57 protein-coding genes, 6 tRNA genes, 3 rRNA genes and 1 pseudogene (1 of these 67 only partly in view) are annotated in these 57,230 nt (G+C 46.6%); 59 read left to right on the top strand and 8 right to left on the bottom strand.

Features of this window, described 5'->3' with window-relative positions; translation table 11 throughout:
- Positions 1-284: 284 nt before the first annotated feature.
- The 53 genes and pseudogenes from ICN16_RS09320 (at position 285) to dsbD (ending at position 40,335) form a co-directional block, all read left to right on the top strand.
- A 16S ribosomal RNA gene (locus ICN16_RS09320) occupies positions 285-1,817 on the top strand.
- Between the two features lie 58 nt (positions 1,818-1,875).
- A tRNA-Ile gene (locus ICN16_RS09315) sits at positions 1,876-1,952 on the top strand.
- A 30-nt stretch (positions 1,953-1,982) separates the two neighbouring features.
- Positions 1,983-2,058: transfer RNA gene (locus ICN16_RS09310), tRNA-Ala, on the top strand.
- A 267-nt stretch (positions 2,059-2,325) separates the two neighbouring features.
- Positions 2,326-5,199: ribosomal RNA gene (locus tag ICN16_RS09305) — 23S ribosomal RNA — on the top strand.
- A gap of 109 nt (positions 5,200-5,308) precedes the next feature.
- A 5S ribosomal RNA gene (rrf, locus tag ICN16_RS09300) occupies positions 5,309-5,422 on the top strand.
- The 16S, 23S and 5S rRNA genes sit together here with 5 tRNA genes alongside, the layout of an rRNA operon.
- A 112-nt stretch (positions 5,423-5,534) precedes the next feature.
- A tRNA-Tyr gene (locus ICN16_RS09295) sits at positions 5,535-5,619 on the top strand.
- Between the two features lie 5 nt (positions 5,620-5,624).
- A tRNA-Gly gene (locus ICN16_RS09290) sits at positions 5,625-5,698 on the top strand.
- Positions 5,699-5,719: 21 nt separating this feature from the next.
- Positions 5,720-5,794: transfer RNA gene (locus ICN16_RS09285), tRNA-Thr, on the top strand.
- 67 nt (positions 5,795-5,861) lie between these two features.
- Positions 5,862-7,052 (top strand): elongation factor Tu, encoded by a 1,191-nt coding sequence (tuf, locus tag ICN16_RS09280; RefSeq protein ID WP_215302340.1) that lies wholly within the window; start codon positions 5,862-5,864, stop codon positions 7,050-7,052.
- A 12-nt stretch (positions 7,053-7,064) separates the two neighbouring features.
- A tRNA-Trp gene (locus tag ICN16_RS09275) sits at positions 7,065-7,140 on the top strand.
- A gap of 20 nt (positions 7,141-7,160) precedes the next feature.
- Entirely contained in the window at positions 7,161-7,538 is a 378-nt protein-coding gene (secE, locus tag ICN16_RS09270; RefSeq protein WP_216136731.1) for a preprotein translocase subunit SecE, read from the top strand.
- 7 nt (positions 7,539-7,545) lie between these two features.
- Positions 7,546-8,118 carry a transcription termination/antitermination protein NusG gene (gene nusG / locus ICN16_RS09265; protein WP_216136730.1) on the top strand — a complete coding sequence of 191 codons (573 nt, stop codon included), beginning with the start codon at positions 7,546-7,548 and terminating at the stop codon, positions 8,116-8,118.
- A 155-nt stretch (positions 8,119-8,273) separates the two neighbouring features.
- Positions 8,274-8,705 carry a 50S ribosomal protein L11 gene (rplK, locus tag ICN16_RS09260; protein ID WP_011901890.1) on the top strand — a complete coding sequence of 144 codons (432 nt, stop codon included), beginning with the start codon at positions 8,274-8,276 and terminating at the stop codon, positions 8,703-8,705.
- 2 nt (positions 8,706-8,707) lie between these two features.
- Positions 8,708-9,409 carry a 50S ribosomal protein L1 gene (gene rplA, locus ICN16_RS09255; protein WP_015420223.1) on the top strand — a complete coding sequence of 234 codons (702 nt, stop codon included), beginning with the start codon at positions 8,708-8,710 and terminating at the stop codon, positions 9,407-9,409.
- Positions 9,410-9,644: 235 nt separating this feature from the next.
- Positions 9,645-10,157 (top strand): annotated as a pseudogene (gene rplJ / locus ICN16_RS09250) (50S ribosomal protein L10); the annotation flags it as partial.
- A gap of 160 nt (positions 10,158-10,317) precedes the next feature.
- Positions 10,318-10,692: a 50S ribosomal protein L7/L12 gene (rplL, locus tag ICN16_RS09245; protein WP_114654227.1), complete on the top strand. Its 375-nt coding sequence runs from the start codon at positions 10,318-10,320 to the stop codon at positions 10,690-10,692.
- Between the two features lie 226 nt (positions 10,693-10,918).
- Entirely contained in the window at positions 10,919-15,019 is a 4,101-nt protein-coding gene (gene rpoB, locus ICN16_RS09240) for a DNA-directed RNA polymerase subunit beta (protein WP_216136727.1), read from the top strand.
- Between the two features lies 1 nt (position 15,020).
- Positions 15,021-19,283 carry a DNA-directed RNA polymerase subunit beta' gene (gene rpoC, locus ICN16_RS09235; RefSeq protein WP_216136724.1) on the top strand — a complete coding sequence of 1,421 codons (4,263 nt, stop codon included), beginning with the start codon at positions 15,021-15,023 and terminating at the stop codon, positions 19,281-19,283.
- Between the two features lie 176 nt (positions 19,284-19,459).
- Positions 19,460-19,840 carry a 30S ribosomal protein S12 gene (gene rpsL, locus ICN16_RS09230; protein WP_041484791.1) on the top strand — a complete coding sequence of 127 codons (381 nt, stop codon included), beginning with the start codon at positions 19,460-19,462 and terminating at the stop codon, positions 19,838-19,840.
- A 150-nt stretch (positions 19,841-19,990) separates the two neighbouring features.
- Positions 19,991-20,461 carry a 30S ribosomal protein S7 gene (gene rpsG, locus ICN16_RS09225; RefSeq protein ID WP_015420229.1) on the top strand — a complete coding sequence of 157 codons (471 nt, stop codon included), beginning with the start codon at positions 19,991-19,993 and terminating at the stop codon, positions 20,459-20,461.
- 27 nt (positions 20,462-20,488) lie between these two features.
- Complete coding sequence (gene fusA, locus ICN16_RS09220) at positions 20,489-22,591, top strand: elongation factor G (protein ID WP_216136721.1); 2,103 nt, start codon at positions 20,489-20,491, stop codon at positions 22,589-22,591.
- A 50-nt stretch (positions 22,592-22,641) separates the two neighbouring features.
- Positions 22,642-23,832: an elongation factor Tu gene (gene tuf / locus ICN16_RS09215; protein WP_215302340.1), complete on the top strand. Its 1,191-nt coding sequence runs from the start codon at positions 22,642-22,644 to the stop codon at positions 23,830-23,832.
- A gap of 110 nt (positions 23,833-23,942) precedes the next feature.
- A complete protein-coding gene (gene rpsJ / locus ICN16_RS09210; protein ID WP_011901899.1) occupies positions 23,943-24,254 on the top strand; it encodes a 30S ribosomal protein S10 in 312 nt (103 codons plus the stop codon).
- 197 nt (positions 24,255-24,451) lie between these two features.
- Positions 24,452-25,108 (top strand): 50S ribosomal protein L3, encoded by a 657-nt coding sequence (gene rplC / locus ICN16_RS09205; RefSeq protein ID WP_216136964.1) that lies wholly within the window; start codon positions 24,452-24,454, stop codon positions 25,106-25,108.
- Positions 25,109-25,119: 11 nt separating this feature from the next.
- The gene (rplD, locus tag ICN16_RS09200; RefSeq protein WP_015420233.1) at positions 25,120-25,740 is read left to right on the top strand and encodes a 50S ribosomal protein L4; all 621 of its coding nucleotides are present in this window, start codon (positions 25,120-25,122) and stop codon (positions 25,738-25,740) included.
- Entirely contained in the window at positions 25,737-26,051 is a 315-nt protein-coding gene (rplW, locus tag ICN16_RS09195) for a 50S ribosomal protein L23 (protein WP_076024545.1), read from the top strand. The genes rplD and rplW overlap by 4 nt, the downstream gene beginning before the upstream one ends.
- Before the next feature lie 2 nt (positions 26,052-26,053).
- A complete protein-coding gene (gene rplB / locus ICN16_RS09190; RefSeq protein WP_015420235.1) occupies positions 26,054-26,884 on the top strand; it encodes a 50S ribosomal protein L2 in 831 nt (276 codons plus the stop codon).
- A 19-nt stretch (positions 26,885-26,903) separates the two neighbouring features.
- On the top strand, positions 26,904-27,182 hold the full coding sequence (rpsS, locus tag ICN16_RS09185; protein WP_046329379.1) for a 30S ribosomal protein S19: 279 nt from the start codon (positions 26,904-26,906) through the stop codon (positions 27,180-27,182).
- A gap of 7 nt (positions 27,183-27,189) precedes the next feature.
- The gene (rplV, locus tag ICN16_RS09180) at positions 27,190-27,522 is read left to right on the top strand and encodes a 50S ribosomal protein L22 (protein WP_205621309.1); all 333 of its coding nucleotides are present in this window, start codon (positions 27,190-27,192) and stop codon (positions 27,520-27,522) included.
- Positions 27,523-27,530: 8 nt separating this feature from the next.
- Positions 27,531-28,352 (top strand): 30S ribosomal protein S3, encoded by an 822-nt coding sequence (gene rpsC / locus ICN16_RS09175; protein WP_215387033.1) that lies wholly within the window; start codon positions 27,531-27,533, stop codon positions 28,350-28,352.
- Between the two features lie 2 nt (positions 28,353-28,354).
- A complete protein-coding gene (gene rplP / locus ICN16_RS09170) occupies positions 28,355-28,768 on the top strand; it encodes a 50S ribosomal protein L16 (RefSeq protein WP_015420238.1) in 414 nt (137 codons plus the stop codon).
- Between the two features lie 14 nt (positions 28,769-28,782).
- On the top strand, positions 28,783-28,977 hold the full coding sequence (rpmC, locus tag ICN16_RS09165) for a 50S ribosomal protein L29 (RefSeq protein ID WP_015420239.1): 195 nt from the start codon (positions 28,783-28,785) through the stop codon (positions 28,975-28,977).
- Between the two features lie 12 nt (positions 28,978-28,989).
- Entirely contained in the window at positions 28,990-29,259 is a 270-nt protein-coding gene (gene rpsQ, locus ICN16_RS09160) for a 30S ribosomal protein S17 (RefSeq protein ID WP_076024550.1), read from the top strand.
- Between the two features lie 186 nt (positions 29,260-29,445).
- Entirely contained in the window at positions 29,446-29,814 is a 369-nt protein-coding gene (rplN, locus tag ICN16_RS09155) for a 50S ribosomal protein L14 (protein WP_015420241.1), read from the top strand.
- 9 nt (positions 29,815-29,823) lie between these two features.
- The gene (rplX, locus tag ICN16_RS09150; protein WP_011901911.1) at positions 29,824-30,132 is read left to right on the top strand and encodes a 50S ribosomal protein L24; all 309 of its coding nucleotides are present in this window, start codon (positions 29,824-29,826) and stop codon (positions 30,130-30,132) included.
- Between the two features lie 16 nt (positions 30,133-30,148).
- Complete coding sequence (gene rplE / locus ICN16_RS09145; protein WP_046329383.1) at positions 30,149-30,691, top strand: 50S ribosomal protein L5; 543 nt, start codon at positions 30,149-30,151, stop codon at positions 30,689-30,691.
- A 9-nt stretch (positions 30,692-30,700) separates the two neighbouring features.
- A complete protein-coding gene (gene rpsN, locus ICN16_RS09140; RefSeq protein WP_046329384.1) occupies positions 30,701-31,006 on the top strand; it encodes a 30S ribosomal protein S14 in 306 nt (101 codons plus the stop codon).
- Between the two features lie 24 nt (positions 31,007-31,030).
- Positions 31,031-31,426, top strand: a complete 396-nt coding sequence (rpsH, locus tag ICN16_RS09135; RefSeq protein ID WP_015420245.1) for a 30S ribosomal protein S8 — start codon at positions 31,031-31,033, stop codon at positions 31,424-31,426.
- Positions 31,427-31,436: 10 nt separating this feature from the next.
- Entirely contained in the window at positions 31,437-31,970 is a 534-nt protein-coding gene (gene rplF / locus ICN16_RS09130) for a 50S ribosomal protein L6 (RefSeq protein ID WP_062307051.1), read from the top strand.
- A gap of 13 nt (positions 31,971-31,983) precedes the next feature.
- On the top strand, positions 31,984-32,337 hold the full coding sequence (gene rplR, locus ICN16_RS09125; RefSeq protein WP_216136719.1) for a 50S ribosomal protein L18: 354 nt from the start codon (positions 31,984-31,986) through the stop codon (positions 32,335-32,337).
- Positions 32,338-32,355: 18 nt separating this feature from the next.
- The gene (gene rpsE / locus ICN16_RS09120; protein WP_100379470.1) at positions 32,356-32,874 is read left to right on the top strand and encodes a 30S ribosomal protein S5; all 519 of its coding nucleotides are present in this window, start codon (positions 32,356-32,358) and stop codon (positions 32,872-32,874) included.
- Positions 32,875-32,898: 24 nt separating this feature from the next.
- On the top strand, positions 32,899-33,087 hold the full coding sequence (rpmD, locus tag ICN16_RS09115; protein WP_015420249.1) for a 50S ribosomal protein L30: 189 nt from the start codon (positions 32,899-32,901) through the stop codon (positions 33,085-33,087).
- A gap of 27 nt (positions 33,088-33,114) precedes the next feature.
- Positions 33,115-33,555: a 50S ribosomal protein L15 gene (gene rplO / locus ICN16_RS09110; RefSeq protein ID WP_015420250.1), complete on the top strand. Its 441-nt coding sequence runs from the start codon at positions 33,115-33,117 to the stop codon at positions 33,553-33,555.
- A gap of 17 nt (positions 33,556-33,572) precedes the next feature.
- Complete coding sequence (gene secY / locus ICN16_RS09105) at positions 33,573-34,910, top strand: preprotein translocase subunit SecY (RefSeq protein WP_216136717.1); 1,338 nt, start codon at positions 33,573-33,575, stop codon at positions 34,908-34,910.
- Between the two features lie 4 nt (positions 34,911-34,914).
- Entirely contained in the window at positions 34,915-35,133 is a 219-nt protein-coding gene (gene infA, locus ICN16_RS09100) for a translation initiation factor IF-1 (RefSeq protein ID WP_015420252.1), read from the top strand.
- 35 nt (positions 35,134-35,168) lie between these two features.
- Positions 35,169-35,285 (top strand): 50S ribosomal protein L36, encoded by a 117-nt coding sequence (rpmJ, locus tag ICN16_RS09095; RefSeq protein ID WP_012357167.1) that lies wholly within the window; start codon positions 35,169-35,171, stop codon positions 35,283-35,285.
- A gap of 24 nt (positions 35,286-35,309) precedes the next feature.
- Positions 35,310-35,675: a 30S ribosomal protein S13 gene (gene rpsM, locus ICN16_RS09090; protein ID WP_015420253.1), complete on the top strand. Its 366-nt coding sequence runs from the start codon at positions 35,310-35,312 to the stop codon at positions 35,673-35,675.
- 18 nt (positions 35,676-35,693) lie between these two features.
- On the top strand, positions 35,694-36,101 hold the full coding sequence (gene rpsK, locus ICN16_RS09085) for a 30S ribosomal protein S11 (protein WP_015420254.1): 408 nt from the start codon (positions 35,694-35,696) through the stop codon (positions 36,099-36,101).
- Between the two features lie 118 nt (positions 36,102-36,219).
- Positions 36,220-36,843 carry a 30S ribosomal protein S4 gene (gene rpsD / locus ICN16_RS09080; RefSeq protein WP_068320135.1) on the top strand — a complete coding sequence of 208 codons (624 nt, stop codon included), beginning with the start codon at positions 36,220-36,222 and terminating at the stop codon, positions 36,841-36,843.
- Positions 36,844-36,865: 22 nt separating this feature from the next.
- Positions 36,866-37,846 (top strand): DNA-directed RNA polymerase subunit alpha, encoded by a 981-nt coding sequence (rpoA, locus tag ICN16_RS09075; protein ID WP_015420255.1) that lies wholly within the window; start codon positions 36,866-36,868, stop codon positions 37,844-37,846.
- Between the two features lie 16 nt (positions 37,847-37,862).
- The gene (gene rplQ, locus ICN16_RS09070) at positions 37,863-38,255 is read left to right on the top strand and encodes a 50S ribosomal protein L17 (protein WP_015420256.1); all 393 of its coding nucleotides are present in this window, start codon (positions 37,863-37,865) and stop codon (positions 38,253-38,255) included.
- A gap of 65 nt (positions 38,256-38,320) precedes the next feature.
- A complete protein-coding gene (gene cutA / locus ICN16_RS09065; RefSeq protein WP_216136715.1) occupies positions 38,321-38,656 on the top strand; it encodes a divalent-cation tolerance protein CutA in 336 nt (111 codons plus the stop codon).
- A 5-nt stretch (positions 38,657-38,661) separates the two neighbouring features.
- Positions 38,662-40,335, top strand: coding sequence for a protein-disulfide reductase DsbD (gene dsbD, locus ICN16_RS09060; protein WP_216136714.1), 1,674 nt, complete (start codon positions 38,662-38,664; stop codon positions 40,333-40,335).
- 49 nt (positions 40,336-40,384) lie between these two features.
- Here the strand turns inward: dsbD and hemB are convergent, their stop codons facing one another.
- Both hemB and yihA read right to left on the bottom strand, forming a co-directional pair.
- Positions 40,385-41,404, bottom strand: coding sequence for a porphobilinogen synthase (hemB, locus tag ICN16_RS09055; RefSeq protein WP_370625628.1), 1,020 nt, complete (start codon positions 41,402-41,404; stop codon positions 40,385-40,387).
- Positions 41,388-42,053, bottom strand: coding sequence for a ribosome biogenesis GTP-binding protein YihA/YsxC (yihA, locus tag ICN16_RS09050; protein WP_216136711.1), 666 nt, complete (start codon positions 42,051-42,053; stop codon positions 41,388-41,390). Before yihA ends, hemB begins: the two co-directional genes overlap by 17 nt.
- A 114-nt stretch (positions 42,054-42,167) precedes the next feature.
- On the opposite strand from yihA, the gene ICN16_RS09045 reads away from it, so the two are divergent.
- On the top strand, positions 42,168-42,902 hold the full coding sequence (locus ICN16_RS09045; RefSeq protein WP_216136708.1) for a cytochrome c: 735 nt from the start codon (positions 42,168-42,170) through the stop codon (positions 42,900-42,902).
- 90 nt (positions 42,903-42,992) lie between these two features.
- Here the strand turns inward: ICN16_RS09045 and lysA are convergent, their stop codons facing one another.
- Complete coding sequence (gene lysA, locus ICN16_RS09040) at positions 42,993-44,291, bottom strand: diaminopimelate decarboxylase (protein ID WP_216136706.1); 1,299 nt, start codon at positions 44,289-44,291, stop codon at positions 42,993-42,995.
- Positions 44,288-44,479 (bottom strand): lipoprotein, encoded by a 192-nt coding sequence (locus tag ICN16_RS09815; RefSeq protein ID WP_223146542.1) that lies wholly within the window; start codon positions 44,477-44,479, stop codon positions 44,288-44,290. The genes lysA and ICN16_RS09815 overlap by 4 nt, the downstream gene beginning before the upstream one ends.
- A gap of 2 nt (positions 44,480-44,481) precedes the next feature.
- Between ICN16_RS09815 and cyaY the strand changes: the two genes are divergently transcribed.
- The gene (gene cyaY, locus ICN16_RS09035) at positions 44,482-44,910 is read left to right on the top strand and encodes an iron donor protein CyaY (RefSeq protein ID WP_255533715.1); all 429 of its coding nucleotides are present in this window, start codon (positions 44,482-44,484) and stop codon (positions 44,908-44,910) included.
- Between the two features lie 20 nt (positions 44,911-44,930).
- Here the strand turns inward: cyaY and aroB are convergent, their stop codons facing one another.
- The 4 genes from aroB to ICN16_RS09015 are packed head-to-tail and all read right to left on the bottom strand — an operon-like array spanning position 44,931 to position 48,357.
- Complete coding sequence (aroB, locus tag ICN16_RS09030; RefSeq protein WP_216136703.1) at positions 44,931-46,013, bottom strand: 3-dehydroquinate synthase; 1,083 nt, start codon at positions 46,011-46,013, stop codon at positions 44,931-44,933.
- 8 nt (positions 46,014-46,021) lie between these two features.
- A complete protein-coding gene (locus ICN16_RS09025) occupies positions 46,022-46,546 on the bottom strand; it encodes a shikimate kinase (protein ID WP_215302357.1) in 525 nt (174 codons plus the stop codon).
- Between the two features lie 12 nt (positions 46,547-46,558).
- Positions 46,559-47,671: a secretin and TonB N-terminal domain-containing protein gene (locus ICN16_RS09020; RefSeq protein ID WP_255533714.1), complete on the bottom strand. Its 1,113-nt coding sequence runs from the start codon at positions 47,669-47,671 to the stop codon at positions 46,559-46,561.
- A gap of 5 nt (positions 47,672-47,676) precedes the next feature.
- Entirely contained in the window at positions 47,677-48,357 is a 681-nt protein-coding gene (locus tag ICN16_RS09015) for a hypothetical protein (protein WP_216136700.1), read from the bottom strand.
- Between the two features lie 140 nt (positions 48,358-48,497).
- On the opposite strand from ICN16_RS09015, the gene ICN16_RS09010 reads away from it, so the two are divergent.
- The 4 genes from ICN16_RS09010 to ICN16_RS08995 all read left to right on the top strand — a co-directional run.
- Positions 48,498-50,834, top strand: a complete 2,337-nt coding sequence (locus ICN16_RS09010; protein ID WP_216136698.1) for a penicillin-binding protein 1A — start codon at positions 48,498-48,500, stop codon at positions 50,832-50,834.
- Positions 50,835-50,846: 12 nt separating this feature from the next.
- Positions 50,847-51,551: a transposase gene (locus ICN16_RS09005; protein WP_216136696.1), complete on the top strand. Its 705-nt coding sequence runs from the start codon at positions 50,847-50,849 to the stop codon at positions 51,549-51,551.
- Between the two features lie 194 nt (positions 51,552-51,745).
- Complete coding sequence (locus tag ICN16_RS09000; protein ID WP_216136694.1) at positions 51,746-56,491, top strand: glutamate synthase-related protein; 4,746 nt, start codon at positions 51,746-51,748, stop codon at positions 56,489-56,491.
- Positions 56,492-56,529: 38 nt separating this feature from the next.
- Positions 56,530-57,230, top strand: the 5' end (the start) of a protein-coding gene (locus tag ICN16_RS08995) for a glutamate synthase subunit beta (protein ID WP_216136693.1). Its footprint extends 763 nt past the window's final position; only the first 701 of its 1,464 coding nucleotides appear in the window; its start codon is at positions 56,530-56,532; its stop codon lies beyond the right edge, outside the window.

Here is a 57,230-nt window from a genome sequence, read left to right as displayed (position 1 = left end):
AGAAAAAAATTCACTTTTTTATAGAAAAAGACTACGAAAGGTGTTGACAGACCCAAATGAGTAGGATAAAGTCTCATCTCTCTGCTGAATGTTTTTAAGAAATACGAAACAAGTCAGCCCTCTTTAAAAATTAGTCAACCGATAATTGTGGGTACTAAGTGAAAGCATCAAGTCCTTCGGGACAGATGTAAATAAATAGTACTCATAGACAGTAAAAAGATTTGGTTTTATTACCAAGTCAATTTCTTGAATGAGTGCGACGATCCGCAAGGATCACAGGAATTGAACTGAAGAGTTTGATCCTGGCTCAGATTGAACGCTGGCGGCATGCCTTACACATGCAAGTCGAACGGCAGCACGGGTGCTTGCACCTGGTGGCGAGTGGCGAACGGGTGAGTAATACATCGGAACGTACCTTATCGTGGGGGATAACGCAGCGAAAGCTGTGCTAATACCGCATACGCCCTGAGGGGGAAAGCGGGGGATCGAAAGACCTCGCGCGATTAGAGCGGCCGATGCCTGATTAGCTTGTTGGTGGGGTAAAAGCCCACCAAGGCGACGATCAGTAGCTGGTCTGAGAGGACGATCAGCCACACTGGGACTGAGACACGGCCCAGACTCCTACGGGAGGCAGCAGTGGGGAATTTTGGACAATGGGGGAAACCCTGATCCAGCAATGCCGCGTGAGTGAAGAAGGCCTTCGGGTTGTAAAGCTCTTTTGTCAGGGAAGAAACACCGGCTATAACACAGTCCGGGAATGACGGTACCTGAAGAATAAGCACCGGCTAACTACGTGCCAGCAGCCGCGGTAATACGTAGGGTGCGAGCGTTAATCGGAATTACTGGGCGTAAAGCGTGCGCAGGCGGTTATACAAGACAGGCGTGAAATCCCCGGGCTTAACCTGGGAATGGCGCCTGTGACTGTATAGCTAGAGTGTGTCAGAGGGGGGTAGAATTCCACGTGTAGCAGTGAAATGCGTAGATATGTGGAGGAATACCAATGGCGAAGGCAGCCCCCTGGGATAACACTGACGCTCATGCACGAAAGCGTGGGGAGCAAACAGGATTAGATACCCTGGTAGTCCACGCCCTAAACGATGCTGACTAGTTGTTCGGGATTTACATCCTGAGTAACGTAGCTAACGCGTGAAGTCAGCCGCCTGGGGAGTACGGTCGCAAGATTAAAACTCAAAGGAATTGACGGGGACCCGCACAAGCGGTGGATGATGTGGATTAATTCGATGCAACGCGAAAAACCTTACCTACCCTTGACATGTCACTAACGAAGTAGAGATACATTAGGTGCCCGTAAGGGAAAGTGAACACAGGTGCTGCATGGCTGTCGTCAGCTCGTGTCGTGAGATGTTGGGTTAAGTCCCGCAACGAGCGCAACCCTTGTCTTTAGTTGCTACGCAAGAGCACTCTAAAGAGACTGCCGGTGACAAACCGGAGGAAGGTGGGGATGACGTCAAGTCCTCATGGCCCTTATGGGTAGGGCTTCACACGTCATACAATGGTGCATACAGAGGGTTGCCAACCCGCGAGGGGGAGCTAATCTCAGAAAATGCATCGTAGTCCGGATCGTAGTCTGCAACTCGACTACGTGAAGCTGGAATCGCTAGTAATCGCGGATCAGAATGTCGCGGTGAATACGTTCCCGGGTCTTGTACACACCGCCCGTCATACCATGGGAGTGGGTTTTGCCAGAAGCCGTTAGCCTAACCGCAAGGAGGGCGACTGCCACGGCAGGGTTCATGACTGGGGTAAAGTCGTAACAAGGTAGCCGTATCGGAAGGTGCGGCTGGATCACCTCCTTTCTAGAGAAAGATGCTGGAGCTCTAGTGCCCACACTTATCGGTTGACAATAAAAGCCACGGGTCTGTAGCTCAGCTGGTTAGAGCACTGTGTTGATAACGCAGGGGTCGTAGGTTCAAGTCCTACCAGACCCACCACCAGCCAGAAACAAGACTTAGTGGGACGTTGGGGGATTAGCTCAGCTGGGAGAGCACCTGCTTTGCAAGCAGGGGGTCGTCGGTTCGATCCCGTCATCCTCCACCATCATCTAAATGTCAAAACTAAGCGAATATTTAATCGTTTAGTTTTGCCATTTATGGCTGTTCTTTAAAAATTTGAGTAAGCAAAGTGTCAAATGTTTCTTTGAGAGGACATTTGACAATGTAATAAGGGTAAAGATTGAATCATCAATCAGTAATACAAACGAGTTTTACCAAGTTCTTAACAAAGTACTTACAGTTTGGATTACGGCAAACATGTCAGAAGTAGAAGTAAACCTGTAACAGGTACTAGCAATGGTGCTCGTTATAGGATCAAGTGAATAAGTGCACATGATGGATGCCTTGGCGATTACAGGCGACGAAAGACGTTATAACCTGCGATAAGCCCCGGGGAGCTGGTAAATAAGCTTTGATCCGGGGATTTCTGAATGGGGAAACCCACCACTTTTGTGGTATCCATACCTGAATACATAGGGTATGAGAAGCGAACCTTGTGAACTGAAACATCTAAGTAGCAAGAGGAAAAGACATCAACCGAGATTCCCAGAGTAGTGGCGAGCGAAATGGGAACAGCCTTCTAGTGATAGCTCAGTAATTAACAGAACGGAATGGAAAGTCCGACAATAAAGGGTGATAGTCCCGTATGTGAAAATTATTGGGTGGTACTAGGCTAGAGACAAGTAGGGCGGGACACGTGAAATCCTGTCTGAATATGGGGGGACCATCCTCCAAGGCTAAATACTCGTAATCGACCGATAGTGAACAAGTACCGTGAGGGAAAGGCGAAAAGAACCCCGGGAGGGGAGTGAAATAGATCCTGAAATTGTGTGCATACAAACAGTAGGAGCCTCGTAAGGGGTGACTGCGTACCTTTTGTATAATGGGTCAGCGACTTACATTCAGTAGCAAGCTTAACCGAATAGGGAAGGCGTAGCGAAAGCGAGTCCGAATAGGGCGCTAGTTGCTGGGTGTAGACCCGAAACCAGTTGATCTATCCATGGCCAGGTTGAAGGTGCGGTAACACGTACTGGAGGACCGAACCCACTAACGTTGAAAAGTTAGGGGATGAGCTGTGGATAGGGGTGAAAGGCTAAACAAAACTGGAAATAGCTGGTTCTCTCCGAAAACTATTTAGGTAGTGCCTCGTGTATCACTGTAGGGGGTAGAGCACTGTCATGGTAGTGGGGTCCATTGCGGATTACTGCGCCATAGCAAACTCCGAATACCTACAAGTGCAAGCACGGGAGACAGACATCGGGTGCTAACGTCCGGTGTCAAGAGGGAAACAACCCAGACCGCCAGCTAAGGTCCCTAATATATGCTAAGTGGGAAACGAAGTGGGAAGGCTAAAACAGTCAGGAGGTTGGCTTAGAAGCAGCCATCCTTTAAAGAAAGCGTAATAGCTCACTGATCGAGTCGTCCTGCGCGGAAGATGTAACGGGGCTAAGCATATAACCGAAGCTGCGGATCACAGTAATGTGATGGTAGGAGAGCGTTCTGTAAGCCTGTGAAGGTGTCTTGTAAAGGATGCTGGAGGTATCAGAAGTGCGAATGCTGACATGAGTAGCGATAAAGGGGGTGAAAAGCCCCCTCGCCGTAAGCCCAAGGTTTCCTGTTCAACGTTCATCGGAACAGGGTGAGTCGGCCCCTAAGGCGAGGCAGAGATGCGTAGCTGATGGGAACAAGGTTAATATTCCTTGACCATTGTTAGATGCGATGGGGGGACGGATCGCGGAAAGTTGTCCGGGTGTTGGAAGTCCCGGTTCTTGCGTTGGAGATGGCTATTAGGTAAATCCGGTAGCGTAATTCAAGGGCGTGAGACGAGCGAATTTATTCGCGAAGCAATTGGAAGTGGTTCCAAGAAAAGCCTCTAAGCTTCAGTCTAACAAGACCGTACCGCAAACCGACACAGGTGGGCGAGATGAGTATTCTAAGGCGCTTGAGAGAACTCAGGAGAAGGAACTCGGCAAATTTGCACCGTAACTTCGGGATAAGGTGCGCCCTGGTAGTTTGACCGTGAACAACGGGAGGACGAAAGGGTTGCAATAAAAAGGTGGCTGCGACTGTTTAATAAAAACACAGCACTCTGCAAACACGAAAGTGGACGTATAGGGTGTGACGCCTGCCCGGTGCTGGAAGATTAAATGATGGGGTGCAAGCTCTTGATTGAAGTCCCAGTAAACGGCGGCCGTAACTATAACGGTCCTAAGGTAGCGAAATTCCTTGTCGGGTAAGTTCCGACCTGCACGAATGGCGTAACGATGGCCACACTGTCTCCTCCTGAGACTCAGCGAAGTTGAAATGTTTGTGATGATGCAATCTACCCGTGGCTAGACGGAAAGACCCCATGAACCTTTACTGTAGCTTTGCATTGGACTTTGAACCGGTCTGTGTAGGATAGGTGGGAGGCGTTGAAAGCGGGATGCTAGTTCCGCTGGAGCCAACCTTGAAATACCACCCTGGTTTGTTTGAGGTTCTAACCTTGGCCCATTATCTGGGTCGGGAACAGTGCATGGTAGGCAGTTTGACTGGGGCGGTCTCCTCCCAAAGTGTAACGGAGGAGTACGAAGGTACGCTTGGTACGGTCGGACATCGTACCTAAAGTGCAATGGCAAAAGCGTGCTTAACTGCGAGACCGACAAGTCGAGCAGGTGCGAAAGCAGGTCATAGTGATCCGGTGGTTCTGTATGGAAGGGCCATCGCTCAACGGATAAAAGGTACTCTGGGGATAACAGGCTGATACCGCCCAAGAGTTCATATCGACGGCGGTGTTTGGCACCTCGATGTCGGCTCATCTCATCCTGGGGCTGTAGCCGGTCCCAAGGGTATGGCTGTTCGCCATTTAAAGAGGTACGTGAGCTGGGTTTAAAACGTCGTGAGACAGTTTGGTCCCTATCTGCCATGGGCGTTGGAGATTTGACGGGGGCTGCTCCTAGTACGAGAGGACCGGAGTGGACGTACCGCTGGTGTACCTGTTGTTTCGCCAGAAGCATCGCAGGGTAGCTATGTACGGAAGAGATAACCGCTGAAAGCATCTAAGCGGGAAACTTGCCTGAAGATGAGATCTCCCGTAGGTTTAACCTACATAAAGGGTCGTTGAAGACCACAACGTTGATAGGTCAGGTGTGGAAGCGCAGTAATGCGTTAAGCTAACTGATACTAATTGCCCGTTAGGCTTGATCCTATAACCAGCACTATTGTGTTGGATGTTTGCCAGATTTAATCTGCATCCTTAATTACATGCTTACTCAAATAGAGTTGTTGATGAATTATCAGCAACTCGACCCTCTACGCCCGGTGACCATAGCAAGTTGGAACCACTCCTTCCCATCCCGAACAGGACAGTGAAACGACTTTACGCCGATGATAGTGCGGATTACCCGTGTGAAAGTAGGTAACTGCCGGGCACCAATGCGACGCCCAGACCCTCTTAGGTCTGGGCGTTTTTACTTGTGCAAAGCGTTTTGAGGTTTTAGAGATTGACAGAAACTCCATTTGGAGTCAGAATATTGGGTTCGCGGAGGGGTGTCCGAGCGGCTAAAGGAGGCAGACTGTAAATCTGTTGGCTATGCCTACGTAGGTTCGAATCCTACCCCCTCCACCAGATGTGCGGGATTAGTTTAATGGTAAAACAGCAGATTTCCAATCTTCGGTCAAGAGTTCGATTCTCTTATCCCGCTCCAGTATTAACAGTATTTGTATTTGCCCATGTGGCTCAGTGGTAGAGCACTCCCTTGGTAAGGGAGAGGTCGGCAGTTCGATCCTGCCCATGGGCACCATGGCTTAAGTAGTAAAAATTTTAATTTCGTGTGTTGGTTTAAGAGTTAACTAAGGGCAGACAAAAAAATGGCAAAAGAAAAGTTTGAGCGGACAAAACCGCACGTAAACGTTGGCACAATCGGTCACGTTGACCACGGTAAAACCACATTGACAGCAGCTATTGCAACTGTGCTTTCAAAAGCATTCGGTGGCGAAGCAAAAGCATACGATCAGATCGATGCTGCTCCAGAAGAAAAAGCACGCGGTATTACTATTAATACAGCACACGTTGAGTATGAGACAGCGAATCGTCACTACGCTCACGTTGATTGCCCAGGACATGCTGACTACGTTAAGAACATGATTACTGGTGCTGCTCAGATGGACGGCGCTATTTTGGTTTGCTCTGCAGCTGACGGCCCAATGCCACAAACTCGTGAGCACATCCTCTTGGCACGCCAAGTTGGTGTTCCATACATCATCGTATTTTTGAACAAGTGCGACATGGTTGATGACGCTGAGTTGTTAGAGCTCGTAGAAATGGAAGTTCGTGAGCTTCTATCTAAGTACGACTTCCCAGGCGATGACACACCAATCGTTCAAGGTTCTGCTAAGTTAGCTCTTGAAGGCGACGAAGGCCCATTGGGTAAAGAAGCCATCATGAAGTTGGCTGAAGCGCTTGACTCATACATCCCAACTCCAGAGCGTGCTGTTGACGGTGCGTTCTTGATGCCAGTAGAGGACGTGTTCTCTATCTCCGGTCGCGGTACTGTTGTTACAGGCCGTATCGAGCGCGGTATCGTTAAGGTTGGTGAAGAGATTGAAATTATTGGTATCAAGCCAACACTCAAGACAACTTGTACTGGTGTTGAAATGTTCCGCAAATTGCTCGACCAAGGTCAAGCAGGCGATAACGTTGGTATCTTGTTACGCGGTACAAAACGTGAAGAAGTTGAGCGCGGCCAAGTATTGGCTAAGCCAGGCTCAATCACCCCACATACTCACTTTACAGCCGAGGTTTACATCTTGGGTAAAGACGAAGGTGGTCGTCATACTCCATTCTTTAACAACTATCGTCCACAGTTCTACTTCCGTACAACGGACGTAACTGGTTCAATCGAGTTGCCAAAAGACAAAGAAATGGTAATGCCTGGTGATAACGTGACTATTACCGTAAAACTCATCGCTCCAATCGCGATGGAAGAAGGTTTACGTTTTGCGATCCGTGAAGGTGGCCGTACTGTTGGCGCCGGCGTGGTTGCAAAGATTTTGGCTTAATAGTTTTAATAAAGGGGTGTAGCTCAATTGGCAGAGCGTTGGTCTCCAAAACCAAAGGTTGGGGGTTCGATGCCCTCCGCCCCTGCCACGATTTGAACTGAAAGTAATATGTCTCAACATACAGCAAGCCATACTGAAGAAAAAAGTAGCTGGGTCTCCGGACTCGCTGCTTTAATCGTCGTTGCAGCGTTAGTTCTTTACTACACGCTGGCAGATCAATCTTTGTTGATCCGTTTAGCTGTTTTGTTTGGCGGTATTGCTGCTGCAGTTTTGATTGTGGCGTTTTCACCTGATGGGCGTCGCTTTATCGCCTATGCAAAAGATTCTTGGTATGAAGTAAAAAAGGTTGTTTGGCCGACTCGCAAAGAGACGACTCAAATGACTCTAGTCGTATTTGGCTTTGTTCTGATCATGTCCCTGTTTTTATGGATTGCAGACAAATTAATTGAATGGCTAGTTTTTTCAGTCTTCTTGGGCTGGAAGTGAGTAAAAAATGATTGATGCTGAATTGGTCTCAAATCCACAAGCTACCGGCAATATGCGCTGGTACGTGATCCATGCTTATTCAGGCATGGAAAAAAGCGTTAAAAGAGGTCTTGAGGAGCGTATTGCACGCTCTGGCATGCCTGAGAAATTTGGCCGTATCTTGGTTCCCTCCGAAGAGGTTGTAGAAATCAAGTCTGGCACTAAGTCTGTATCTGAACGTCGTTTCTTTCCGGGATATGTCCTGATTGAGATGGAAATGACGGACGAGAGCTGGCATTTGGTGAAAAACACTCCAAAAGTGACTGGTTTTGTGGGTGGTGTTCGTAACCGCCCAAGCCCAATTTCTACAGCAGAAGTCACCAAAATCATGGATCAAATGCAGGCTGGGGTTGATAAGCCTAAGCCTAAGACCCTCTTTGAAGTGGGTGAGATGGTTCGCGTAAAAGAAGGCCCGTTTACAGACTTCAATGGAAATGTCGAAGAAGTGAACTACGAGAAGTCAAGATTGCGCGTTTCTGTTACAATTTTTGGCCGCGGTACCCCAGTTGAGCTGGAGTTCGGCCAGGTAGAAAAGATGTAAAAAATACCCAATTTAAGGGTGTTTTGTAGCAAAAGTAGTCGTTTTAAGTGGTTAGCAATAACCGAGGAGCGGATCTAGAAAGCCAAAAACTAGTGAAGCGTTTACTCAACAGCGGTCTTTCCTAATGAGGTCAGGCGCGCTTTTAGGAGCAATCAATGGCAAAGAAGATCATTGGCTTTATCAAGCTGCAGATCCCTGCAGGTAAAGCAAATCCATCACCTCCCGTAGGTCCAGCATTGGGTCAACGTGGCCTCAACATTATGGAATTCTGTAAGGCGTTTAATGCTCAAACTCAGAGCATGGAACCTGGCCTGCCAATTCCGGTCGTGATTACAGCGTTTGCTGATAAGAGCTTCACATTCATCATGAAGACTCCTCCAGCAACCATCATGATTAAGAAGGCTGCAAAGATCGAAAAAGGATCACCACGTCCGCATACCGATAAGGTAGGAAAAATTACACGTGCTCAAGCAGAAGAAATTGCTAAAGCAAAAATGCCAGATTTGACAGCTGCTGATATGGACGCTGCTGTAAGAACAATCGCTGGTAGCGCCCGTTCAATGGGCATCACAGTGGAAGGTCTCTAATCATGACTAAGTTATCTAAGCGTTTAAAAGCAATCGAATCTAAAGTAGATCGCAATAAGTTTTATGCATTAGAAGATGCATTGAACCTCGTTAAAGAGTGTGCAACTGCTAAGTTTGATGAGTCTATCGACGTTGCAGTTCAGTTGGGTATTGATGCTAAGAAATCTGACCAAGTTGTGCGTGGCGCAGTTGTGCTCCCAGCTGGTACAGGTAAGCATGTTCGTGTAGCGGTATTTGCACAAGGCGAAAAAGCTGAACAAGCAAAAGCTGCTGGTGCTGAGATCGTTGGCATGGAAGACCTTGCTGACCAAATCAAAGGCGGCAAAATCGATTTCGATATTTTGATCGCATCCCCAGACACAATGAAGATCGTTGGTACTTTAGGTCAAGTATTGGGCCCACGTGGTTTGATGCCGAATCCAAAAGTTGGAACTGTTACTCCTGACGTTGCTACTGCAGTTAAGAATGCAAAAGCTGGCCAAGTGCAATTCCGTGTGGACAAAGCCGGTATCGTGCACGCAAGCATTGGCCGTCGTTCATTCGAGCCAGCTGCATTGAAATCAAACTTGCTCGCATTGCTTGAGGCTTTGAACAAAGCTAAGCCACCTGCATCTAAGGGCGTTTATTTAAAGAAGGTTGCCGTAAGCAGCACCATGGGTGCAGGCGTACGTGTAGACCAAGCATCGATACAGGCTGCTCAGTAATTAGCCTGTAGCAAAAAGAACTTTGGGTCGACTCCTACTCTTTGAGTGAGAGTCGAACATCAAAGACCGTTGGTGAATTATTTGCTTACTCAGAACTAATTCTTAATCGTTACGAAAGTAATAGCCAGCGCAGATGGCGACCCTGAAAAGATTTCACAAGATTCCCTTGTGACAAATGATCAGACGCTGGTGTGTAACCCCAACTGGAAACAGTTGGTTTTTTAGGAGTTAAACCGTGCCTTTGAATGTACAAGACAAAAAAGCGATTGTTGCTGATGTCGGCGCTCAATTGGCTGGAGCTCAAACAGTCGTGCTCGCTGAATACCGTGGTATTCCAGTAGAGCAGTTGACAAAGCTACGTGCTAGCGCACGTGACCAAGGTGTATATCTTCGCGTTTTGAAGAACACATTGGCACGCCGTGCTGCACAAGGCACACAGTTTGAGCCTCTTGCTGATTCGATGGTTGGCCCCTTGATCTACGGCATTTCTGCTGATCCGATTGCTTCGGCAAAAGTATTGCAGAACTTTGCTAAGACTCAAGACAAGCTAGTCATTACTGCTGGCTTATATAACGGCAAGTTGTTAGATGTTGCAGGCGTTAAAGCTCTTGCAACAATTCCAAGCCGCGACGAGTTGTTATCTCAGTTGCTAGGTGTGATGTTGGCACCAGTATCTGCGATGGCTCGCGTATTGGGCGCAGTAGCAGCGCAAAAATCAGCCGGAGCACCTGCTCCAGTTGCAGCACCTGTAGTTGAAGCAGCAGCCCCAGCAGAAGTAGTTGCTGAAGCCGCCGCTCCAGAAGCAGCTGCTGAGCCTGCAGCCGCAGCCCCAGAAGCTGGAATAGAAACACCGCAAACCCCTGCCGCTGAATAAGCGCAGATTAACTATTAAGTATTAGGAGCTAAAAATGGCGATTACCAAAGAAGAAATCATTGATGCAGTAGGTAGCATGTCCGTAATGGATTTGAACGACTTGGTTAAGGCGTTCGAAGAGAAGTTTGGCGTTTCAGCTGCAGCGATGGCTGTTGCTGGTCCTGCTGGTGGTGGCGCAGCTGCTGCTGGTGAAGAGCAAACAGAATTTACTGTTAACTTGCTCGAAGCTGGTGCAAATAAAGTTTCAGTAATTAAGGCTGTTCGCGAAATCACTGGTCTTGGCTTGAAAGAAGCTAAAGACTTAGTTGATGGCGCACCAAAGCCAATCAAAGAAGCTGTTGATAAGAAGACAGCTGAAGAAGCTAAGAAGAAGCTTGAAGAAGCTGGCGCTAAAGCAGAACTCAAGTAATACAAACTCAGTTAGCGCCCCTCAAAAAGGGGTGCTAGCCATGTTGGGTTTGACCATTAGTGGTCAAACCCGATTTCATTTCTGATTGAAATCGGGTTTGCCTTCTGATACGACTGCAGAATGCAAGTTTGGTCGGACACTAGATCTTTCGATTTAGTGTTGTCCGCCAGTGATTGGTAGTGGCCAATCGCCAAATCTTTGTACAGTCGCTGAATTCGGAGATGAAATGAACTACAGCTTCACCGAACGCAAGCGAGTCCGTAAAAGCTTTGCTAAGCGAGTAAATAATCATCAGGTTCCATACCTGATCGCAACGCAGCTGGAATCCTACGCTAAATTTTTACAGGCTGATAAGCCGGCAATGTCTCGTCTTACAGAGGGACTTCAGGCTGCCTTTACATCAGCATTCCCAATTGTGTCCAACAATGGCTACGCACGTATGGAATACGTGTCATACCAGTTGTCACAGCCACCGTTTGACGTTAAAGAATGTCAACAACGTGGTTACACATACCACTCAGCCTTACGTGCAAAAGTTCGCTTGATTATTTATGATCGCGAAGCGCCTACTAAGGTTAAAGAGGTAAAAGAGAGTGAAGTCTACATGGGTGAAATTCCACTCATGACTGACAACGGCTCTTTTGTGATCAACGGTACTGAGCGCGTTATCGTTTCTCAGTTGCACCGTTCCCCAGGCGTGTTCTTTGAACACGATAAGGGCAAGACACATAGCTCAGGTAAGTTGCTGTTCTCAGCACGCATCATTCCTTACCGTGGTTCATGGCTCGATTTTGAGTTTGATCCAAAAGACATTCTGTATTTCCGCGTTGACCGTCGTCGTAAGATGCCCGTCACCATTTTGCTCAAAGCAATTGGTTTAAACAACGAACAGATTCTTGCAAACTTCTTTAACTTTGATCATTTCTCATTGAGCGCAAATGGCGCATCAATGGAATTTGTTCCAGAGCGTTTGCGTGGTCAGTTAGCTAGCTTTGATGTGCTTGATAAGAATGGCGTTGTTGTCATTCAAAAAGACAAGCGTATCAATGCAAAACATATTCGTGAACTCGAAGCCGCTAAGACTAAAAACATCGTAGTTCCAGATGACTACTTGGTTGGCCGCGTAGTTGCACGCAACATCATTGATCCAGACTCTGGCGAAATCTTGGCTTACGCTAATGATGAAATCACCGAAGAGTTGTTGGCTACATTGCGTGATGCAGGTATTAAGCAATTGGAAACCATCTACACCAATGATTTGGATTCTGGTGCATATATTTCACAGACATTGCGTACTGATGAAACTGCCGATCAAATGGCTGCTCGTATTGCCATCTATCGCATGATGCGTCCTGGCGAGCCTCCAACAGAAGATGCTGTTGAAGCCTTGTTCCAGCGCTTGTTCTACAACGAAGATAGCTACGATTTATCACGCGTTGGCCGTATGAAAGTGAATAGCCGTCTCGGCCGTTCAGAGATGGAAGGCAAAATGGTTTTGTCGGATGAAGATATCCTCGACACCATTAAGTCTTTGGTTGACTTGCGTAACGGTAAAGGCGAAGTCGATGACATCGATCACTTAGGTAATCGTCGCGTACGTTGCGTAGGTGAGTTGGCAGAGAATCAATTCCGTGCTGGTTTGTCACGTGTTGAGCGTGCGGTTAAAGAGCGTCTCGGCCAAGCCGAAACAGAAAACCTCATGCCGCATGATTTGATTAACAGCAAGCCAATCTCTTCAGCAATTCGTGAGTTCTTCGGTTCTTCACAGTTGTCCCAGTTTATGGACCAAACAAATCCATTGTCAGAGATCACGCACAAGCGTCGTATTTCTGCATTGGGACCTGGTGGTTTGACACGTGAGCGCGCAGGCTTCGAAGTGCGTGACGTACATCCAACCCACTACGGACGTGTTTGCCCAATTGAAACTCCAGAGGGACCAAACATTGGTCTGATCAACTCACTCGCGTTGTTTGCGCGTTTGAATGAGCATGGTTTCTTAGAGACTCCATACCGTAAAGTTTCCAATAGCAAAGTAAGCGACGAAGTTGTTTATCTGTCTGCGATTGAAGAAGCGAAATACGTTATTGCTCAGGCAAATGCAACGATCGACAAGAGCGGCAAGTTGGCTGATGAATTGGTTTCAGCACGTCAGGCTGGTGAGACCATGATGGTTAGCCCAGAGCGCATCGATTTCATCGACGTTGCTCCGAGCCAGATCGTTTCTGCCGCTGCTTCATTGGTTCCATTCTTGGAGCATGATGATGCGAACCGTGCGTTGATGGGTGCGAATATGCAACGTCAAGCGGTTCCTTGCTTGCGTCCAGATAAGCCATTGGTTGGTACCGGCTTAGAGCGCATTGTTGCGGTTGACTCAGGTACAGTTATCTTGGCTTCCCGCGGCGGTATCGTTGACTATGTTGACGCAAACCGTGTAGTTATTCGTGTAAACGATGACGAGACAGCGGCTGGTGAAGTTGGTGTGGATATTTATAACCTCATCAAGTACACCCGTTCAAACCAAAACACCAACATCAACCAACGTCCAATCGTTCAGGCTGGTGATCGTGTAGCTCGTGGCGACGTCGTTGCTGATGGCGCATCTACCGATTTGGGTGAGTTGGCTTTGGGTCAAAACATGACTGTGGCATTTATGCCATGGAACGGTTACAACTTCGAAGATTCAATCTTGATCTCTGAGAAAGTTGTTGCTGATGACCGTTACACCTCTATTCATATTGAAGAGTTGTCGGTTGTTGCTCGTGATACCAAGCTTGGTTCAGAAGAAATTACACGCGATATCTCCAATTTGGCTGAGTCACAACTCTCCCGCTTGGATGAGAGCGGTATTGTTTACATCGGTGCTGAAGTTGAAGCTGGTGACGTATTGGTTGGTAAGGTAACTCCAAAGGGTGAGACTACTCTCACGCCAGAAGAGAAGCTCCTCCGTGCGATCTTCGGTGAAAAAGCATCTGACGTTAAAGATACTTCTTTGCGCGTTCCATCTGGAATGATCGGCACCGTTATTGATGTTCAAGTCTTCACCCGTGAAGGCATTGAGCGCGATGCACGTGCACAGTCAATCATTCAAGAAGAATTACAACGCTATCGTTTGGACTTAAACGACCAGTTGCGTATTGTTGAAGGCGATGCCTTCATGCGTTTAGAAAAGCTGTTGATTGGCAAAGTTGCCAATGGCGGTCCACAGAAGTTGGCTAAGGGCACTAAGATCGACAAGGAATACCTTGCTGGTTTAGATAAATACCATTGGTTTGATGTTCGTCCAGCGGATGATGAGGTTGCCACACAAGTTGAGGCAATCAAATCTTCTATCGAAGCGAAGCGTAAGCAATTTGATGAGGCTTTTGAAGAGAAGCGCACAAAACTTACCCAAGGCGATGATTTGCAGCCTGGCGTAACGAAGATGGTTAAGGTGTACCTGGCAGTTAAGCGTCGCTTACAGCCTGGTGACAAGATGGCCGGTCGTCACGGTAACAAAGGTGTGGTTTCTAAAATCGCCCCCGCAGAAGACATGCCATTTATGGCTGACGGACGCCCTGTTGACATCGTCTTGAACCCATTGGGTGTTCCTTCCCGTATGAACGTAGGTCAGATCTTGGAAACCCACTTAGGTTGGGCAGCTCAAGGTATTGGTAAGCGTATTGATGAGATGGTTCGTCAACAGGCTAAACAAGCTGAACTCCGTAAGTTCATGAAGCAGCTTTACAACGAAACCGGTCGTATCGAAGATATCGATAACTTCACTGATGAGCAGATCACTGTTTTGGCTGAGAATTTACGCCAAGGCTTGCCATTCGCTACTCCAGTGTTTGACGGTGCAACTGAAGCTGAAATCGGACGCATGCTCGAGTTGGCATATCCAGAAGAGGTAGCTACTTCTTTGAAGATGACGCCTTCACGTCAGCAAATGATTTTGTGCGACGGCCGTACTGGCGATCAGTTTGAGCGTCCTGTAACTGTTGGTGTAATGCACGTCTTGAAACTCCACCATTTGGTCGATGACAAGATGCATGCACGTTCAACCGGACCTTACTCGTTAGTAACGCAACAGCCACTGGGCGGTAAAGCTCAGTTTGGTGGTCAGCGCTTTGGTGAGATGGAAGTTTGGGCCCTCGAAGCATACGGTGCTTCATATGTCTTGCAGGAAATGCTGACAGTGAAGTCCGATGACGTCGCAGGCCGTACCAAGGTTTACGAAAACATCGTCAAGGGCGAGCACACAATTGATGCTGGCATGCCCGAATCCTTCAACGTGTTGGTAAAAGAAATCCGCTCGTTGGGTATTGACATTGACATGGAGCGCAACTGATATGAAAGCATTGCTCGATTTATTTAAGCAAACGCAGGGCGATGAGCAGTTTGATGTCATCAAGATTGGTCTTGCATCCCCTGAGAAAATTCGCTCATGGTCTTTTGGTGAAGTACGCAAACCAGAAACTATCAACTACCGGACTTTTAAGCCCGAGCGTGATGGTTTGTTCTGCGCCAAGATTTTTGGACCAACCAAAGACTACGAGTGCTTATGCGGTAAGTACAAGCGTTTAAAGTTCCGTGGCGTTATCTGCGAGAAGTGTGGCGTTGAAGTTACGCTTGCTAAGGTACGTCGTGAGCGCATGGGCCACATTGAGTTGGCAGCCCCTGTAGCGCACATCTGGTTCTTGAAGTCATTGCCATCCCGTTTGGGCATGGTTCTCGATATGACATTGCGTGATATCGAGCGCGTTCTTTACTTTGAAGCATATGTAGTCGTTGATCCTGGCATGACTCCTGAGGGCGCAATGAAGCGTGGTCAGATCATGTCTGAGGACGAGTACATTGCTAAGACTGAAGAGTATGGTGACGGTGCGTTTACTGCCATCATGGGCGCTGAAGGTATTCGTGATCTCTTGCGTTCGATTGATATTGATCGCGAAGTTGAGACTATTCGTGCTGACTTGAAAGCTACTGGTAGCGATGCCAAGATCAAGAAATACGCTAAGCGCTTAAAAGTGCTCGAGGCGTTCCAGACTTCAGGTATCAAGCCTGACTGGATGATCATGGAAGTATTGCCAGTATTGCCACCTGAATTGCGCCCATTGGTGCCATTGGATGGCGGTCGCTTTGCTACTTCAGATTTGAACGATCTCTATCGTCGCGTGATTAACCGTAACAACCGTCTCAAGCGTTTGTTAGAGTTGCGCGCACCAGAGATCATCGTTCGTAACGAAAAACGTATGTTGCAAGAAGCGGTTGACTCATTGCTCGACAACGGTCGTCGCGGTAAGGCTATGACTGGCGCTAACAAGCGTCCTCTTAAGTCCTTGGCTGAGATGATTAAAGGTAAGAGCGGTCGTTTCCGTCAAAACTTGTTGGGTAAACGTGTTGACTACTCAGGTCGTTCAGTCATCGTGGTTGGCCCTACATTGAAATTGCATCAGTGCGGCTTACCAAAATTGATGGCTTTGGAATTGTTCAAGCCATTTATTTTTAACAAGCTTGAGACTTTGGGAATTGCAACCACGATTAAGGCTGCGAAGAAAGAAGTTGAAAGTCAGACTCCAATCGTTTGGGATATTCTTGAAGAAGTGATTCGTGAACATCCAATCATGTTGAACCGTGCGCCTACATTGCACCGTCTAGGTATTCAGGCTTTCGAGCCAATGCTGATTGAAGGTAAAGCAATCCAATTGCACCCATTAGTCTGCGCGGCATTTAACGCCGACTTTGACGGCGACCAAATGGCGGTTCACGTTCCTTTGTCGCTCGAAGCGCAAATGGAAGCACGTACATTGATGTTGGCTTCGAACAACGTATTGTTCCCAGCTAACGGCGAGCCATCCATCGTTCCTTCACAGGACGTGGTGTTGGGTCTGTACTACGCTACTCGTGACAAAATTAACGGTAAAGGCGAAGGCATGGTCTTCGCAAATATCACTGAAGTAATTCGTGCCTACGAGGCTGGCCAGGTTGAATTGGCTTCCCGCGTTGCTGTACGTATTACTGAGTTTGAGATTGTGGACAAAAAGGCAGAGGGCGATGCCCGTTTTGCTGAAAAGACCAAGATCTATCAAACCTCAGTTGGCCGTGCAATCTTGTCAGAAATTTTGCCTAAAGGCATGTCTTTCGAGGAAATCAATAAGCCTCTGAAGAAAAAAGAAATCTCACGTTTGATCAACACTTCATTCCGTAAGTGCGGTCTTCGTGAAACAGTTATTTTTGCTGACCGCCTCTTGCAGTCTGGTTTCCGCCTGGCGACTAACGCCGGTATCTCGGTTGCGATCGACGATATGCTGATTCCAACTTCTAAAGAGCGCATCATCACTGAAGCATCTACCAAGGTTAAGGAATATGACAAGCAGTTCATGTCAGGTCTCGTAACCAATCAAGAGCGTTATAACAACGTGGTTGATATTTGGGGTGCCGCTGGTGACCAAGTTGGTAAAGCAATGATGGATGAGTTGTCACACGTTGACGTACTCGACCGTAACGGTAAAACTGTGCGTCAAGAATCTTTCAACTCCATCTACATGATGGCGGATTCCGGTGCGCGTGGATCTGCAGCCCAGATTCGTCAGTTGGCTGGTATGCGTGGTTTGATGGCGAAGCCTGATGGCTCCATTATTGAAACCCCAATTACTGCGAACTTCCGTGAAGGTTTGAACGTGTTGCAGTACTTCATCTCAACCCACGGTGCTCGTAAAGGTCTGGCTGATACAGCGTTGAAGACAGCGAACTCTGGTTACTTGACACGTCGTTTATGCGACGTAACTCAAGACCTCGTGGTTATTGAAGAAGATTGCGGTGCAACTTCTGGCGTAACGATGAAGGCACTTGTTGAAGGTGGCGAAATTATCGAAGCATTGCGTGACCGTATTTTGGGTCGTGTATGTATCGGTGACATCGTTCATCCTGACACACAAGAGGTCATCGTTCCTAACGACACATTGCTCGATGAAGATCATGTTGATCAAATCGTTGCCTTGGGTATCGACGAAGTTAAAGTTCGCACAGTGTTGTCATGCTTAACTCGCTTTGGCTTGTGCGCTAAGTGCTACGGCCGTGATTTAGGTCGCGGTGGTTTGGTGAACGTTGGTGAGGCGGTTGGTGTTATCGCTGCTCAGTCCATCGGTGAGCCAGGCACACAGTTGACGATGCGTACCTTCCACATTGGTGGTGCAGCGTCACGTGCATTGGTTGCAAGCAATATTGAAGCGAAGTCTAACGGTACTTTGAAGTTCTCCGGCACGATGCGTGTTGTGAAGAACGCGAAGGGCGAGCAGATCGTGATTTCACGTTCAGGCGAAGCCGTGATCATTGACGATAACGGTCGTGAGCGTGAGCGTCATAAGGTGCCTTACGGTGCAACTCTCTTGTTGAAAGAAGATGCAGCAGTCAAAGCCGGCGCAAGCTTGGCAACTTGGGATCCGTTAACACGTCCAATCATTTCTGAGTACGCTGGTATTGCTCGCTTCGACAACGTTGAAGAAGGCGTTACTGTAGCTAAGCAGGTTGACGAAGTAACCGGCCTCTCCACTTTGGTGGTGATTGACGGTAAGCGTCGTAGTGCTGCTAGCAAAGGCGTTCGTCCAATGATCAACTTAGTTGATGACAAGGGCGGCGAAGTGATGATTGCGGGTACGGATCACCCAGTTAACATCGGTTTGCAAGTTGGCGCTTTGATCACTGTTAAAGATGGTCAAAAAGTTGAAGTTGGTGAAGTATTGGCACGTATTCCAATCGAATCACAGAAGACTCGCGACATTACCGGTGGTTTGCCACGCGTTGCTGAATTGTTCGAAGCACGTTCACCAAAAGATGCTGCTGTATTGGCTAAAGTCACTGGAACTGTTTCCTTCGGTAAAGAAACTAAAGGTAAGCAGCGTTTAGTGATTACCGATATGGATGGCGAAGCTAATGAATTCTTGATTCCTAAAGAGAAGCAAGTTCTCGTTCATGACGGTCAAGTTGTGAACAAGGGCGAGATGATTGTGGAAGGCCCTGCCGATCCACATGACATCTTGACACTCAGGGGCATTGAAGAGTTAGCGATCTACATCGTGGACGAAGTTCAAGACGTTTACCGTTTGCAAGGCGTTAAGATTAATGACAAGCACATTGAAGTAATCGTGCGTCAAATGTTGCGTCGTGTGCAAATTACTGATGGTGGCGATACTGCCTACATCACTGGTGAGCAAGTTGAGCGTTCTAAGTTGTATGACGCAAACGATGCCGTGATTGCACAAGGTAAGCGCCCAGCTCAGTTCGAGAATGTATTGCTTGGTATTACTAAGGCATCTTTGTCGACAGATAGCTTCATTTCAGCGGCTTCTTTCCAAGAAACCACCCGTGTATTGACCGAAGCCGCAATTATGGGCAAGACCGATACACTCCGTGGCCTCAAGGAAAACGTCATTATTGGTCGCCTGATCCCTGCTGGTACCGGCTTGTCTTACCGCCGTGCACGCAAGGTCAGAGAGCAATTCGAGCGTGATCGCGCTCAAATGATTGCCGCCGAAGAGGAAGCAATGGCTGATATGCCTGTAGAAATAGAGGCTGAAGTGATTGCTCCTGCTGGGGAGGCTGATCCAAGCTAATTTGGTATTCCTGGCCAAAAATGGCCAGTTTTTTCCCTCGAGGTTGACGGAAAGGGCTGGCCAGGCTAGAATGCTGAGTTCTACTGATTCAGAAGAGGGTCGTTTTGACCTAGGATTTCTCTAAGTCATTGATTTTCTTGAAGAAAGCAACAAAGAAGTACTAACCGAGCTATTTTATGCCAACAATTAATCAATTATTACGTAAGCCAAGAACACGGCTGACCGTTAAAAGCAAGAGCCCTGCGCTGCAAAACAGCCCGCAGCGCCGTGGTGTATGTACACGTGTGTACACAACCACTCCTAAAAAGCCTAACTCTGCGCTACGTAAAGTAGCTAAAGTTCGCTTAACCAATGGTTTTGAAGTCATTTCATACATTGGTGGTGAAGGCCATAACCTCCAGGAACACTCAGTAGTGTTGATTCGTGGTGGTCGTGTAAAGGATTTGCCAGGTGTTCGTTACCACATCGTTCGTGGCTCACTTGACTTGCAAGGTGTTAAAGACCGTAAGCAGTCACGTTCCAAGTACGGTGCTAAGCGCGCTAAGAAAGCTGCTTAATAGCAACTTAAAGTATTTGCAGTAAGTCTTCGTTTGTCAGACTTTAAAGACAAGTAAGTGGCCGTTCCGTCTAGAGATTTCTCCAGATAGTAGGACGGCCGGAGCGGGTGATCCATGTGGGCCACCCCTAACTGAACTGAAGGAGTAGTTATGCCACGTCGTCGTGAAGTTCCCAAACGGGAAATCTTGCCTGATCCAAAATTCGGCAATGTAGAAGTAGCAAAATTCATGAACGTCCTCATGTTGGACGGCAAGAAATCGGTTGCAGAGCGTATCGTTTACGGTGCCTTTGATCACATCGAGAAAAAAGCAAATAAAGAACCACTCGAAGTTTTCTCAACAGCTATGGGCAACGTTAAGCCAATGGTTGAGGTGAAGAGCCGTCGTGTTGGTGGCGCAAACTACCAGGTTCCTGTTGAAGTTCGCCCATCACGCCGTTCTGCTTTGGCAATGCGCTGGGTGCGCGAAGCCGCCAAAAAGCGCGGTGAAAAATCTATGGCCCAACGTTTGGCCAACGAATTATTAGAAGCTGCAGAAGGTCGCGGCGGAGCAATGAAGAAGCGTGAAGAAGTTCACCGTATGGCAGAAGCTAACAAAGCTTTCTCACATTTCCGCTTCTAATCGCACAGCAAAGAAAAGGTACCAACAGTGGCACGTAAAACCCCTATCGACAAATACCGCAATATCGGTATTTCTGCGCACATTGACGCAGGTAAGACAACAACAACAGAACGCGTTTTGTTCTACACCGGTGTTAATCATAAAATCGGTGAAGTGCATGATGGCGCTGCAACCATGGACTGGATGGAGCAAGAGCAAGAGCGTGGTATCACGATTACTTCTGCTGCTACTACAACGTTCTGGAAGGGCATGGCTGGTAATTTCCCAGAGCACCGTATCAACATTATTGATACCCCGGGACACGTAGACTTCACTATTGAGGTTGAGCGTTCAATGCGCGTTTTGGATGGCGCTTGCATGGTTTACTGTGCAGTAGGTGGCGTACAGCCACAATCTGAAACTGTTTGGCGTCAAGCTAACAAGTATCAAGTTCCACGTTTAGCATTCGTAAACAAGATGGACCGTACTGGCGCAAACTTCTTCAAGGTCTATGACCAAATGAAGATGCGTCTTAAAGCAAATCCTATCTTGATCCAAATTCCAATCGGCGCAGAAGAAAACTTCAAAGGCGTTGTGGACTTGGTAAAGATGAAGGCCATCTATTGGGATGAGGCTTCACAAGGTACTAAATTTACATACGAAGATATCCCAGCTGAATTGCAAGCATCTGCTGAAGAGTGGCGCGAGAAAATGCTCGAAGCTGCTGCAGAGAGTTCAGAAGAGTTGATGGAAAAGTATCTCGGCGGCGAAGGCTTGACCGAAGAAGAAATTAAAGCAGCATTGCGTCAACGTACTATCGCCAATGAAATCGTTCCAATGTTGTGCGGAACAGCTTTCAAAAACAAAGGCGTTCAGGCGATGTTGGATGCTGTAGTTGAATTGTTGCCTTCACCATTAGACGTTCCACCAGTTCCATGTGAATTGGAAGATGGCACGCCTACAACACGTGAAGCGTCTGATAGCGCGAAGTTCTCTGCGTTGGCATTTAAGATCATGACTGACCCATTTGTTGGCCAGCTCATCTTCTTCCGTGTTTATTCAGGCGTAATGAAATCTGGCGACACAATCTACAACCCAATTAAGGGTAAGAAAGAACGTGTTGGTCGTTTGTTGCAGATGCACGCAAACGAACGTGAAGAAATCAAAGAAGTATTCGCTGGCGATATCGCAGCTGCAGTTGGTCTGAAAGACGCAACTACTGGCGAAACATTGTGTGATCCAGATAGCATCGTTATTTTGGAGCGCATGGTATTCCCAGAGCCAGTGATCTCTCAAGCTGTAGAGCCAAAGACAAAAGCTGACCAAGAAAAAATGGGTCTTGCTTTGAATCGCTTGGCACAAGAAGATCCTTCTTTCCGCGTGAAGACAGACGAAGAATCTGGCCAAACAATTATTTCCGGTATGGGCGAGCTCCACTTGGAAATTTTGGTTGACCGTATGAAGCGTGAATTCGGTGTTGAAGCAACTGTTGGTAAGCCGCAAGTTGCCTACCGCGAAACAATTCGCAAGGTTTGCGAAGAGATCGAAGGTAAATTCGTTAAGCAGTCAGGTGGTCGTGGTCAATATGGTCACGTGGTATTGAAGTTAGAGCCACAAGCCCCAGGCAAAGGTTTTGAATTCGTTGACGCTATTAAGGGCGGTGTTGTTCCACGTGAATACATTCCTGCGGTAGAAAAAGGAATTATCGAAACATTGAACTCCGGTATTTTGGCTGGCTATCCAGTTGTAGATATCAAAGCAACATTGTTCTTCGGTTCGTACCATGACGTTGACTCCAACGAAAACGCATTTAAGATGGCGGGCTCGATGGCATTCAAAGACGGTATGCGCAAAGCATCACCAGTGTTGTTAGAACCAATGATGGCTGTTGAAGTTGAAACACCAGAAGATTTCATGGGTAACGTAATGGGTGACCTCTCATCACGTCGCGGTATTTTGCAAGGTATGGATGACATTCCAGGGGGCGGTAAGATCGTTCGCGCTGAAGTGCCATTGGCAGAGATGTTTGGTTACTCAACTGGCTTGCGCTCGTTGACCCAAGGTCGCGCTACCTACACCATGGAATTTAAGCATTATTCCGAAGCACCTAAGAACGTTGCTGAAGCAGTTATGGCTGCTAAAGCGAAGTAATTTATCCACATTATTTTGAATATTGACTAGCTAAGAAGGCAGACAAAAAAATGGCAAAAGAAAAGTTTGAGCGGACAAAACCGCACGTAAACGTTGGCACAATCGGTCACGTTGACCACGGTAAAACCACATTGACAGCAGCTATTGCAACTGTGCTTTCAAAAGCATTCGGTGGCGAAGCAAAAGCATACGATCAGATCGATGCTGCTCCAGAAGAAAAAGCACGCGGTATTACTATTAATACAGCACACGTTGAGTATGAGACAGCGAATCGTCACTACGCTCACGTTGATTGCCCAGGACATGCTGACTACGTTAAGAACATGATTACTGGTGCTGCTCAGATGGACGGCGCTATTTTGGTTTGCTCTGCAGCTGACGGCCCAATGCCACAAACTCGTGAGCACATCCTCTTGGCACGCCAAGTTGGTGTTCCATACATCATCGTATTTTTGAACAAGTGCGACATGGTTGATGACGCTGAGTTGTTAGAGCTCGTAGAAATGGAAGTTCGTGAGCTTCTATCTAAGTACGACTTCCCAGGCGATGACACACCAATCGTTCAAGGTTCTGCTAAGTTAGCTCTTGAAGGCGACGAAGGCCCATTGGGTAAAGAAGCCATCATGAAGTTGGCTGAAGCGCTTGACTCATACATCCCAACTCCAGAGCGTGCTGTTGACGGTGCGTTCTTGATGCCAGTAGAGGACGTGTTCTCTATCTCCGGTCGCGGTACTGTTGTTACAGGCCGTATCGAGCGCGGTATCGTTAAGGTTGGTGAAGAGATTGAAATTATTGGTATCAAGCCAACACTCAAGACAACTTGTACTGGTGTTGAAATGTTCCGCAAATTGCTCGACCAAGGTCAAGCAGGCGATAACGTTGGTATCTTGTTACGCGGTACAAAACGTGAAGAAGTTGAGCGCGGCCAAGTATTGGCTAAGCCAGGCTCAATCACCCCACATACTCACTTTACAGCCGAGGTTTACATCTTGGGTAAAGACGAAGGTGGTCGTCATACTCCATTCTTTAACAACTATCGTCCACAGTTCTACTTCCGTACAACGGACGTAACTGGTTCAATCGAGTTGCCAAAAGACAAAGAAATGGTAATGCCTGGTGATAACGTGACTATTACCGTAAAACTCATCGCTCCAATCGCGATGGAAGAAGGTTTACGTTTTGCGATCCGTGAAGGTGGCCGTACTGTTGGCGCCGGCGTGGTTGCAAAGATTTTGGCTTAATAGCAGTAAATTATTTAGCGGTTTGCTAACCGGTGACGTCCGTGCTGCGGATGTCACCGAGCTCTTTAGAAATATAACGTGGCAGCACCACAACGCTCTTTGGAATTAATATGCAAAACCAAAAAATTCGTATTCGTCTTAAAGCATTTGATTACCGTTTGATTGACCAGTCTGCAGCTGAAATCGTTGATACAGCTAAGCGTACTGGTGCAGTTGTTAAGGGTCCAGTGCCTTTGCCAACACGTATTGAGCGCTTTGACATTCTGCGTTCACCACACGTAAATAAGACATCACGTGACCAGTTAGAGATTCGTACCCATCTTCGTTTGATGGATATCGTTGATCCTACAGAGAAAACAGTGGATGCCTTGATGAAATTAGACCTCCCAGCAGGTGTGGACGTCGAAATTAAGTTGCAGTAATTCAGTATTTCCAGTCTTAGCGCTTGCCAAGACTGGCCTTTCGGGATAGAATCTAAGGCTTCGCTCAATTATTTGGGCGGATTTTAAGGTTTTATCAGCATTAAAAACGTTGTAAGTTATTGATTTAGAAGTACTTTTACTTGTAAATCACTTAAATTAATTTTGCCGACCAATCGAAGTCGGCGTGGAGCATGAATATGAGCTTAGGCTTAATCGGTCGCAAGATCGGCATGACCCGTCTATTTACGGACGAAGGGGAAGCAATTCCTGTCACCGTAATTGACGTGAGCGACAACAGAATCGCTCAAATCAAGACCCAGGCAACTGATGGCTATGATGCTATCCAGTTGGCACATGGCACACGTAGAGCTACTCGCGTTACCAAAGCAATGGCTGGTCACTTCGCTAAAGCGGGTGTCATGGCTGGTAACGGTCTCAACGAATTTCATTTAGATTCAGCAAAAATCGCAGAAATGACACCAGGACAAGTAATTCCTGCTGATACTGCATTTGCTGCTGGCCAAAAAGTGGACGTACAAGGTGTAACGATTGGTAAAGGCTATGCCGGTACCATCAAGCGCCATCACTTCGCTTCAGGTCGTGCGTCACACGGTAACTCACGTTCACATAACGTGCCAGGTTCTATCGGTATGGCGCAAGATCCAGGTCGTGTTTTCCCAGGTAAGCGCATGACAGGCCACCTTGGTGATGAAAAACGCACTGTACAAAATTTAGTCATCGCACGCATTGATGCAGAACGCAATCTCATCATGGTTAAAGGCGCTATTCCAGGTGCCCCAGGCGGTAAAGTTATTGTTACTCCAGCGGTGAAGACACCGTTGAAGAAGAAATAAGGAGAGCGAATATGGAACTTAAGCTTCTCCAAGACAACGGAACTTTGGGCGCAGGCGTTCAAGCCTCACCAGAAGTATTCGAGCGCGAATATAACGAAGCATTGGTACACCAAGTTGTTGTGGCTTACCAAGCAAATGCACGTAGCGGTAACCGTGCACAAAAAGACCGTGAGCAAGTTAAGCACACAACCAAAAAACCTTGGCGTCAAAAAGGTACTGGTCGTGCACGTGCTGGTATGAGCTCTTCCCCGCTATGGCGTGGAGGTGGTCGTATATTCCCGAATTCACCTGAAGAAAATTTCAGCCAAAAAGTAAACAAGAAAATGTACCGCGCTGGTATGAGATCAATTTTGTCTCAGTTAGCACGCGAAGGTCGTTTGAATGTTGTTGACCAATTTAATCTTGATGCTCCAAAGACTAAAGTTTTAGCTGACAAAGTTAAAGCAATGGGCTTGGATTCAGTCTTGATCATCGTTGATCAGGTTAGCGAGAATTTGTACTTGGCATCACGCAACTTGCATAAGGTTGCTGTATGTGAGCCACAGCACGCTGATCCATTAGCTTTAGTTCAATACAAAAAAGTATTGGTAAGCAAAGCAGCGATCGCAAAAATTGAGGAGTTGCTGAAATGAGCCAAGTCCGTAAAAACGATCACAGCTTGATGAAGGTTCTGCTTGGACCGGTTATCTCTGAAAAAGCCACTATGGTTGCAGAGAAAAACGAACAAGTAGTATTCCAAGTTACACGCGACGCCAATAAGAGCGATGTGAAACAAGCAGTTGAATTGCTCTTTAAAGTGCAAGTTGACTCTGTTCAAATCGTGAATCAAAAAGGTAAGCCAAAGCGCTATGGCCGTTTTGAAGGTCGTCGTGACCACACTAAGAAGGCCTACGTAAGCTTGAAGCCAGGTCAAGAGATTAACTTTGAAGCGGAGGCGAATTAATCATGCCTTTGATGAAGACAAAACCGACCTCACCAGGTCGTCGCTCAATGGTCAAGGTGGTAAATCCTGACCTGCACAAAGGTAAGCCTTTTGCAGCGTTGGTAGAGCCACAGTTCCAAAAAGCAGGTCGTAACAATAATGGTCACATCACTACCCGTCATAAAGGTGGTGGTCATAAGCATCACTATCGTGTTGTTGATTTCAAACGCAACGACAAAGATGGCATTCCAGCAAAAGTTGAACGCTTGGAATACGATCCAAACCGCAGTGCAAATATTGCATTGATCGTGTTTGCTGATGGTGAGCGTCGCTATATTCTTGCTGCAAAAGGCATGACTGTTGGTCAGGCGTTGATGAGTGGCTCTGAAGCCCCAATCAAGTCTGGTAACAACTTGCCAATTCGCAACATTCCAGTTGGTAGCACGATTCACTGCGTAGAAATGTTGCCAGGAAAAGGTGCTCAAATTGCACGTTCCGCTGGCGGCTCTGCAGTGTTATTGGCTCGTGAAGGTGTGTACGCTCAGGTGCGCTTGCGCTCTGGTGAAGTGCGTCGCATTTTGATCGATTGCCGTGCCACTATTGGTGAAGTTGGAAATGAAGAGCACAGCTTGCGCGTTATCGGTAAAGCTGGTGCAAATCGCTGGCGTGGTATTCGCCCAACCGTTCGCGGTGTGGCAATGAACCCAGTAGATCACCCACACGGTGGTGGTGAAGGTAGAACTGGCGAAGGCCGTGTACCTGTCTCCCCATGGGGCACACCAACCAAAGGTTATCGTACACGTCGCAATAAGCGTACAACTTCGATGATCGTTCAACGTCGTCAAAAACGTTAAGCGATAAGGATAAATAGATATGACACGTTCAGCTAAAAAAGGCCCATTTTGCGAAGCCAGCTTAGTAAATAAAGTTGAAGTCGCACAAGCCAACAAAGACAAAAAGCCGATCAAGACTTGGTCACGCCGTTCAACAATCCTCCCAGACTTTATTGGTCTGACGATTGCTGTGCATAACGGTCGTCAACACGTTCCGGTATATGTATCAGAAAACATGGTGGGTCATAAGTTAGGCGAATTTGCCTTGACCCGTACTTTCAAAGGTCACGCTGCTGACAAGAAAGTAACGAAGAAGTAAGGGGATGATGATGGAAGTTAAAGCTATTCACAAAGGCGCCCGCATTTCTGCGCAAAAGACACGTTTGGTCGCTGACCAAATTCGTGGTTTGCCGATTGCACGCGCATTGAACATTTTGAATTTCAGCCCCAAGAAAGCTGCCTTCATTGTGAAAAAAGTTGTTGAGTCTGCAATGGCCAACGCTGAACACAATAAGGGTGCTGATATTGATGAGCTCAAGGTTTCAACAATTATTGTTGATAAGGGTACTTCCTTGAAGCGCTTCACAGCACGTGCTAAGGGTCGCGGTAATCAAATTGAAAAACAAACATGTCACATCACCGTGACCTTGAGTAACTAAGGGAAGATATGGGACAAAAGATAAACCCAACCGGATTCCGACTCTCGGTAACGAAGAACTGGACATCAAAGTGGTATGCAAACAATACTGATTTTGCGAAGATGCTTAAAGAGGACGTAGATGTCCGCATCTACCTCAAGAAGAAGTTAAAGAATGCATCAGTAAGTAAAGTCATCATCGAGCGTCCTGCAAAGAACGCACGTATCACTATTTACAGCTCACGACCAGGTGTTGTGATCGGTAAAAAAGGTGAAGATATTGAAGTTCTCCGTCGTGAACTCCAGAAGCGTATGGGCGTTCCAGTCCATGTGAACATCGAAGAAATTCGTAAGCCTGAAGTTGATGCTCAATTGATCGCTGACTCTATTACTCAACAGTTAGAGAAGCGCATTATGTTCCGTCGTGCGATGAAGCGTGCAATGCAAAATGCAATGCGCCTTGGTGCACAAGGAATCAAGATCATGTCTTCTGGTCGTTTGAATGGTGCTGAAATTGCACGTCGCGAATGGTACCGTGAAGGTCGTGTTCCACTTCATACATTGAAGGCTGATATTGATTACGCAACTTCAGAAGCGGAAACAACATACGGCATCATCGGTGTAAAAGTTTGGGTATACAAAGGCGATACATTAGGCCGCGGTGCTGATGCTGTAGCAGTAACAGCAGAGCCAGCAGCTGAAGAGAAAAAGCCACGTCGCGCACCAGCTAAAACAACCGCACGCAAACCAGCAGCTGACAGCAAGCCTTTAGTTGCTGCTAAGCCAGCGGTAAAGCGTGCACCGAAAGCCGCTGAAGCCCCAAGTGCTGAAGCGCAGAAGTCAGGAGAGTAAGCATGCTACAACCAAAGCGTCGTAAGTATCGCAAGGAACAAAAGGGACGTAACACTGGCGTGGCAACACGCGGTAGTTCAGTAGCCTTTGGTGACTTTGGATTGAAAGCTATTGGCCGTGGTCGTTTGACTGCACGTCAGATTGAATCTGCACGTCGCGCAATGACACGTCACATTAAGCGTGGTGGTCGTATCTGGATTCGTATTTTCCCAGACAAGCCAATTTCACAGAAGCCAGCTGAAGTACGTATGGGTAACGGTAAAGGTAATCCAGAGTACTACGTAGCAGAAATTCAACCAGGCAAGATTTTGTACGAGATGGATGGTGTGGATGAAGGTTTGGCGCGCGAGGCTTTCAAGCTTGCTGCTGCTAAGTTGCCATTGCAAACCACTTTCGTGATTCGCCACTTGGGTTGATCGGGATAGAGATTATGAAAAAGACAGAATTAGCATCCAAAGATCTGGTTGCCTTGAACGCAGAATTAACAGAGCTCTTGAAGACTAGCTTCAAGCTCCGTATGCAAAAGGGTACTCAGCAACTCACAAATACCAGCCAATTGGGTAAAACTAAGCGTGAAATTGCTCGCGTGAAGACTTTTATTACTCAAAAAACTGCACAGAAATAAGGAAAAAGGGATATGACAGAATTATCTAAACCCTTGCGCCGCACCCTTGTGGGTCGTGTCGTTAGCGATAAAATGCAAAAAACTGTGACTGTGCTAGTTGAGCGCCAAGTAAAACACGCTCTTTATGGCAAATATGTTGGACAGTCCAAAAAATACCACGCTCATGACGAAGCTGGCCAATACAAGATGGGTGATACCGTTGAAATTGCTGAATCTAAGCCAATTTCACGTACTAAATCTTGGGTTGTGACCCGTTTAGTTCAAGAATCCAAGGGTATTTAAAGAAATATTAGGGATTTTGGCGAACTTTCTTGCCAAATCCCTGTTTTGCGTAGTATAATAGAAGGCTTCTCTGGTTTTATTGGGAGAAGCAGTGTTTTTTCATTAATTCCGGGTTTTAACTTTCGTTAAAGCCCATAGACGGAACCAAGACTGTTTGCCTTTGGCTAACAAGTTGGGGATTAAAAAATGATTCAGACCGAAAGTAGATTACAGGTCGCCGATAACACAGGCGCCAGTGAAGTTTTGTGCATCAAGGTATTGGGCGGCTCTAAGCGTCGTTACGCCAGTATCGGTGATGTCATTAAAGTGACTGTAAAGTCCGCTGCTCCACGTGGCCGTGTAAAAAAAGGTGATATTTATAACGCCGTAGTAGTGAGAACTGCTAAGGGTGTTCGCCGTCCAGACGGCTCATTGATTAAGTTCGATGGAAACGCTGCGGTATTGCTCAACGCTAAGTTAGAGCCAATCGGCACACGTATCTTTGGACCAGTTACGCGCGAATTGCGTACTGAGAAGTTCATGAAGATCGTTTCTCTCGCCCCCGAAGTTATTTAAGAGGCTGATATGAAAAAGATTCGTAAAGGTGATTCAGTAGTTCTGTTGACTGGCCGCGATAAGGGCAAGCAAGGAACAGTTACAGCCGTTCTCGAGAACAAATTAGTAATCGAAGGCGTAAATATTTACAAAAAGAGCGTTAAGCCAAATCCAGCAGCCGGTGTTACTGGCGGCATGATTGACAAGACGATGCCTGTTCACATTTCTAATGTGGCTGTGGTTGACGGTAACGGCAAACCATCACGTGTTGGTATCAAACTCGTGGACGGTAAAAAGCAACGTTTCCTCAAAACCACTGGCGCAACTTTAAGCGCATAAGGGGCACGGAGAAATTATGAGCACACGTTTTCAAGAACACTATCAAGCTAAAGTTGTTGCTGATTTGATCGCCAAGTTTGGTTACAAGTCAGTAATGGAAGTTCCACGTATCACTAAGGTAACCCTGAACATGGGCTTGGGCGATGCAGTGAACGACAAGAAAATTATCGAAAATGCAGTTGGTGATTTGACTAAAGTAGCAGGTCAAAAGCCAGTTGTGACAAAAGCGAAAAAAGCGATTGCTGGTTTCAAAATTCGTCAAGGTTACCCAATCGGTGCCATGGTCACATTGCGTGGTGCACGCATGTATGAATTTTTAGATCGTTTCGTGACTGTTGCTTTGCCACGCGTACGTGACTTCCGCGGAATTTCCGGTAAGGCATTCGACGGCCGTGGTAACTACAACATCGGCGTTAAAGAGCAAATCATTTTCCCTGAAATCGAATACGACAAAATTGATGCCCTCCGTGGTCTCAATATCAGTATTACGACGACCGCTAAGACTGACGAAGAAGCAAAAGCTTTGTTAGCAGCGTTCAAATTCCCTTTCCGCAATTAAGAGGCTAACGTGGCAAAACTATCCCTAATTGAGCGCGAGAATAAGCGCACAAAAACTGTAGAGAAGTACGCTGTAAAGCGTGCCGAACTCAAGGCAATCATTGCTGATCAATCACGCAGCGATGAAGAGCGCTATGAAGCTCGCTTGAAGCTACAGGCACTCCCACGTAACGCAAGCCCGATTCGTCAAAGAAATCGTTGTTCATTAACCGGTCGTCCGCGCGGTGTATTCAGCAAGTTTGGTTTAGCGCGTAGCAAAATTCGTGAAATCGCCTTTCGTGGCGAAATCCCCGGTTTAACCAAGGCCAGCTGGTAAGCGGCGAAAGAATTAGGAGAACTCATGAGTATCAGCGATCCAATCGCCGACATGTTGACAAGGATCCGCAATGCGCAAGCAGTGCAGAAACCCGTAGTCTTGATGCCGTCGTCAAAAGTTAAAGTAGCTATTGCAAAAGTCTTGCAGGATGAAGGTTATATCGATAGTTTTGAAATCAAAGGTGAAGCAGCTAAGCCAGTGCTACACATTGAACTCAAATACTACGCAGGCCGCCCTGTTATTGAGCGTATTGACCGTGTTTCAACACCAAGTCTACGTATCTACAAAGGCCGCCATGACATTCCTGAAGTGATGAATGGCTTGGGCATTGCAATTATTTCAACCCCACAAGGCGTAATGACAGACCGCAAAGCTCGTGCAAACGGCGTTGGTGGCGAAGTTATTTGCTACGTCGCGTAAGGAGAGAAATATGTCCCGCGTTGGTAAATCACCTATTCCAGTCCCTAAGGGCGCTGAAATCAGCATTAACGGTGCAAACATTACTGTTAAAGGCCCATTGGGAACTTTGACACATAACTTGCATCCTTCTGTTGGTTTGAAACAAGAAGATGGCGTATTGACAGTTGTTTTAAATAACGACACACCAGAAGCTGGTGCACAGTCCGGCACAGCCCGCGCTTTAGTAAACAACATGGTTGTTGGCGTAACTACTGGCTTTGAGCGCAAGCTCAGCTTGGTAGGCGTTGGATATCGTGCTGCTGCTCAAGGCGAAACATTGAAGTTGCAGTTAGGTTTCTCTCACGACATTATTTACAACCTGCCAAAGGGTGTAAAAGCTGAGACTCCAACTCAAACTGAAATCATTATTAAAGGTTCCAACAAGCAGCAAGTTGGCCAGGTTGCCGCTGAAGTTCGCGCATACCGTTCACCAGAGCCATATAAAGGCAAGGGCGTTCGCTACGTGGATGAGGTTGTACACCTGAAAGAAACTAAGAAGAAGTAAGCGAGATTAAAAAATGAATAAAGACGAATCCAGACAAAGACGCGCTAGGCAGACTCGTATTCGCATTGCCGAAGCATTGGCAAATCGCTTAACAGTTATCCGTAGCAACTCACATATTTCTGCACAGGTTTATAGCCCATGTGGAACCAAAGTTGTAGCAGCTGCTTCAACAATGGAAAAAGATTTGCGCCAAGCGATCAAAAACGGCGGCAACGCCGATGCGGCTAAACAAATCGGCAAATTAGTTGCTGAGCGCGCTGTTAAAGCAGGCGTTGTTGATGTTGCTTTTGATCGTTCCGGTCATCGTTACCACGGCCGTATTAAGGCCTTAGCTGAAGCTGCGCGTGAAGCCGGCCTGAAGTTCTAATAGGGTTTAGGAAAAAACATGGCAAAAATGCAAAACAAGATGCAAAACGAAGAGCGTGATGACGGTCTTCGCGAGAAGATGATTGCTGTTAATCGTGTAACTAAAGTGGTTAAGGGTGGTCGTATTCTCGGCTTCGCTGCACTCACTGTAGTTGGCGATGGCGATGGTCGTATCGGCATGGGCAAAGGCAAATCAAAAGAAGTTCCAGTTGCTGTTCAAAAGGCAATGGACGAAGCACGTCGCAAGATGATCAAAGTTTCCTTACGTAAAGGTACTTTGCAACACACTGTGATTGGTAAGCATGGCGCATCACGCGTGATGATTTCTCCAGCTAAAGACGGTACTGGCGTTATCGCTGGTGGCCCAATGCGCGCAATCTTCGATGTAATGGGTGTAACTAACGTTGTTGCTAAGTCACTTGGCTCAACAAACCCTTACAACATGGTTCGTGCAACGATTGATGGCTTGAGCAAGATGAGCACTCCTTCTGAAATTGCTGCTAAGCGCGGTAAGTCAGTTGAAGAGATTCTCGGCTAAGACCAAAAGATTAGGAATCTATAAATGACAACATCTAACTCCAAAGTCAAACTGCAATTAGTACGCAGCTTGATCGGCACACGCGAAAGCCACCGTGCAACTGTTCGTGGCTTAGGCCTCGGACGTATCAATTCTGTTTCAGAATTGGAAGACACTCCAGCTGTTCGCGGAATGATTAATAAAGTTTCTTATCTAGTTAAAGTCATTGGCTAATAACTAGCAAGTAAATAGGCGAAGAATATGCAACTCAATACACTCAAACCCGCAGAGGGATCCAAGAAAAATCGTCGTCGCGTAGGTCGCGGCATCGGTTCAGGCCTTGGTAAAACTGCAGGCCGCGGTCACAAAGGTCAAAAATCACGTTCCGGCGGATTCCACAAGGTTGGATTCGAAGGCGGACAGATGCCAATGTATCGTCGTTTGCCAAAACGCGGTTTCGTGTCTTTGACACGTCGTCACGTTGGTCAAATCACTTTGAATGACTTAGCAAAAATCAACTTGCCAGAAGTAGACTTGTTAGTTTTGAGAGCTCACGGTTTTGCTGGCGAGCAAATCAATGCAGTCAAAGTCATTAAGACTGGCGAACTGTCAATTGCTGTGACCCTCAAAGGTATTACAGCAACCGCGGGTGCAAAAGCAGCTATTGAAGCGGCTGGCGGCAAATTGGTTGACTTGGTTTAATTAGTTTTTAGTAAACGATGGCACTCGCTCCTACCAACACAGCAAATATTGCTCAATCAGGAAACAAGTTTGGCGAATTACGCCAACGCTTGATATTCCTGGTTTTGGCTTTGCTCGTGTTCCGTTTGGGCGCACACATTCCTGTTCCAGGTATTGACCCTGACCAATTGGCTCAATTGTTCTCTGGTCAAAAAGATGGCATCTTAGGTATGTTCAACCTGTTCTCAGGTGGTGCTTTATCGCGCTTTACAGTTTTTGCTTTAGGAATCATGCCGTACATCTCTGCGTCGATCATCATGCAGTTAATGACGATTGTTGTTCCTTCTTTGGAGTCTTTGAAAAAAGAAGGTCAAGCAGGACAGCGTAAGATTACTCAGTACACCCGTTATGGCACTGTGTTCTTAGCAACATTCCAAGCATTGGGTATTTCAGTTGCATTGCAAGCCCAACCAGGCTTAGTTATCAACCCAGGTTTGATGTTTGAATTGAATACAGTGGTAACTTTAGTTACTGGCACGATGTTCTTGATGTGGCTCGGTGAGCAGATCACTGAGCGCGGTCTTGGCAACGGTATCTCTATTATTATTTTCGGCGGCATTGTTTCTGGCTTGCCAACTGCAATCGGTAGCTTGCTTGAATTAGTGCGCACCGGTTCCATGAATATCCTATCCGCATTACTCATCGTAGTGATTTGTATTGCAGTGACTTATTTTGTTGTATTTGTAGAGCGTGGTCAGCGCCGTATTTTGGTGAACTACGCTAAGCGCCAAGTTGGTAATAAGGTATATGGTGGTCAGTCTTCATACTTCCCATTGAAGTTGAACATGGCTGGTGTTATCCCTCCAATTTTTGCTTCATCTATTATTTTGTTCCCTGCAACGATTGCTGGCTGGTTTACATCGGGCGAGCCTACCAATATGTTCAGCAGAATTATTAAAGACTTGGCGGCAACATTAGCCCCAGGCCAACCTGTCTACACAATTTTGTATGCAGCTGCAATTATTTTCTTCTGCTTCTTCTACACAGCTTTGGTTTTCAACAGCCGTGAAACAGCAGATAACTTGAAGAAGAGCGGCGCCTTTGTTCCGGGTATTCGACCTGGCGATCAGACTGGCCGTTATATCGACAAGATCTTGGTTCGTTTGACATTGGCTGGTGCAATTTATATGGTTTTGGTTTGCTTGTTGCCAGAATTCTTAGTGTTGAAGTACAACGTGCCATTCTATTTTGGCGGTACTTCATTGTTGATTATTGTCGTTGTTGCAATGGATTTTATGGCTCAAGTTCAGTCATTCGTAATGCAACAACAATATGGTTCTTTGATGAAAAAAGCTAACTTTAAGATGGGCGCTTAACTGAATGTCTAAAGACGATGTAATTCAGATGGCGGGAGAAATTATTGAGAATTTGCCGAACGCAATGTTTCGCGTGAAGCTAGAGAACGGACATGTGGTTCTAGGGCACATTTCTGGAAAGATGAGGATGCATTACATCCGCATTCTGCCAGGAGATAAGGTGACGGTGGAGATGACTCCATACGACCTGACGCGCGCCAGAATCATTTTCCGAGCGAAGTAAAGATTAAGTAGTACATATTTTTTTAGAGGTGAGTTATGAAAGTTTTGGCATCCGTTAAGTGTATTTGCAGAAATTGCAAGATCATTAAGCGCAAACGCGTTGTGCGCGTGATCTGTTCTTCAGACGCACGTCATAAGCAGCGTCAAGGCTGATCTGGTTAATTAAGAGGAAATCTCATGGCACGTATCGCTGGGGTAAATATCCCAAATCATCAACATACTGTTATCGGTTTAACAGCAATTTTTGGCATCGGCACAACACGTGCTCGCAAAATTTGTGAAACCACAGGTGTTGCTATCGACAAAAAAGTTAAAGATCTTACAGACGGTGACTTGGAAAAGTTGCGTGATGAAGTAGGTAAGTTCATCACTGAAGGTGACCTTCGTCGTGAAGTAACGATGAGCATCAAGCGTTTGATGGACTTAGGCTGCTATCGTGGCGTTCGTCATCGTAAGGGCTTGCCTGTACGTGGTCAACGTACTAAGACTAACGCGCGTACCCGCAAGGGCCCACGTAAGTCTGGCGTGCAACTCAAGAAATAATCAAGAAAGTTTATTGACATGGCAAAACAACAATCCGCTTCTGCAGCTTCACAGCGCGCACGCAAGAAGGTTAAAAAGAACGTTGCTGACGGTATTGCACACGTTCACGCATCTTTTAATAACACCATTATTACGATCACTGATCGCCAAGGTAATGCGCTTTCATGGGCAACATCTGGTGGCCAGGGTTTCAAGGGCTCACGTAAATCAACACCTTTTGCTGCTCAGGTAGCTGCTGAAGTTGCTGGTAAGACAGCCATTGAATGCGGTATCAAGAATTTGGAAGTTCAGATCAAAGGCCCGGGCCCAGGTCGTGAATCAGCAGTTCGCGCATTGAACTCATTGGGTATCAAGATCACTGAGATTCAAGACGTAACTCCAGTTCCACACAATGGTTGCCGTCCTCCTAAGCGTCGTCGTATTTAAGCTTGGATGTTGGCAGTACAACAGTTTTAGTAGTTTTTTATTAAAGCCCACCGTTCATCTGAATTAAAGGGTGAACTCACCGCCGGTCGTAAGACTGCGGCAAAGAAAGGAAAGCATCGTGGCACGTTACTTAGGGCCTAAGGCCAAATTAGCACGTCGGGAAGGTACCGACTTATTTTTAAAGAGCGCACGTCGCGCCCTGTCAGACAAGTGCAAGTTAGATACTAAGCCTGGTCAACATGGCCGTACATCTGGCTCAAGAACATCTGATTACGGTAATCAATTGCGTGAAAAGCAAAAGGTTAAGCGTATCTATGGCGTATTAGAGCGTCAATTCCGTCGTTACTTCGCAGAAGCTGAGCGTCGTAAGGGCAACACTGGTGAAACATTGCTCCAGTTGCTTGAGTCACGTTTAGACAACGTGGTGTATCGCATGGGCTTTGGTTCTACTCGTGCTGAAGCGCGTCAATTGGTTTCTCATTGCGCAATTTTGCTCAATGGCAACCCAGTAAACATTCCATCTATTCAGGTTAAGCCTGGTGATGTAGTGGCGATTCGTGAAAAAGCGAAGAAGCAAGCGCGTATTACAGAATCACTCAATTTGGTTGGACAAATGGCAGCTGTTACTTGGGTTTCAGTTGACGCAGCCAAGCTCGAGGGAACATTTAAGCAAGTGCCTGACCGTGAAGATATTAGCGGCGAAATTAATGAAAGTTTGATCGTCGAATTGTATTCACGCTAATTAGCACTCTCAAGGAAAAAATATGCAAACAAATTTGCTCAAGCCAAAAATTATTTCTGTTGAAGCGCTTACCGCCAACCAAGCTAAGGTTGTTATGGAGCCGTTCGAGCGTGGCTATGGCCACACACTCGGCAATGCATTACGTCGTGTTTTGTTGTCCTCGATGGTTGGTTATGCACCAACTGAAGTAGCAATTGCTGGTGTTGTTCATGAATACTCCACATTAGATGGCGTTCAAGAGGATGTAGTTAACCTTTTGTTGAACCTCAAAGGTATCGTATTTAAGTTGCAGTCACGTGACGAAGTTACTATCAATTTGCGTAAAGAAGGTCCAGGCGTTGTTACTGCAAAAGATATCGACTTGCCACATGATGTAGAAATCATTAACCCTGATCACGTTATCGCTCACTTATCAGCTGGTGGTAAGTTAGATATGCAGATCAAGGTTGAAAAAGGCCGTGGCTATGTACCAGGCAATATGCGTCAGTACCATGACGAAGCTACCAAGATCATTGGTCGCATCGTATTGGATGCCTCATTTAGCCCAGTAAGCCGTGTTAGCTATGCTGTTGAGTCTGCTCGTGTTGAGCAACGTACCGACCTTGATCGTCTCGTAATGACAATCGAAACAAACGGTGTGTTGTCTCCCGAAGAAGCGATTCGTCAAGCCGCTACCATTTTGGTTGATCAGTTAGTTGTATTCGCGGCCCTCGAAAGCAGCGAAGTTTCTGGTGATCTCGCACCAAGCCGCTCTTCAATGGTTGATCCAATGTTGATGCGTCCGGTTGATGATCTCGAACTCACAGTGCGCTCTGCAAACTGCTTGAAGGCTGAGAACATCTACTACATCGGTGACTTGATTCAACGTACAGAGAATGAATTGTTGAAGACGCCTAATTTAGGTCGTAAGTCTTTGAATGAAATCAAAGATGTATTGGCGGCTCGTGGCTTAAGTCTTGGCATGAAACTCGAAAGCTGGCCTCCAGCTAACCTCGAGAAATAATTAGAAAGGAAGCATCATGCGTCACGGAAACGGCTTACGCAAACTAAACAGAACATCATCACATCGCTTGGCGATGCTGCGCAACATGTCCAATTCACTCTTGGAGCACGAAGTGATTAAAACCACTTTGCCAAAAGCAAAAGAATTGCGCATGGTTGTTGAGCCTTTAATTACCTTGGGTAAAAAAGATAACTTAGCAAACCGTCGCTTAGCATTCAATCGCACACGCGATCGCGATATCGTGACCAAACTCTTCACAGAGCTCGGCCCACGTTACGCAACTCGTCCAGGCGGCTACCTTCGTATTTTGAAGTTTGGCTTCCGTCATGGCGACAATGCACCTATGGCTTTGGTTGAGTTGGTAGATCGTCCAGAAGTTGAAGAAACAGCAGTGGCTGAAGAGGCTTAAGCCTTTTAGCAAGATTAAAAGCCAGGCTTCGGTCTGGCTTTTTTCATTTATACGGCTATAAATACATGATGACCCTAGATAAATCTACCGAATTGCTGATTGTTGTTACCAGCTTTGCATCGCTTGAAGATGCAAAGAAGATGGCGCATAAATTGATTGAAAGCCGTCTGGCTGCCTGCGTACAAATACAAGAGGGTGTGCATTCCATCTATCGCTGGGAAGGCAAGATTTGCGAAGCAAGTGAAGTTTTATTGTCAGCAAAGACAGTTGTAGATAAATGGGCGGGTATTTCTAATTTCATTAAAAGTAATCACCCTTATGATTTGCCAGAGGTGATTGCCTACGCTCCTGAAAAATATGAAGCGCTGTATGGCAAGTGGGTGCAGGCCGAGGTAAAGTGAGTGCCATGAGATTGATTAATAAATTCATCCCGGTTCTAGCTACATGCTTATTCTTTGTTGGCAATGCTTTTGCAGCCCAAGAATTCCTGCCGCCTGAGAAGGCATTTCAGGCTGAAGCAACATGGGCAGTTAATACGAATGACATTGAGTTGGAGATTTTTCCAGCCAAGGGTTATTACATCTATCAAGAATCCCTGCATTTCAAGATGGGGTCTGAGCCCAGCAAATTAGGGCCTGTAAAGGCATCGCTCCCTGTCGGGATTGAAAAGTATGACGAGACTTTTCAAAAGAAAATGCAGGTTTATAAGCAGACATTTCTTCTTACGCTAGATAGAAAAGCAGAAATAGGGAAGCCGCTTTACTTAGAATTGGAGTTACAAGGTTGTGCTGAAGCGGGAATTTGTTATCCACCAATGACCCTCAAGTTTTTGCTTGCAGGCCCTGGAGTAAAGGCAGGGCCAATTCCAGAGATATTGGATGGAGCTACTTCAGGCTCGACCCCCAAAAAAGAATTGAGCCTAATAGATGTATGGCGTGAGCGTGATGACGTTAATGCTATTAGTCGCTTCTTAGAAAGCACGCCAACTGGATATCTTTTCCTAGCTTTCTTTATTCTGGGCCTGGCATTAGCTTTCACTCCCTGTGTTCTTCCGATGCTGCCGATTCTCTCGAGCGTGGTATTTGGAACTCAGGGTAAGCAATCCATTAGCAAGGGTCGCGCAAGCTTATTAGCGGTCGCATATGTGCTCGGTATGGCATGCGTATACGCATTAGCGGGAGTCTTGATGGCTGCCTTGGGTGGCAGTGTCCAAAGAGCGCTACAGAGCCCTATAGCGCTGATTGGTTTTGCATTGCTTCTATTAGCCCTATCAGGCAGCCTATTTGGCCTATATGAGCTCAGAATGCCCCAGTCTTGGCAGCAAAAGGTAGACCAATTAGCAGGGCGTCACAAAGGCGGCAGTTTTGCGGGTGCCTTTGCTCTGGGTGGAATTTCTACATTAGTCGCCAGCCCTTGCATTACCGCCCCTTTGGCTGGAGTGCTCGCTTTCATTGCCCAAACAGGCTCAATGAGTTTGGGGGCAGGCCTCCTTTTTGTAATGGCCTTGGGTATGGGCTTACCACTCCTCTTTATTGCTATTGAAGCGCGTATCCTCATTCCATCAACAGGTATCTGGATGGTTTGGTTGCAAAGAACATTAGGTGTTTTATTGGTGGCAACGGCGGCCTGGATTGCATCTCCTTTATTACAAAGCGGTAGTAGTGAAGCCGGCAAGATCATGGCCAATGGTCAGCGCCAGCATCAGATTGGAAGTGTAAGTTTTACTGTGATTGAATCTAGCGCGCAGTTAGAGCAATTCTTAACCCAAGCAAAAGAACAAAAGAAATTAGTGCTCTTAGATTTTTATGCAGACTGGTGCATTTCTTGCAAGGAGATGGAAGTCAATACTTTCGCAAATCCTGAAGTGAATCAAGAGCTGCAGAAGTTTGTTTTGCTGCAAGCCGATGTTACAAAGAATAGCCCTGAGAATCAGGCTTTGTTGAAGCGCTTTGGATTATTTGGCCCGCCCGGAATTTTGATCTTTGATCTCAATTCTGAAGAGTTAAAAGATCAACGTGTAATTGGCTATATGCCGCCACAGCGTTTTGCTGAGCGCTTGAAAAAAGTACTAGCAAATTAAATTACTTGAGACTGAATAAGTTTTTACTTATTCAGTCTTCACCATCAATTTATTTGCTTGCTTTGATAAGACGTGCAGCTTCGAGCGCGAAGTAAGTCAAGATGCCATCTGCGCCAGCACGTTTAAATGCAAGCAAAGATTCCATCATTACAGCGTCGTGATCAAGCCAACCGTTTTGTGCTGCAGCTTTGAGCATGGCGTACTCACCACTGACTTGGTATGCATAAGTAGGGTAATTAAATTCATCACGGACTCTGCGCACGATATCTAGGTAAGGCATGCCAGGTTTGACCATCACCATATCAGCACCTTCGTTGATATCGAGTGCAACCTCCCGCAAAGCCTCATCAGTATTGGCGCAATCCATTTGGTAAGTTTTTTTATCAGCCTTGCCTAAATTTTTTGCCGAACCTACTGCATCACGAAATGGCCCATAAAAAGCAGAAGCATATTTAGCGGAGTAGGCCATGATGCGAGTGTGAATGAGCTTGTTCTGCTCTAGTGCCTCACGAATTTTTCCAATGCGACCATCCATCATGTCTGATGGTGCAACGATATCAACACCAGCTTGCGCTTGAGCAATAGCTTGTTGCACCAAGATTGCCGTGGTCTCATCATTCAGAATGCGACCTTGCTCATCTAAGACACCATCTTGACCATGACTTGTGTAAGGATCAAGTGCAACATCTGTCATGATGCCTAAGTTAGGAAAGCGTTTCTTGAGTTCACGTACTGCAGTCGGAATTAATCCATTGGGATTAAAAGCTTCTTTCCCATCAGGCGTTTTCAGAGATGCATCAATCACCGGAAAGAGTGCCATCACAGGAATGCCTAATGCAACGCATTCTTCGGCTACGCCAAAAAGTAAATCTAATGAAACACGATTTACGCCAGGCATTGAGGCAACAGCTTCTGATTTACCTTGGCCTTCAAGTAGGAACACTGGATAGATCAAGTCATTGGCAGAAACGCTGTTCTCTTGCATCAGGCGACGCGACCAATCATCACGACGCATGCGACGTGGGCGATGCGTCGGAAAGTTCAACAAAGAGTTAGCTTGTGATTTCATCTTCTTGAGTCTCTGCTTCAAATAACCATTTAATAACAATATCGTCGGCCTCTTCAAGACCAATGCGCTTCGTGCTTGAGAATAATTGTGCCGTAAGTTGTTTGGATTCACCATTGCCATCAGGCAGCGCTGGATCATATTGCTGCAACTGTTTGCGCACAGCTTCTAAAGCATGCTTGCACTCACTTTTGTTGAGCTTGTCGCACTTGCTAAGCAAAATATGGATTGGTTTGCCAGTCGGCACAAACCACTGAATCATTTGCTCATCCAGATCGGTGATACCGCGTCTGGAGTCCACGATCAGGACCATGCCTACCAGTTGCTCCCGTTCCTGCAAATAATCGCTTAGAAGGGTATTCCAGTGGTATTTAGTCTCATGATTGACTGCTGCATAGCCATATCCCGGTAAATCCACTAAATAGGCTAAAAGATCATCTTTTGCAAAAAGCCCAAAATAGTTAATGTGTTGGGTACGTCCTGGCGTTTTACTGGCAAAAGCGAGGCGTTTTTGGTTGCAAAGCACGTTAATTGCGCTGGATTTGCCTGCATTTGAGCGGCCAGCAAAGGCCACCTCTCGGAGTGGTGTGGCAGGCAGGCAATGGGTGTCATTGACTGTGGTCGCGAATCGGGCTTGAAAGAGTTTAGACATGTTCAGAAGCTATTGTAAAATCACGCAAAATCATGAAATATCTCATGGTGTTGGGTAAAAGGTTGTAAAAGTAGGGCCCAAACACTTTTAGGAATTTTTGCCAAGGTAAACATAATGCGTCAAACCTCTCAAATCTCCAAATTAACTAGCGTAAGCGCTAGCCTAGCCGCCGGCTTATTTCTGGCGATGTCTAGTTTCTCTGGCGTTGTAAGCGCTGCAGATCCAGCCCCAGCTGCCGCCCCGATGGCAGAAACCGCTGCCAAGCCAGTTGTTCCAGGCAAACCTAAAGTCGATCCTGCCGTTGGTGAAGCGCTTTACTCTAACGGCGATGCTAGCCGTGGCGTGACCGCCTGCTTGACTTGCCACGGTCCTAAGGGCCAGAGCGCTACCGCTACTTGGCCTAAATTGTCTGCTCAGCATGCTGCTTACACCACTAAGCAGCTCAAGAACTTTAAAGATGGTTCACGCGCTAATCCAGTCATGATGGGTATGGCCGCCACCCTAACTGAGCAAGATATGAATAATATTTCTGCTTACTTGGCCAGTCAGCCAGTTTCACAAGGTGTTGCTCAAAATAAAGACACGATTGAATTGGGTCAAAGCATTTATCGTGGTGGTATTGCCGCTAAAGGTGTTCCAGCATGCGCGGCATGCCATAGCCCAACTGGTGCCGGTATCCCATCACAGTACCCACGCATGGGTGGCCAATGGGCTGAGTACAACACTGCGCAGTTGATCGCTTTCCGTGAAGGCACTCGTAAAAATAGCACTCAGATGACAACGATTGCAACTAAGCTTTCTGATCAAGAAATGAAAGCTGTTGCTGATTACATGGCTGGCTTGCATTAATAGTTACGTTCAGTACAAAACAAAAACCCCGCTGAAGTAGCGGGGTTTTTTATTACCTAGAAATTTACCTAAATGCGTTATTAATTAAATTTAGTTCGGCAGGATAGTTTCACTAGCAAAGAGATCGGCAACATTTTCTCGTGCACGAATGACATACGCATTTTTTCCGTCAACCATAATCTCTGCAGGTTTAGGTCTGGTGTTGTAATTGGATGCCATTACAAAACCATATGCACCAGCAGACAGAATGGCAAGTAGATCACCTTCCTCAACTGCTAGCGTGCGATCTCTTCCAAGCCAGTCACCAGATTCGCATACAGGTCCGACGATGTCATAAGTGGAGCTTGCGACTTGTTTTGTTTGGGCTGGAACAATGCTGTGATAAGCCTCATAGAGAGCGGGACGCATCAACTCTGTCATTGCCGCATCCACAATGCAAAAGTTTTTCTCAGCACCAGGCTTGAGATATTCCACTTGGGTCAAAAGCACGCCAGCATTGCCCACCAGGGATCTGCCGGGCTCCAACACTACATCGAGATGCGCAAAGCCGCGCTCAGCAACACGGTTGAGTAAGGTATTGGTGAACTCAGTGATGTCAGGCGGATTGTCATCTCCATAAGAGATGCCAAGGCCTCCACCTAGATCGAGATGATGGATCTCAATGCCTTCTTTTTTCAATTGAGTCACTAACTCCAATACCTTATCAAGTGCATCTAGATACGGTGCGGTAGTTGTGATTTGTGAGCCAATATGGCAATCAATACCCACCACATCAATTTGTGAAAGTAATGCAGCTTCACGATATGTATTGAGAACCTCGTGATAAGCGATGCCAAATTTATTGCCTTTTAATCCAGTGGAAATATAGGGATGTGTTTGTGCATCAACATCAGGATTCACGCGCAAAGAAATTGGGGCACGGCAATTGAGTTTTGTAGCAACTCGATTAATTTGATGCAGCTCAGCAATTGATTCCACATTGATGCATTTAACACCTGCTTGCAATGCCTGAGCGATTTCATGGGCAGATTTACCAACACCTGCAAATACCAAACTTTTTGGATCTGCGCCAACTGCAAGGGCGCGAGCCAATTCGCCACCGCTAACTAAGTCAAAGCCGGAGCCTAATTGTTTAAAGCAATCAATCACCGCTAGATTGCTATTGGCCTTCATTGCATAGTGGACACGAGCACGTCTTTTGCCAGAGGAGTCGACGCATGCTTTGTCATAGGCTTGATACGCCTCGGTTAACGCTTTTTTGCTATAGACATATAAAGGCGTGCCAAACTCTTTTGCCAAATCGGACAAAGGAATTTCTTCTGCATACCAATTTCCATTGCGCTCTGTAAATCCAGCTAAGTCGGGGAGTGGAATCGCTTTACTTGTCATTGCTTGGTCGGTGTTGGGTTGGTAGTAGCAGGGCTTTGGGGCGGATAGAGCTTGCCTTTGGGCTCTGGCTCAGAGGGAGGGCTAGGTGCTGGCGGCACATTTGGCAAATATAAGGGCCCTCTTACCCCACACCCAACAAGGGATATTAGAAGGCTAATGCCGAGAGTTCTTTTAAGAATCGCTATCATGAATGTCTCTAAAACGAATGATTGAATATAGCATGCAGGACTCGAATACGAAGCCAAGTAATTTGACTGTGGAAACCATTGACGATAAGCAATTTCATCAGTTGGGCAGCAATTTATTGCAGTCCATTGAGGTGGCATTAGAGGCTGCAGATGATGCTCTGGATCTGGACTTAGATGTGGAGCGCCAGGGTGGTAACGTCATCAATATTCGATTTAGGGATCGTAGCGTGATTGTGGTCAATACCCAACCGCCTTTACATGAAATCTGGGTAGCAGCTAAATCTGGCGGTTATCACTATCGCTGGGCGGGAACTTTGGCTTCCCCACTCTGGCTAGATACTAAAACGGGGCGCGAACTATTGGGCGATTTATCAGAATTTGCTAGCGCCCAAGCTGGAAAATCGATTGTTATTGGCTTGCTTCAGAAATAAAGATCGAATCTCTATAGAAATTAAACTGCACCAGTTGCCGCCAGGGTCTCGATGACCTGAGCATCGGGAACACTTTTAATTTGAGCTTTGCCAATTTTTTCTAAAACGACGTAACGGATTTGACCGCCTTCAGTCTTTTTATCTACTTGCATTAATTCCATATAGCGTTGGGCGCCAAACTTGGGAGGCGCAATCGGCAGATTCATAGACTGAATAATTTGAGTTAAGCGATTAACCTCATCTTGGGTGATGAAGTTCAGGCGGCGTGAGAGGTCTGCGCCCATGACCATGCCGCAACCTACAGCTTCACCATGTAACCACTCGCCGTAACCCATGCCGGCTTCGATTGCATGACCAAAGGTATGCCCGAAATTGAGGGTTGCACGAATGCCACCTTCTCTCTCATCCGCTGAAACAACGGCCGATTTAATTTCACAAGAACGTAATACGGCATGTGCCATTGCATTGGTATCGCATGCCAATAAAGATTTTGCATTGGCCTCTATCCAGCTTAAGAACTCGGCATCGGCAATTGCACCATGTTTCACTACTTCAGCTAAGCCAGCAGAGAGTTCGCGTGCAGGTAATGTTTTTAAGGTGTTGAGATCTGCAATGACTGCGGCTGGCTGATGAAACGCCCCAATCATATTTTTTCCGAGCGGGTGGTTAATACCGGTCTTGCCGCCGACAGAGGAGTCCACTTGAGCTAATAGGGTTGTTGGTACTTGAATGAAACGAATGCCGCGCATAAAGCTGGCAGCAGCAAAGCCAGTCATATCGCCAATGACACCACCACCCAATGCTACCAACATGGTTTGACGATCAGCCCCAAACTTAAGGAGGTCATCAAAAATCAATTGAAGATTTTTCCAATCCTTATAAGACTCTCCATCAGGCAGCACAATCGTTCTAACGGGCTTACCGAACTTCTCTAAAGTCTTGGTGAGACGATCTGCATATAAAGGCCCAACTGTCGTATTAGTAACGATATAAATCGATGTAGATTTTTCGCAGGCATTAAATAATTCTGGCTGATCTATTAAATCTGTACCAATATGAATGGGGTAGCTACGATTGCCTAGATCAACTTCTAATGTTTTCATGGATAAATTTATGCGGAGAGTTCGAGTTGCATGATGAGGGTGTTGACTAGTTGATTGACGCTGGGTTTTCCAGTCTCAATGACATAGTCGGCGATTTCGCGATACAGGGGATCACGGATAGCGTAGAGGTTTTCTAGAATCTTTTTTGCATCACCATTTTTAAGTAGCGGTCTACCTTCGCCACCTTTGGTGCGATGCCAAAGCTCCATCGGATTAGCATGGAGATAAATTACGGTTCCTCTTTCGCTGAGGAATTGACGATTTTCAGGAAGGAGCACAGCGCCGCCACCGGTTGCCAAAATGACATCGTGCTCTGCTGTAATGTCTTTGATGGCCTGCGCTTCGCGCTTACGAAATCCATCTTCACCTTCCATTTCAAAGATGACAGGAATTTTGACTCCGCAACGATCTTCAATCACATGGTCGGCATCTAAAAAACGGCGACCTAATTTCTTGGCCAACAATTTACCGACGGTCGACTTCCCGGCGCCCATGAGGCCAATCAGAAAAATATTGTTGGATGAAGAGTTCACCCTTCGATTTTATTAGTGTTTGTCCAGCACGGTGGGGGTTAAGAAGACCAATAACTCAGTTTTATCGGCTAATTTGGATTTATGGCGGAATAAATGCCCAATCAAGGGAATATCGCCTAGCAGCGGAACCTTGACCTCATCATCGCGTTCAGTGGTTTGAAAGATGCCGCCAATGATTGCCGTGCCACCATTTTCCACTGTGACCTCAGAACTGAGGTTTTTGGTGTCAATCGCATAACCTTGCTCAGTTTTCATGCCAATAGTGTCTTTATTGATCCCTACTAACATTGAGATCTTCCCATCTGGATGTATTTTGGGTAATACCTCTAGGCGCAAATTGGCTTTGCGAAACTGTAATTTGCTCCCGCTTTGAGAGCTGACTTGATAGGGGAGCTCAGTTCCCTGCTCAATCGTAGCCTTAACTTGATCGCCAGTCATGATGCGGGGATTGGAGAGAATTTTGCCTTGACCATCAGATTCCAGTGCTGAGAGCTCCATTTGTAGTTGCCTGGCGGAATTCCTAGAAACCAGGGTAGCAGCTAGTGTGGCGGGATTAAAGCCAGCCAAGCCAGCTCCTGCAAGATCGAGATTGGCGCTAGCGTTTTGGTCTGGGTGATTGCCAATACCTTTGGCTTGGTATCCGAGTTTGACGCCGAGCTCACGTGCAAAGCGCTGATCAGCCTCGACGATGCGAGCCTCAATCAGGATCTGGCGTGGGCTATTAATATGATCGCCCCCAAAAGGCAGGGCAGCATCTTCCCGCCGAAACTTTTGAAAACTTTGAATTTCAGCGTGAGGACCAATCCAGTAAATGTCCCCGTTGCGAACAAGCCGTAAACCCCGGCTGGCAAGAATGGAGTGGAGAGCAGTTTGCCAAGGAGTGTCCTTAAGGTCTACTGAGATCTTGCCTTGAATGGATTCACTCAGGAGGAAGTTTGTATTCCCCATTTTTGCTAAAACCTGCAAAAGCTCAGTCATTTCAATTTGGCTAAATTGCAGACTAATACGACTATCTTTTGGCCCGCTCGAGGGGTTTGCTTCAGGATGCTTTCCTAAGGCTAGATTGAAGCAAAAAGCTGTTACTAGGAGGAGTGATTTGATGGGGGTTTTTAGTAAGATCTTCAATAGAGTCACTCTGGTTGGTTTGACTTAAAAGTGATGGACTTGCCCCTGGGATGGTTCAAGACAGCGAGCTCTTTGTCGACTTGAGTCAGGCGCCAATCCCCTAAAACTAGATCTTGTTTGGCAACCATCCTTGTGGATTTGCCAGTGTGAAAAAAGGCTTGCTCGGCTGCCCCCATGCTGGCGATACCCAAATACCTCCATCGACGTAGATCAGCCTCATACGGGATGGCTGCCAGATTGCTTTGAGCCGTCTGAATTGGCGGTTTTGTGTTAATTGAGTGAATACTTACTTCCATTTCATCTATTGCCTCATATAGATCATCTCGCTCAGAGTGCCATTCACTTTGAGAAAACTCAAAATCTTCTTTAAGTGCCAACAGTTGATTCTGTAGGCTGCTTGTTTCCTCTTCAGCTACAAATTTAGTGTGCTCAAAATAGAAAAAGAGGCTTCCCCCGCAGAGCAATAAGATCCCGCCTAAGATCCAAAGTGGGCTGAAAGTAAGGTTGTTGAACTCAAGGGATTTCGGAAAAAAGGTGGTCTTTGGATGCTTATTTTGAGGTGGTGTCTCAGCTCTGGGCAAGGTAGATGTTTTGCGAATTCCATGGGGATCTGGAATGGCGGGGTCATCCCCCAGCTCACTCAGAATGTCATCAAAAGACTGGGGGGAAATATGGCGTGGAGGCATGCCATATTGTTTGCCTTAGGGATAGTAAAGGCGATCAGGGAAAGTAGAAATCGGCGTCAGAAAAATGAACCCCAAAATCTTCCAAACAAGGGTTTTGGAGCTTTCAGGAAAAATACGTAAGCACCCTATAATTTAGAACTATGGCTCTACCCCCAAAAGACAAACCGCCCTTGAATCGGCGGTTTAACCGACAGCCTGATAGACGTCCTGGTCAGCCAAGAGCGGAGCATTTCTCATCTAGAAAATCAGGAAGTAACCCCCTTATTAAGGCACTGCTCATTATCAGCATGGTCTTTGCTGTGGTGGTTACCTTGTTGTTGGGATATGCCTTTTTAATAGCAAAGCCAAATTTACCGAAGATCTCGGCATTGGTGGATTACAACCCCAAAACGCCATTGCGCATCTATACGGCTGACAAAGTCCTGATTGGTGAGTTTGGGGAGGAGCGCCGCAAGGTGATTCCTTTAAATGAAATCCCAATGAGTATGCGTAATGCCGTCTTAGCCATTGAGGATGATCGCTTTTACTCCCATGGTGGCGTAGATTATGTTGGCATCTTAAGAGCCACTCTCACCAATTTGCGTGGCAATCTCTCTCAGGGCGCCTCAACTATTACGATGCAGGTAGCCAGGAATTTCTTCCTCAGCAATGAGAAGACCTTTAGCCGCAAGATTTACGAAGTTCTCCTATCCTGGGAAATTGAGTCTCAATTAAGCAAAGATAAGATTCTGGAGATTTATATGAATCAGATCTTTTTGGGACAAAGGGCCTATGGATTTTCAAGTGCAGCCCAAATCTATTTCGGCAAAGAACTAAAAGACATCACGATTGCTGAGTCAGCGATGTTGGCTGGTTTGCCAAAGGCACCATCAGCATATAACCCTGTCAGCAATTTCCGTCGCGCCAAAATTCGTCAGGAATATATCTTGCAGCGGATGCGTGACTTGTCATACATCACACCTGAGCAGTATCAAATTGCCATGGCAGAAGAATTGCATATTCGCGGTCTTGGAAATGAATTCAGCACCCGTGCCGATTTTGCTGCAGAGATGGTGCGTCAATTGTTATTCACGCAATACGGCGAAGCAATTTATTCCCAGGGTATCGATGTCTACACTACGATCCTGAAGGCAGATCAAGATGCTGCCTATAGGGCAGTTCGCCGCGGTATCTTTGAATATGATTTGCGTCACGCATATCGTGGTCCAGAAGGATTTATTGATTTACCCGAGGAGACTGTGAAGCGTCAGCGAGCGATTGATGAAGCTTTGTTGGCATACCCCCAGCTAGATGATTTGCAGTCTGGGGTAGTGCTTGATATCAAGCCAAAAGAAATGCAAGTCATGATTTCAACAGGGGATACGATTACGCTCAAAGGTGAGGGTATGAAGTTGGCTGCCGCTTCTTTAACAGATAGCACTCAACCCAAAAAACGATTACGCCCTGGCGCTATTGTGAGATTGCTTTCTGATGGAGGTGTTTGGAAGCTGGCTCAACTGCCACAAGTTGAAGCAGCTTTTGTTTCTATGAATGCCGAGACGGGCGCGATCCTCTCCTTGGTAGGTGGTTTTGATTTCCGTCGCAATCAATTTAATCATGTGACTCAAGCTCAACGCCAGCCAGGATCTTCATTCAAGCCATTTATTTATGCTGCCGGAATTGAAAAAGGTTTTTCTCCGAGCACGATGGTGAACGATGCGCCTCTATCCATTGGCAGCATGGAAACTGGTAGCCAAGCTTGGGAGCCAAAGAATTACGATGGTAAGTATGAGGGCATGATGCGCTTGCGTACTGCTTTAGCCAAATCAAAAAACTTAGTCTCAGTTCGACTAATTCGCGCTATCGGCCCATCCTATGCGCAAGAATATATTCAGCGTTTTGGCTTTGAGAAGGAGAAGCATCCGCCTTACTTAACTATGGCTTTGGGTGCAGGCTCTGTGACGCCTTTGCAAATGGCATCTGCCTATAGCGTGTTTGCGAATGGTGGCTATCGCGTAGACCCATTCTTAATTAATAAGATGACGGATTCAAAAGGCACTATTCTTTTTGAAGCCAAACCTACTCGTGCGCATGAAGATGCCCCCCGAGTATTGGATGCAAGAACCGCCTTTGTAATGGATAGCATGTTGCAAGAGGTTACAAAAACTGGAACTGCAGGAAGTGCGAGAGCCAAATTAGGGCGCAGTGACATAGCCGGTAAAACGGGCACAACGAACGATTCACATGATGCTTGGTTTGCTGGATATAACCCAAAGGTAGTAGCTATTGCCTGGATTGGATTTGATAAACCATCAAGTTTGGGTGATCGTGAAACTGGCGGTGGCCTTGCTTTACCAATGTGGATTTCTTATATGAGCACCGCTTTAAAGGATGAACCACAACAAGGTCGCGAAGTTCCTGCAGGAGTAACCCAAGTTGATGGTGATTGGTTTATTCCCGAATTTTCTAATAATGGTGGTGTGCGCGAACTTCAGTAGTTCGTTTTAGCAATGGCAAGGCAAGCTCGCACCATTATTCCCGGCCAAGCAATGCATGTCATGGTTCGCGGCAATAATCGGGAAATTCTTTTTCTGAATGATGCGGATCGCCGCACCTATTTAGATTGGCTACGAGAAGCAGCAAAGCAATTTGGCAGTGCAGTACACGCGTATGCCTTAATGCCAAATCATGTTCATCTCTTGATGACTCCCCAAAACGTAGATTCGCTTGCTAAGACGATGCAATCTCTTGGTAGGCGTTATGCCCAGTATTTCAATCAACAACACCACCGTTCAGGAACGATTTGGGAGGGACGTTATCGTTCCTCACTCATAGACCCTGATTATTTTTTACGCTGTCAGCGCTATATAGAGCTCAATCCAGTAAGGGCGGGATTTGAATCTAGCCCCCAAGATTCCACTTGGACCAGTTTTGCATCCCATATTGGTGGAAATGCCGAGCCCTGGTTGGTTGATCACCAGCACTTTTGGAAACTGGGTAATACTCCTTTTGAACGTCAAATGACCTGGGCGACCTTTGTGAGGGAGGGGGCGCCCCACTGGGAGGATCGTCAAATTACCGAAGCATTAGTGAGATCAAAGCCCTGGGTAAGTGATATTTACGCTAAAAAGCTATTTAAAGATAATCCCGAGCAGACATTGATTCGCCATCGTGGGCGCCCTAAGAAATTAACTTCAATTAATTCAATAAGTTAGAGAGTTTTTTGAGGTTATGCTGCTATACCGAGGCGCCTTAAAAATATGACTCTGTCCCTTTTATACCAATTCATTTTAGTGCTGACCTAATTTAAACGGGACAGAGTCATTTTATTTCTATTGCATCAGCATGGGTATTCACCTATATTTGATCCTCCAAAAGTAATCAGGCCTCAAGGGCACACGGAAATACCATGACTACACAAATGAATACAGACCTTCGTCCAATCGCGCAGGGTCTATACGATCCGCAAAATGAGCATGACGCATGCGGCGTAGGATTCGTCGCGCACATTAAGGGTAAGAAGTCACATGAGATTGTTGCTCAAGGGTTGAAAATTCTTGAGAACTTAGACCATCGGGGCGCAGTTGGTGCTGATCCATTGATGGGTGACGGTGCTGGAATTTTGATTCAGGTCCCAGATACTTTGTATCGCGAAGAAATGGCTAAGCAAGGTATTGAGTTGCCGCCATTCGGTGAGTACGGCGTCGGTATGATTTTCTTGCCTAAGGAGCATGCCTCCCGTTTGGCTTGCGAACAAGAGTTGGAGCGTACCGTTCGCTTAGAAGGCCAGGTTGTTTTGGGTTGGAGAGATGTGCCTATCGATGTGAAGTTACCCATGTCTCCAACTGTACAAATGACAGAGCCATTTATCCGTCAAATTTTTATCGGACGTGGCCGTGACATCATGACAACCGATGCGCTAGAGCGTAAGTTGTACGTGATTCGCAAAACTGCAAGTCATGCAATCCAAGATTTACATTTAAAGCACGGCAAAGAATATTTTGTTGCATCCATGTCTGCTCGCACCATTGTTTACAAGGGCTTGCTGTTGGCGAATCAAGTGGGCGCGTACTACAAAGATTTGCAAGATCCACGCACTGTCTCTGCATTGGCATTGGTGCATCAACGCTTCTCAACAAATACTTTCCCTGCATGGGAGTTAGCTCACCCATACCGCATGATTGCGCACAACGGAGAGATTAATACCGTTAAAGGTAACGTGAACTGGGTGAATGCACGTGAAGGCGCGATCAGTTCCCCGGTGTTGGGTGATGACCTCAAAAAATTATGGCCACTGATTTATCCGGGCCAATCTGACACTGCCTGTTTTGATAACTGTTTAGAGTTATTGGTAATGTCAGGATATCCATTGGCACAAGCCATGATGATGATGATCCCAGAAGCATGGGAACAGCATTCATTGATGGATGAAAATCGCCGCGCATTCTATGAATACCATGCAGCAATGATGGAGCCATGGGATGGCCCTGCTGCGATGGCGTTTACAGACGGCCGACAGATTGGCGCCACCTTGGACCGCAATGGTTTGCGTCCAGCGCGCTACTACGTGACTGATGATGACCTGGTCATCATGGGCTCAGAAGCTGGCGTATTGCCAATTCCAGAAAGCAAGATTGTTCAAAAGTGGCGCTTGCAACCAGGCAAGATGTTCATGATTGATATGGAGCAGGGCCGCATTATTGATGACATCGAATTAAAAGATGCTGTCTCTAAAGCGAAGCCATATAAGAGCTGGATCGATGCAGTACGCGTCAAGCTTGATGAGGTTGATGCAAGCAAAGATGATTTGGTTGATGAAAAAACAACCATTCGCCCAGCAGCAAAATTATTAGATCGTCAGCAAGCTTTTGGTTATACCCAAGAAGATATTAAGTACCTCATGGCACCAATGGCCATGAATGGCGAAGAGGCCATTGGATCAATGGGTAACGATAGCCCATTAGCGGTGCTCTCTAACAAGAACAAGCCGCTCTATAACTACTTCAAGCAATTGTTTGCGCAGGTGACCAACCCTCCGATTGACTCCATCCGTGAAAACATGGTGATGTCTTTGGTGTCCTTCATTGGACCTAAGCCGAATTTGTTGGATACCAACAATATCAACCCACCAATGCGCTTGGAAGTAAGTCAGCCGATTTTAGATTTTGACGACATGACCAAAATTCGTCACATTGGTCATTACACAAATGGTAAGTTCCGCTCATATGAGTTGGATATTTGCTACCCAGCTTCTTGGGGCAAAGCAGGTATTGAAGCTCGCTTAGCATCGTTGTGTGCCGAAGCGGCTGATGCGGTTCGCTCTGGTTACAACATCCTGATCGTAAGTGATCGTCAGGTTGATGAGCAGCATGTGGCAATTCCCGCATTGCTGGCAACTTCAGCGATTCACCAGCACTTGGTGGAAAAAGGTTTGCGTACTAGCGTTGGTCTCGTTGTAGAAACAGGTAGCGCGAGAGAGACGCATCACTTTGCTCTCCTAGCTGGCTATGGTGCAGAAGCAGTTCATCCGTACTTAGCAATGGAAACTTTAGCTGAAATGGCTAAAGGTCTATCGGGTGATCTATCAGCAGAAAAAGCTGTAAAGAATTTTGTCAAAGCGGTTGGTAAGGGCTTGCAAAAAGTGATGTCCAAAATGGGTATCTCTACTTACATGTCTTACACCGGTTCACAGATTTTTGAAGCGATTGGTTTAAATAAAGACGTTATTGACCATTACTTCAAAGGCACTCCATCTAACGTGGGTGGTATTGGCGTATTTGAAGTGGCTGAAGAGGCATTACGCATGCATCAGTCCGCATTTGGTAATGATCCAGTCTTGACCAATATGCTCGATGCAGGTGGTGAGTATGCATTCCGTATTCGTGGTGAGAACCATATGTGGACTCCGGATACGATTGCTAAATTACAGCACTCCACTCGTATTGGTATCGATAAGGGTTATCAGACCTATAAAGAGTACGCCAACATCATCAATGATCAAACTAAGCGTCAGATGACATTGCGCGGCTTGTTTGAGTTCAAGATTGATCCAGCTAAAGCAATTCCTTTGGATGAAGTCGAATCAGCAAAAGAAATCGTCAAACGTTTTGCAACGGGCGCGATGTCTTTAGGCTCCATCTCTACTGAAGCACATGCTACTTTGGCAATTGCAATGAACCGTATTGGCGGTAAGTCCAATACTGGCGAGGGTGGTGAAGATCCAAATCGTTATGTCAATGAACTCAAAGGCATTCCTATTAAGAAGGGCGAAACCCTAGCCAGCATTTTGGGTGATGATGTAGTTGAAGCAAATATTCCTTTGCTTGATGGTGATTCTTTGCGCTCCAGAATTAAGCAGGTTGCCTCAGGCCGTTTCGGTGTTACTACTGAATACTTGCGCTCTGCTGATCAGATTCAGATCAAGATGGCTCAAGGCGCTAAGCCAGGCGAAGGTGGTCAATTGCCGGGGGGCAAAGTTTCCGATTACATCGGTAAGCTGCGTTTCTCCGTGCCAGGCGTTGGTTTGATTTCTCCTCCTCCGCACCACGATATTTACTCTATTGAGGATATCGCCCAGTTGATTCACGACTTGAAGAACGTGAACCCAGCAGCTGATGTATCTGTGAAGTTGGTTTCTGAAGTCGGTGTTGGCACGATTGCTGCCGGTGTTGCTAAAGCGAAAGCAGATCACGTTGTGATCGCTGGGCATGACGGCGGTACAGGCGCATCACCACTATCTTCTATTAAGCACGCTGGTTCCCCATGGGAATTGGGCTTGGCTGAAACTCAACAAACGTTAGTGCTCAACGGTTTGCGTAGCCGTATTCGTGTGCAAGCCGACGGTCAAATGAAAACAGGTCGCGATGTTGTGATCGGTGCGTTGTTGGGTGCAGATGAGTTTGGTTTTGCAACAGCACCATTAGTTGTTGAGGGTTGCATCATGATGCGTAAGTGTCATTTGAATACTTGCCCAGTTGGCGTTGCTACACAAGATCCAGAGTTGCGTAAAAAGTTCTCCGGTAAGCCAGAGCATGTTGTGAACTTCTTCTTCTTTATTGCCGAAGAGGTACGCGAGATCATGGCACAACTTGGTATTCGTAAGTTTGATGATTTGATCGGTCGCGTTGATTTCTTGGATACACGCAAAGGTATTGAGAACTGGAAAGTGCATGGTTTAGATTTCAGCAAGATTTTTGCTGAGCCTAATGTGGCTAAAGATGCGCCTCGTTATCAGATCCTGACCCAAGATCATGGTTTAGATAGCGCCCTAGATAATATTCTGATTGAGAAGAGTGAGCCTGCATTACAGCGTGGCGAGAAAGTCTCTTTCATTGTTCCCGTGAAGAACGTCAACCGTACTGTTGGCGCAATGCTCTCCGGAGAAATTGCTCAACGCTATGGCCATGCTGGCTTGCCTGATGACACCATTCATATTCAATTGAACGGTACTGCTGGTCAAAGTTTCGCCGCCTTCTTGGCGCGTGGCATCACCTTAGATTTAGTGGGCGATGGCAATGACTACGTCGGTAAGGGCTTGTCTGGCGGACGTGTAATTGTGCGTGCTCCGCATGAGTTCCGCGGCGATACAGCGAAAAATATTATTGTTGGTAACACTGTTCTTTATGGTGCAATCGGCGGTGAAGCATTCTTCAACGGCGTTGCTGGCGAGCGTTTTGCAGTTCGTAACTCTGGCGCAACAACGGTAGTTGAAGGTACCGGCGATCATGGTTGCGAATATATGACTGGCGGCACTGTAGTTGTGTTGGGTGCAACTGGCCGTAACTTTGCAGCAGGTATGAGCGGCGGCATTGCCTATGTCTATGACGAAGATGGTCTCTTTGAGAAGCGTTGCAATACCAGCATGGCGACTTTGGAAAAAGTATTGCCTTCAGCTGAACAGATTGCCAAGATGCCTCAATCACAGTGGCATGCCCCTGTTGACGTGAAGGACGGTGGCGAGCGCATGACCGATGAGCAAATTCTGAAAGGCTTGATCGAGCGTCATTTCCGCCACACCGGTTCAGAGCGTGCAAAAGCGCTCTTGGCTGACTGGGAAAATGCCCGCGGTCGTTTTGTGAAAGTGCTGCCTACTGAGTACAAACGTGCTCTAGGTGAGTTGTGGGAAAAAGCGCAAAACAAAACTGTTGCAGCTTAATCAATATAGACATTAAGAAAAGATACTAAGGATTCGATATGGGTAAGGTCACTGGATTTATGGAGTTTGAGCGCGTAGATGAAACCTACGAAGCTCCCGTTAAGCGCCTACATCACTACAAAGAGTTTGTTGCTGCATTGACGGATGAAGAAGCAAAAGTACAGGGTGCACGTTGCATGGATTGTGGTATTCCATTTTGCAATAATGGTTGCCCTGTAAACAACATCATTCCTGACTTCAATGATTTGGTATTTCATGATGACTGGAAGAATGCACTGGATGTTTTGCAATCTACTAATAACTTCCCCGAATTCACTGGCCGTATTTGTCCTGCGCCTTGTGAGGCTGCCTGTACCTTAGGAATTAATAGTGATGCGGTTGGCATTAAGTCTATCGAGCACGCCATTATTGATAAGGGTTGGGAAAATGGTTGGGTGAAGCCGCAGCCATCTAAAGCTAAAACAGGTAAAAAAGTAGCCGTTGTTGGTGGTGGCCCTGCTGGTATGGCGACTGCGCAGCAATTGGCGCGTGTTGGTCATGACGTTACCGTATTTGAAAAGAATGATCGTGTTGGCGGATTGTTACGCTATGGCATTCCTGATTTCAAAATGGAAAAATGGTTGATCGACCGTCGTGTCGAACAGATGCAAGCAGAAGGCGTGAAGTTTGAGACTGGCGTATTTGTTGGTAAAGAAGCGATTGGTGCTGAAGTAAAAAATTACTCAACTAAAACTGTTTC

Source organism: Polynucleobacter sp. es-MAR-4, from assembly GCF_018882055.1.
Classification (GTDB): Bacteria; Pseudomonadota; Gammaproteobacteria; order Burkholderiales; family Burkholderiaceae; genus Polynucleobacter.
Note: the sequence above shows the minus strand (reverse complement) of the source record. Positions and strands in the feature narration are given on the sequence as shown.

Coding starts and splice junctions, on each gene's coding strand:
- tuf (WP_215302340.1), top strand. CDS start 22,642: ATGGCAAAAGAAAAGTTTGAGCGGACAAAACCGCACGTAAACGTTGGC.
- nusG (WP_216136730.1), top strand. CDS start 7,546: ATGATTGATGCTGAATTGGTCTCAAATCCACAAGCTACCGGCAATATG.
- infA (WP_015420252.1), top strand. CDS start 34,915: ATGTCTAAAGACGATGTAATTCAGATGGCGGGAGAAATTATTGAGAAT.
- rpsC (WP_215387033.1), top strand. CDS start 27,531: ATGGGACAAAAGATAAACCCAACCGGATTCCGACTCTCGGTAACGAAG.
- rplV (WP_205621309.1), top strand. CDS start 27,190: ATGATGGAAGTTAAAGCTATTCACAAAGGCGCCCGCATTTCTGCGCAA.
- rplF (WP_062307051.1), top strand. CDS start 31,437: ATGTCCCGCGTTGGTAAATCACCTATTCCAGTCCCTAAGGGCGCTGAA.
- rpoA (WP_015420255.1), top strand. CDS start 36,866: ATGCAAACAAATTTGCTCAAGCCAAAAATTATTTCTGTTGAAGCGCTT.
- rpoB (WP_216136727.1), top strand. CDS start 10,919: ATGAACTACAGCTTCACCGAACGCAAGCGAGTCCGTAAAAGCTTTGCT.
- cutA (WP_216136715.1), top strand. CDS start 38,321: ATGATGACCCTAGATAAATCTACCGAATTGCTGATTGTTGTTACCAGC.
- ICN16_RS09000 (WP_216136694.1), top strand. CDS start 51,746: ATGACTACACAAATGAATACAGACCTTCGTCCAATCGCGCAGGGTCTA.
- rpmD (WP_015420249.1), top strand. CDS start 32,899: ATGACAACATCTAACTCCAAAGTCAAACTGCAATTAGTACGCAGCTTG.
- rplQ (WP_015420256.1), top strand. CDS start 37,863: ATGCGTCACGGAAACGGCTTACGCAAACTAAACAGAACATCATCACAT.
- secY (WP_216136717.1), top strand. CDS start 33,573: ATGGCACTCGCTCCTACCAACACAGCAAATATTGCTCAATCAGGAAAC.
- dsbD (WP_216136714.1), top strand. CDS start 38,662: ATGAGATTGATTAATAAATTCATCCCGGTTCTAGCTACATGCTTATTC.
- ICN16_RS09015 (WP_216136700.1), bottom strand. CDS start 48,357: ATGCCTCCACGCCATATTTCCCCCCAGTCTTTTGATGACATTCTGAGT.
- rplK (WP_011901890.1), top strand. CDS start 8,274: ATGGCAAAGAAGATCATTGGCTTTATCAAGCTGCAGATCCCTGCAGGT.
- rplN (WP_015420241.1), top strand. CDS start 29,446: ATGATTCAGACCGAAAGTAGATTACAGGTCGCCGATAACACAGGCGCC.
- hemB (WP_370625628.1), bottom strand. CDS start 41,404: ATGAAATCACAAGCTAACTCTTTGTTGAACTTTCCGACGCATCGCCCA.
- rplW (WP_076024545.1), top strand. CDS start 25,737: ATGAGCCAAGTCCGTAAAAACGATCACAGCTTGATGAAGGTTCTGCTT.
- cyaY (WP_255533715.1), top strand. CDS start 44,482: ATGTCTCTAAAACGAATGATTGAATATAGCATGCAGGACTCGAATACG.
- yihA (WP_216136711.1), bottom strand. CDS start 42,053: ATGTCTAAACTCTTTCAAGCCCGATTCGCGACCACAGTCAATGACACC.
- rpsL (WP_041484791.1), top strand. CDS start 19,460: ATGCCAACAATTAATCAATTATTACGTAAGCCAAGAACACGGCTGACC.
- rplE (WP_046329383.1), top strand. CDS start 30,149: ATGAGCACACGTTTTCAAGAACACTATCAAGCTAAAGTTGTTGCTGAT.
- rpsG (WP_015420229.1), top strand. CDS start 19,991: ATGCCACGTCGTCGTGAAGTTCCCAAACGGGAAATCTTGCCTGATCCA.
- rplL (WP_114654227.1), top strand. CDS start 10,318: ATGGCGATTACCAAAGAAGAAATCATTGATGCAGTAGGTAGCATGTCC.
- secE (WP_216136731.1), top strand. CDS start 7,161: ATGTCTCAACATACAGCAAGCCATACTGAAGAAAAAAGTAGCTGGGTC.
- ICN16_RS09005 (WP_216136696.1), top strand. CDS start 50,847: ATGGCAAGGCAAGCTCGCACCATTATTCCCGGCCAAGCAATGCATGTC.
- rplB (WP_015420235.1), top strand. CDS start 26,054: ATGCCTTTGATGAAGACAAAACCGACCTCACCAGGTCGTCGCTCAATG.
- rpsE (WP_100379470.1), top strand. CDS start 32,356: ATGGCAAAAATGCAAAACAAGATGCAAAACGAAGAGCGTGATGACGGT.
- rpsJ (WP_011901899.1), top strand. CDS start 23,943: ATGCAAAACCAAAAAATTCGTATTCGTCTTAAAGCATTTGATTACCGT.
- rpmC (WP_015420239.1), top strand. CDS start 28,783: ATGAAAAAGACAGAATTAGCATCCAAAGATCTGGTTGCCTTGAACGCA.
- rpmJ (WP_012357167.1), top strand. CDS start 35,169: ATGAAAGTTTTGGCATCCGTTAAGTGTATTTGCAGAAATTGCAAGATC.
- lysA (WP_216136706.1), bottom strand. CDS start 44,291: ATGACAAGTAAAGCGATTCCACTCCCCGACTTAGCTGGATTTACAGAG.
- ICN16_RS09045 (WP_216136708.1), top strand. CDS start 42,168: ATGCGTCAAACCTCTCAAATCTCCAAATTAACTAGCGTAAGCGCTAGC.
- rplC (WP_216136964.1), top strand. CDS start 24,452: ATGAGCTTAGGCTTAATCGGTCGCAAGATCGGCATGACCCGTCTATTT.
- rpsH (WP_015420245.1), top strand. CDS start 31,031: ATGAGTATCAGCGATCCAATCGCCGACATGTTGACAAGGATCCGCAAT.
- rplO (WP_015420250.1), top strand. CDS start 33,115: ATGCAACTCAATACACTCAAACCCGCAGAGGGATCCAAGAAAAATCGT.
- tuf (WP_215302340.1), top strand. CDS start 5,862: ATGGCAAAAGAAAAGTTTGAGCGGACAAAACCGCACGTAAACGTTGGC.
- ICN16_RS09815 (WP_223146542.1), bottom strand. CDS start 44,479: ATGATAGCGATTCTTAAAAGAACTCTCGGCATTAGCCTTCTAATATCC.
- rplP (WP_015420238.1), top strand. CDS start 28,355: ATGCTACAACCAAAGCGTCGTAAGTATCGCAAGGAACAAAAGGGACGT.
- rpoC (WP_216136724.1), top strand. CDS start 15,021: ATGAAAGCATTGCTCGATTTATTTAAGCAAACGCAGGGCGATGAGCAG.
- aroB (WP_216136703.1), bottom strand. CDS start 46,013: ATGAAAACATTAGAAGTTGATCTAGGCAATCGTAGCTACCCCATTCAT.
- ICN16_RS09010 (WP_216136698.1), top strand. CDS start 48,498: ATGGCTCTACCCCCAAAAGACAAACCGCCCTTGAATCGGCGGTTTAAC.
- rpsS (WP_046329379.1), top strand. CDS start 26,904: ATGACACGTTCAGCTAAAAAAGGCCCATTTTGCGAAGCCAGCTTAGTA.
- rplX (WP_011901911.1), top strand. CDS start 29,824: ATGAAAAAGATTCGTAAAGGTGATTCAGTAGTTCTGTTGACTGGCCGC.
- rpsK (WP_015420254.1), top strand. CDS start 35,694: ATGGCAAAACAACAATCCGCTTCTGCAGCTTCACAGCGCGCACGCAAG.
- rpsQ (WP_076024550.1), top strand. CDS start 28,990: ATGACAGAATTATCTAAACCCTTGCGCCGCACCCTTGTGGGTCGTGTC.
- rplD (WP_015420233.1), top strand. CDS start 25,120: ATGGAACTTAAGCTTCTCCAAGACAACGGAACTTTGGGCGCAGGCGTT.
- rpsM (WP_015420253.1), top strand. CDS start 35,310: ATGGCACGTATCGCTGGGGTAAATATCCCAAATCATCAACATACTGTT.
- rplR (WP_216136719.1), top strand. CDS start 31,984: ATGAATAAAGACGAATCCAGACAAAGACGCGCTAGGCAGACTCGTATT.
- rplA (WP_015420223.1), top strand. CDS start 8,708: ATGACTAAGTTATCTAAGCGTTTAAAAGCAATCGAATCTAAAGTAGAT.